We start from the raw sequence: 57,671 nt of genomic DNA, 5'->3' as shown, positions 1-57,671 counted from the left end.
TCGCTCCGTCATTCTTCCTCGCCCGGGTTCAGCTCTTTTATCATATAAGACAGCTGAGATGCCAGCGTCTCTTGCAGCTCAGCCATGCTGTTTAAATAAGCAATAACGCTGCCGAACAGCGATTGCGATTCCCCGAGCAGATCGTCTACGCCGCCAAAATTCGGTTGATGATCGGGGAGGCTTTTCACAATTTCGGCCATTCGTACCGTGACATGGCGCTTTGCCTCCAGCATTCGTGCCACCTGGCTGTTGGAATGAGATAAATGCTCAATAATTTCGGTTGCGATATGCTGCATGGCCAACGATCCTCCCTCTGGCTGTGGCTTGGCCCTGTGCCGCCACTTGAATTGGTGCAGCTATTTACAGCATATGCACGGCAATACACAGTGATACTTGGCGTCAAACAGTGGCCGGAAAACCATTTTATAGTTGTTGGCGAAGCTTGACAGTTGGTATAATCGGCAATCCCTCTGGGATCGCATGCAGCTGCTCCAATGTAAGCTGGACGGATGGCCTTGCCTTAAGCGCCCAGCCTTCAAAAGCAGCTTCCGTTATCATTTTCCGCTTCAGACCCTGCTGCATATAATAATGAAAACCATCTAGCCCGCTAACGGTTTTGCCATGAAGGTCGCTGCCTTCCATCGCCAGCATTTGCTGCCACTTGACATGAACTTCCTCGCTAGATATCGGCGAGCCCAGCGGCCAGCGTCTGATGTCAATTTGTCCGATGCGAATGGCTTCTCCGCTAAACTCGCCTTCAACAGGGCGCCTGCTGCCGCCTTCAATCCAATACACTCTACCAGTTAATGAAGTAACCGCAATGCTATCCGGGTAATAAGCCGCTTCCCCAAGCGTCGCCAGCTCGACCTGCAGTGCAGGCTGCTCGGCAGCACGATGCTTCATAACGCTTACCAGTTCATGCGGATTGCCCCATTTATTCATATAATGCTGCAGGTTGCGGTTATTAACCTCCTCAAGCTGTGCACCTAAAGCTTTGATGCTGACGCTGCCAAAATGGTGGATAAATGAGTCGCGGGCAATGACAAGCGAATACCCCAGCAGCTTCACTCGAATGTTATAGTCATCATCTTCAAAATTGCCAATTTCAAAGCCTTCATCAAAATAGCCAATTTTCTCCCACAGTTCTCTGCGGAGCAAAAGGCAGAAGCCCGTCAGCCGTTCAACCTGCTGCCAGCGTTTGGCATCAGGCACATTATTAAGTCTAGCAAAGTCCGGCATATCCGCCACGTTCGTATAGGGAACCTCTATCAGCTGCTCCCCGCCAATATAATTGGTGACAGGCCCGACCATGCCAATTTGCGGATTGCTGTTCAAGCAGGCCAACAAATTGTCCAGCCAATTGTCGGTTACGAGTGTGTCATTGTTTAATATAAGCATCATCGTGCCTTTAGCCATCATCATGCCTCTGTTGACTGCCCCAGCGAAGCCATAGTTTTCGCTTAAAACCCGGTAGCGCACCTGGCCATCAAGCTGGGCCAAATAGCTCCCCGTCCCATCGGTCGAAGCATTATCAATGACGATAATTTCATAAGCAAGGTCCGTATGGTCTACAATACTTTCAATGCACAGCTTCAAATATTGGAGCTGATTATAGCTCGGTATAATGATGCTCGTTCCTTGAAACTTTTCATTGTAGCTAGTAAGCCCCGCTTGCCGCCCATCCTGATAGCCTTGCTCGACACCTTGGGCATACGACGCTTGCTGCCGCACGCGAGATTGTTTTGTAGTGCGGGGCCGCTTTCTTGCCGCTATTCTTCTCATTCTCCCGTCTCCTTCAACAGCCTCGCGGCCGCTTCATGCAAGGATTCGAACGTGCCCGCATCCGTCCACCATCCTGCAAGTGTATGGGAAGCGAGAGTTCCCGCACGGGCATACATATTGTTCAAATCGGTAATTTCCAGTTCGCCGCGGCCTGACGGCTCCAACCGATCAATCGCTGCAAAAACGCTGGAATCATACATATAAATGCCCGTTACGCATAAATCCGATAGCGGCTCAGCTGGTTTTTCATCTATATAAGCAATTTGTCCCGCTTCCTGAAACACTGCTATGCCATAGCGATGGGGGTCTGGCACCTGTTTGAGCAGCACCATTGCGCCTTCCTGCTGCTGGGCAAATTTCCGCACATAAGGAGCCAAATTATCCTCGAACAAATTGTCGCCGAGCAGCACGATAAACTTCTCATCATTCCGTATAAAATCGCGCGCCAGCTCCAGCGCTTCCGCGATGCCGCCCGCTTCCTCCTGAATACGGTAAGTCAGCGAGACACCAAGCTCGCGGCCGCTTCCTAAATACTCCGCAAACAAACCTATCGACTGCCGTCCTGTCACGAGCAGCATTTCTGTAATGCCTGCCTGATGCAGCTTATCGATGCCATAAAAAATCATCGGATGCTTGCCTACAGGTAACATATGCTTATTCATTAATGTAGTCAGCGGTTTTAGCCGCGTCCCTGTTCCTCCTGCCAAAATGACTGCTTTCACGGTTTAACCTCCATGCCGCTTTAGCCATAGCCTAAAGCGCAAACTCGCGACAGCGACGGTAATCCTCAAAGCCGCCACGTTCATTAGATTGTGTAATGAGCCAGTGGATCGCTTCCAAATGATCCCCCACAATGAGATGCTCCAACGGGCTGCGCCGTTCGCGCTGCGGCCTGCGCCTGTTTATTTTGCCAACATTGACCGTATGCACAGCTTCAACCTTCAAACCAAGCCGAATCGCTCTCGCATGGGCAAGTGGTGGGACGCACAGCGCCTCTGCTCCGATTAGAGACAAGCATTGCCTGCTTATGGCATGGGGGACTGCTGTGAAGGAAGCTCCTTTCAAATCTGGGCGTTCCAGCACAATATTGAGCGTGTGCTTCGCAAGCACGACGCTGTGCACAGTGGTTTTGTCCACGGGACCGGTATAATCATTTAAAGCAGCATCTGCGCCGCGATGCAGTACTGCATAGACAAAATGCCGCAATTGTGCGGTGCTGATGACCATATCTCCATCCACAAACAGCAATACTTCACCTAGGGCAGCCCGCGCTCCAACGCTTCGTCCAACATCATGGCCAAGCGCCTTTTCATAACGGAGCACTCGTGCTCCTGCACGCCTGGCAATTTCGGCTGAACCATCCGTCGAGCCATTTGCAACGACGATAACCTCAGTCCGGGGATGGACACCCGCCGCCTCCCTTATAACCCTTCGAATGGTAGCCCGTTCATTCATAACGGGAATAATAACGGATACGACTGGAGACTGCATCGGCTGCGCTTCTCCGGCATATTCGTCTGCGGCCGCACCGCTCTGGGCGGGATGCGGCTTTTTCACAGCGCGGAAATTCCGGGCTTTTTTCCCCTTTGCACCCTTCGCTTTCTTCATCCGCTTTGTTCACCTCGGTATACGCCTATAGTTCAAAATGGTGCTGCAACGTAATTACACCACATTGTATGTACCTCCATCATCTGCGCAACGGCAAATGTACAACTCCCATGATGTCTGTCCCGCACCCATATCAACGGCAGTAGGCGGTTAACAGTAAAAAAAAGAAATTCCCCTCGCGCCTTGCGTGAGAGGAATTTTTTTCCGTGCTAAATTACAGCATCTCATCAGCAAATCGCTGATGGCATTTTAAGCAAACCTTATTGTCCGATTGCAATCCAGTTGATGGTGCCGATGAAAGCCTCACTGAAAAAACGGCGATTAATGGATAGGATGACATGCCCCGGCTCCTTCGCTTGAATGCATACATAGCAGGCCGGGTGATCGGTCGTTGCTGTAAGCACATATTGATTGCTTGCGAACGGTTCGTCAAAAAGAATAACCTGCTCTAACTGCTGTTTCTCAGGAGGAAAGCTGTACGGGCATAACCCAAATTGCTGCTTGCTAATGCTGCCCCTCCGACCAACGATTGGCGAAAATGCAAGAGCCGATACCGTTACGCTGGCAGGCGCTAGATGCGCGGCGGTGACAGCACCATGCGTGATTTTGTCACTCGTTACGCTGTCGGTCGACAAATGTTCCGCCTTCACGGCTCCTTCCGCCAGCGCCTCACTGCCTACACTCGCAAATGCCAGCTTCGTCGCTGTTATGCTCGCTTCGCCCAGCTTTTCCGTTGTGACGCAGCCATCCGCTAGCTTTTCGCTCGTTACGCTCTCTGCCGATAGATGCTTGGTGATCACAGCCCCTTCTGCCAACGCTTCACTGCCTACGCTCGCAAAGGCCAGCTTCGATGCCGTTATGCTCGCTTCGCCCAGCTTTTCCGTTGTGAAGCAGCCATCCGCTAGCTTTTCGCTCGTTACGCTCTCTGCCGATAGATGCTCCGCCTTCACGGCTCCTTCTGCCAGCGCTTCACTGCCTACGCTCGCAAAGACCAGCTTCGACCTCGTTACACTCGCTTCACCTAATTTTTCCGTCGTGACACTGCCACTCGCTAGCTTATCGCTCGTCACGCTCTCTGCCGATAGATGCTCCGCCTTCACGGCTCCTTCCGCCAGCGCCTCACTGTCTACGCTCGCAAAGACCAGCTTCGACCGCGTTACACTCGCTTCACCTAATTTTTCCGTCGTGACACTGCCATTCGCTAGCTTATCGCTCGTCACGCTATCCGTCGCCAAATGCTCAGCGGCAACAGCTCCATACGTGATTTTGTCGCTCGTTATGCTGCCTGTTGACAGATGCTCCGACTTCACGGCTCCTTCCGCCAACGCCTCACTGTCTACGCTCGCAAAGACCAGCTTCGAACCCGTTATGCTCGCTTCGCCCAGCTTTTCCGTCGTGACACTGCCATTCGCTAGCTTATCGCTCGTCACGCTATTCGTCGCCAAATGCTCAGCGGCAACAGCTCCATACGTGATTTTGTCGCTTGTTATGCTGCCTGTTGACAGATGCTCTGCTTTAACGGCTCCTTCCGCCAACGCCTCACTGTCTACGCTTGCCAAGGCCAGCTTCGAACCTGTTATGCTCGCTTCGCCCAGCTTTTCCGTCGTGACACTGCCATTCGATAGCTTTTCGCTCGTCACGCTTTCCGTCGCTAAATGCTCAGCGGCAACAGCTCCATACGTGATTTTGTCGCTCGTTATGCTGTCCGTCGACAGATGCTCTGCCTTCACGGCTCCTTCCGCCAGCGCTTCACTGTCTACGCTCGCAAAGGCCAGCTTCGAACCCGTTATGCTCGCTTCGCCCAGCTTTTCCGTCGTGACACTGCCATTCGCTAGCTTATCGCTCGTCACGCTATCCGTCGTCAAATGTTCGGCGGCAACAGCTCCATACGTGATTTTGTCGCTCGTTATGCTGCCTGTTGACAGATGCTCCGCTTTTACGGCTCCTTCCGCCAGCGCCTTACTGCCTACGCTCGCAAAGGCCAGCTTCGACCTCGTTATGCTCGCTTCGCCCAGCTTTTCCGTTGAGAAGCAACCATCTGCTAGCTTTTCGCTCGTTACGCTCTCTGCCGACAGATGCTCCGCCTTAACGGCCCCATACGCCAACGCCTCACTGTCTACGCTCGCATAAGCCAGCTTCGAACCCGTTATGCTCGCTTCGCCCAGCTTTTCCGTCGTGACACTGCCATTTGATAGCTTATTGCTCGTCACGCTATTCGTCGCTAAATGCTCAGCGGCAACAGCTCCATACGTGATTTTGTCGCTTGTTATGCTGTCCGTCGACAGATGCTCTGCTTTCACGGCTCCTTCCGCCAGCGCTTCACTGTCTACGCTCGCCAAGGCCAGCTTCGTCGCCGTTATGCTCGCTTCGCCCAACTTTTCCGTCGTGACACTGCCATTCGCCAGCTTATCGCTCGTCACGCTATTCGTAGCCAAATGCTCAGCGGCAACAGCTCCATACGTGATTTTGTCGCTCGTTACGCTGGCAGTCGACAGATGCTCCGCCTTCACAGCTCCTTTTGCCAGCGCTTCACTGCTTACGCTCGCATAAGCCAGCTTCGACCGCTTTATGCTTGCATCGCCTAGCTTTTCCGTCGTGACACTGCCGTCTGCTAGCTTTTCGCTCGTTACGCTCTCTGCTGTCAGATGTTCGGCGATTACGGCTCCTTCCGCCAGCGCTTCACTGCTCACGCTCGCAAAGGCCAGCTTCGAACCCGTTATGCTCGCTTCACCTAATTTTTCCGTCGTGACACTGCCATTTGCCAGCTTATCGCTCGTCACGCTATCCGTCGCCAAATGCTCAGCGGCAACAGCTCCATACGTGATTTTGTCGCTCGTTATGCTGTCTGTCGACAGATGCTCCGCCTTCACAGCTCCTTTTGCCAGCGCCTCACTGCTTACGCTCGCAAAAGCCAGCTTCGACCGCGTTATGCTTGCATCGCCCAGCTTTTCCGTCGTGACACTGCCGTCTGCTAGCTTATCGCTCGTTACGCTCTCTGCTGTCAGATGTTCGGCGATTACGGCTCCTTCCGCCAGCGCTTCACTGCTTACGCTGGCAAAGGCCAGCTTCGACGCCGTCACACTCGCTTCACCTAATTTCCCCGTCGTGACGCAGCCATCCGCCAGCTTCTCAGCTCGGATTGAGCCATTTTTGAGCTTGCTTCCAAAAATGCTCTCATCCTCGGCACGGTCAACCGTAATAATATCGGCTGCGAGATGCGCTATAGATAGCGAGTTTTTTCGAATATGATAGCCCTGCACCGTTTCGGCACGAAGATGCTTGCCGGCTATCGTCTCCAGCTGCAAATGGTCCCCAGATACGGAATCCTTGCCAAGCTTTGCCTCAGTCACACTGCCATCCTGCAAATTAGCACTGGCTACGCTGTTTATAGCCAAATGCTCCTCGCTGATGCTATATGGCTGAATATGCTTTTCTCCTACGGAAAGCGGGGCCAGTTGTTCAGCAGTCACCGCCTGACTTTGCAAATGCTCCGTACTGATAATAAGCGGCTGGAGCGCTGCGCTGGTGATTGCCGCCTCCTGAATATGCTCGCTTGCAACGCTTGCTTCCGCCAGATTCGCCGCTGTCACAGCTCCTTCCGCTAAATGAACATCGCGGATGCTGCCTTCCTGCACATGAATGCCCAGCACCGATCCATTGGATAAATGACGGCTGTGAATCGCTTCGCCTGCAATGTGCTTCGGATTCACAGCATCCAGCGCCAATTTCGCTGAGTGAATCGCTAAGTCAGCAACCTGCTCACTTCCAACCGCTCCAGGCTGCAAATGGGAGGCCACAATAATCCCGCTTTGCAGATGCTCTTTCTTAAGCGAGCCTAGCTGAATGTGCATGCCATCAATAACGGCTGGAGCGATGTGCTCACCTTGAATGGTTCCTGGGGCAAGCTTAGTTCCTGTCACACTTGCTTCAGCAAGCTTTGCTCCCGTTACACTGTAATCCGCGAGCTTATCCGACGTCACCGCTTCCGGGGAAAGCTTGAGAGAATTGACACTGTGATCTGCCAAATGATGGGAAGATACAACGCCAGGCGCAATATATCTTTCTGTCACAGCTTCATAAGCAAGCTTTGCGCTCGTCACGGCGCCATCATGGAGCGTTCGAGTTGTAATCGCCTCATTCGCTACATGCTTCTCATGAATAATATGCGGCTGTAAATGATTAGCCGTTATCGTTTCAGGCGACACAGCCTCTCCCGTAACAGCTCCATTTGCAAAATGGTACGCCCGCAGCGCTTCCGGCGCGATTTTGTGAAACGTGATCGCTTCATCACGCAATTGCTTTGTATCTACCGAATTATCTGCAAGATGCGCAGCAGATACAGCTCCAGCAGCCAGCTTTGCCGAGGTGACGCTTTGTTCCGCAAGCTGTCTGGTGCCAACAGCCGCATCCGTCAAATGCTGCACCCGAATCGCTCCCGGCGCAATTTTCTCATCTGTGACGGAACCGCTGCGCAAATGCTCCGTACCAACCGCCTCTTCCCGCAGCTGGACGCCAGATACGGTATTTACCGCCAAATGACGATTGTGTATTTGTCCGTCCGCTACTTTCTCAGATGTTATGCTGAAACGGCTCAAATGTCGGGATTGCACAGCATCATCGGCGAGCTTTGCCGCAGTTACACTTTGCTCCGAAAGCTTGGAAACAGTGACGGCATGATCAACCAGCTTGATTGTCGATACGGATTGATCCATCAGCTTGGAGGCTGTTACAGCTTGATCAACGAGATGTCCGCTTTCGATTTGGCGCGGTGAGATATTCTGCCCCAGAACGGCCCCCGCCTGCAAATGAGCGCTGGACACCGCTCCGCTTGCTAGACGCTCGGCGTCTACTGCGTTCGGCTGCAATTCCCTTGCTCCGACCACGCCGGCTTCCAGATGCTGGGCGCTTATTTCGCCTGGGGCCAAATGCTTTCCCGATATTACTCCGACGGCAACATGCTCAGCGAGCAACACCCCAGGTTTAATATGCACGGAATCGATGGACTCTGGGGCTAGCTTCTCCGTATGCACAGAGCCATCACGCAGCTTGGAGCGGGTTACAGCTCCATCGGCGAGCTTGGAATTGTTTACTGCATCATTCGAAAGGTGCTCAGGACGGACGGCTCCGCTTTTGATTTTGCTAGCGGTGACAGACTGCTGTCCAAGCAATTCTTCCGTTACTAACAGCCGTTTCAAATGCCTCGCTTCAATCGAGCCATCGGCAAATTTGTCGGAACCGATCGTACGATCTGCGAGCTTCTCGGAAGTTACGCTGTTATTTTGCAGCTTCTCTCCCGTTACGGAGCCATCTGCCAGCTTTGCTCCTGCGATAGCATTGTTTGCCAGATGTTCCGATATTATCGCTTCTGGTGCGATTTTGGTGCCGGATACAGCTCCCTTAGCAATGTGAATCGCTTCAATCGCATAATCCTGCACCGCTGCTGAATCTATGCTACCCGCACATAGCTTTGTGGAATCAATTGAAGCTGGGGCAATTTTGTCGCCCGTAACCGAACCATCCACTAAATCGTCGGTATAAATAAATGGATTCGGCCCGCCAAGCTCAGGATTTTGTTTCTCCGCTACCAACGCCAGCTTCTCTTCATGGCTCAGTCCAACATTCTCTTCATGACTCAGTTCAGCAATCTCTTCATGGGTACTGGCAAATGCAAGCTCAAATGGCTGGTCAACGTCCAGCACCAGTTCCTCCTGCACATTCTGTGGTGGCGCCTCTTGCTTAAATATTTGCGACGATTCTTGTTTCCCATCCAATTGAATACTTTGCGGTTCTGTCTCAGCCTCGTTTGGCAGCAGCTCTCCTTCTTCATCTTGCAGCTGGTCAATGCTGAATGACGCTTCAGGTACCACAATCGCATTGATGCTTACCGACTTTGTCTCCCCAGCATTCGCTGGCTTAGTTTCAGCCTGCTTCTGGGCTGCTTGGGCTTGCGCCTTTTTGCTATTTAATTCATCGAGCCATTTCAATTCAGAAGCATTCGGATTATCAACGTAAAAAAGCGGCCTTTTTCTTCTTGAGCTACCTGGTTTTCTGCTTTTCGCCATTGCCCTCTCCTTCTTCCACCTGATTTGTCTTAGGCAATATATGCACAAACCTATAGGCTCGTTACTTGATTTTCTAAGACTGCCAAGCAGAAACATGACAGATGGCCGTTCACATGAAAGCAGACACCCCCAGCCATTACGCATAAGTTCAAAAGGACATTCCCGTTCTCTCACGGCAGCGCCCATTTCACTTCTATACAGTAAAAGGCCTTCCGAAAACGCATAGCGCTTCGAAAGGCCTGAACAAACGATTATAAATGGAGCTGCAACCGCCTATTTGGAACGGGACAGCAAGTAAAGGAAATACGGTGCGCCAATGACGGCGATTACGATACCCGTCGGAATTTCCGAAGGCTGGAACGCCCAGCGGGCCAGCGTATCGGACACAATGACGAGCAATGCTCCCGCTAGCGCGGAAGCCGGAACGAGAATTTGATGCGTCGGTCCAACAAGACGACGGGCCAAATGCGGACCAATCAGCCCGACAAAGGAAATGCCGCCGCCAACGGCCACACATGTTGCAGCCAGACCTACCGCTGCTGCAAGCAGCTTCATCCGGTCCTTCTCAACCGGCGACCCCAGTCCCGTTGCCATCTGTTCGCCGAGGTTCAAAACGTTCATTGTACGCGACTTGTACATAACGTAAGGAATCAATAATAAAATCCACGGCAAAGCAGCAAGCACAAACTTCCAGTTTGTTCCATAAATATTTCCTACAAGCCAAACTTGAACGAGTTGATAGTCATTCGGATCAAGCGCAAGGCTGAGTACAATCATAAGCGCACTAATCCCTGCTTGCACCGCAACGCCGACCAGAATCATCCGTGTAGGCAGCAGTCCGTGGTAACGTTTATAAGATAGCGTATAAATTAGCAAGGCAGTAAGCGCAGCCCCGCCGAATGCCAGCATTGGCATAAAAAATGGCGATGCCATCTGATTGTCACGGAAAAAGGAAATATACAAAATAACCATCAGCCCTGCTCCAGCATTAATGCCGAGCAAGCCTGGATCGGCCAGCGGATTGCGGAACAAACCCTGCATCACACAGCCGGAAACGGCAAATCCTGCGCCAATCAATACGGAAATGACGATACGAGGCAGCCGGAAATCAAATAAAATGAGCTCCTGCTTCGCCGTTCCGTATCCGAATAACGTTTTAAATACATCAAGCGGAGTCAGCTTAATAAAACCTGTATTCATACTAATGACAAAAGCTGTAATAATGAGCACGCCCATAATGGTCATGACTATTATGGCTCGTCTCGTTCTGCGCTGCTCGCTTTTTGAAATTAAAGTAACGGTGCTCATAACTATAAACTCCCCCTTTGCTTAATCGCAAGATAAAGGAAGAACGGAACACCGATAATAGCAATCAGAGCGCCAACCGGCGTCTCATATGGACTATTAATCGTACGCGCTACAATATCAGCTACGATGAGCAGAAGCGCACCAAGCACGGCGGAACAAGGAATGATCCAGCGGTAGTCCACGCCTACCAAATAGCGAGCTACATGGGGAACGATGAGTCCGATAAAGCCGACCGCTCCGACAACGGATACAGATGCACCAGCCAAAATGAGCGTGACAATGATGCCGATCGTCTTCGTCAGCTTCGTACGCTGACCAAGGGACACCGCAACATCATCGCCTAGGCTGAGCAAGGATATGGAGCGTGAAATCGCAATGGCTGCTAAAATGCCGCCGATAATCCAAGGGGCAACAATGCCAATTTGCGACCATTTTGTATTGGCAATGCCGCCCGCATACCAGAAAGCAATATCCTGTCCAATTTGAAAGTGAATTTGAATCCCTTCAGACAGATTCATGAACAATGCGCTAATTGCTGCGCCCGCAAGCGTCAGCCGGACAGGCGTCAAGCCGCCCTTGGCGAGCGAGCCGATACCGTAAACGATACCTGCGGCAAGCGCCGCTCCAAAGAAACAAATAATCATAATTTCCAAATGAGACATGCCACGGAAAAAAGCAAAGCAAAGCGCCAGCGCAAAACCTGCGCCCGCATTAAGACCGAGCAAGCTCGGGTCAGCGAGTGGATTTCGGGTCATCCCCTGCATAACGGAGCCTGATACCGCGAAGGCCGCTCCTATAAGTGCAGCTGCAAGTGCCCTTGGCATCCTCAGCTCTTGAATAATCTGATGCTGGGTAATATCTGGATTAAAATAAAAGACGGCGGTCCAAACCGTGGATAAGCTAATTTTAGCTGCTCCGACTGAAATAGATAAAGCAAGGCCAAATAACACAGCAGCTGTGCCAACGATCAGAATGATGCTCGCTACTAGGGGCCTTGAACGCTGCCTCATCTGCTTCAATTCCTGTTTTTGCTCCTGTTTCAACGACATGATGCAGCTACCTTTCCCTTCATACCAAATAAAATGGCTTCATGATAACGATTCTCGTTTTCAAATATACCAAAGTTTGTTTGTTTATTCAAGCGTAAACGGCTACCGCCATCCTCTGGCGGCAAAGCTACCGTTTCGCGATGAAATCTAAGCCTATTATAAGGGGAAAACTTATATAGGCTTAGATTTCAATGAAAGAATCGTATCCTCTTAAAAATCCATCATCTCTGTTTTTATTGCCTCTTGATTTTTGGTTAGTGTTCACTTACAATACAAACATGAACAAAAAATCACATGCCGATAGTAAAAAAAAGGATATTTTGCAGGCGGCGATGCTGCTGTTTGCCACGAAGGGTGTTGACGGCGTTTCCGTCAAAGAAATTGGGCAGGCTGCCGGCGTAACGGATGCGGCGATTTACAAGCATTTTAAAAGCAAGGATGCCGTTGCTTTGGAAATCTTTGAGCAGGATTGTGCCAGCTACACCGCTTTAATCGATTATTATGTGCAGAAGGATGGCAGCAGCGCCAGCCGGTTTCGCCAATTAATCGACGAGGTGCTGCAAATGCACGACGAGGACCAATACGGACTGCTGCTGCTTTCCCAGCAGCATGAGCTGTTTTATACAGCAAGGATGGAAGGGCAGCTCAGGCAGCCGCTTGATGCATTAATAGACTTTATAGAGCAAGGCATCGAGCGCGGCGAGCTTCCAGAGCAAAATGCCCGCCTGTCGGCTGTCATGGTGATCGGCATTATAACCCAGCTAGCCGTATCCAGCATGCATGGCGATCTTCCCGCACAGCTTGCGCCGGACGCCGAGCAAATTAAGCGGCATCTATTAGCTTTAATAGGTCATTCGTGACCTTTTCTTTTTAATCTATTGGTTAGTGTTCATTAACTAAAATTCAAGGAGTGTTCCAAAACGATGAAAAACATTTTAATTATTCAAAGCAATCCCGCTGAAGGAAGCTATAGCGAGGCGCTGGCTGCCGCTTATGCTGAGGGAGCCGCTGGCGCCGAGGTCCGCACCATTCATTTGTCCCAGCTCGACTTCAATCCCGTCCTGGTCGGAGGCTACAATAACAAAGCACCACTAGAGAAGGATCTGCAGGACGCGCAGGCGCATATCAAATGGGCCGATCATCTTGTTTTTGTATATCCAACCTGGTGGGGCGGGCCTCCCGCTTTGCTCAAAGGCTTCATTGACCGCGTCTTTCTGCCCGGCTTCGCTTATAAATATGTGAAAGGCAAGGATCTTCCCAAGCAGCTGCTCAAAGGAAAAACAGCCCGGATCATCGTCACGATGGACTCGCCGGGCTGGTACTATCGTTTTTTCCAAGGCATGGCTGGCCACAAAATGATGAAAATTAACATTCTGCAATTTTGCGGCGTCAAATCCGTCCGTTTTACATCGCTGTATGAGGTCAGAAAATCATCGCTCGCCAAAAGGCAAGGCTGGCTTGCCAAGGTGAAGCAGCTCGGGGAAAAGTTCGCCTAACAGCGCCCGCCTCTCCTTGCTTATAGCAGCCTTTTGACTGTAATCTTCTATGTCCCGCTAACATATATGCGGCTTCCCGATTCCTTGAACGCCTCGGACTTTTCCTTCATTCCCGCTTCAATGGCCTCTGTCGTCTCCAGCCCATTTTGCTCGGCGTACTCTCTAATATCTTGTGTAATGCGCATGCTGCAAAATTTAGGTCCGCACATCGAGCAGAAATGCGCGGACTTAGCCGCTTCTGCTGGCAGCGTCTCATCGTGGTACGCCATGGCGCGCTCAGGATCCAGCGATAAGTGGAACTGGTCGCGCCAGCGGAACTCGAAGCGCGCTTTCGACAGCGCATCGTCCCGCAGGCGAGCCCTAGGATGGCCCTTGGCCAGGTCGGCGGCATGGGCCGCTATTTTATACGTAATAACCCCTTCCTTCACATCATCCCGATTCGGCAGCCCCAGATGCTCCTTCGGCGTCACATAACAGAGCATCGCAGTTCCGAACCAGCCGATCATAGCTGCGCCAATAGCCGATGTAATATGGTCATAACCGGGAGCAATATCCGTTGTCAGCGGCCCCAGCGTGTAGAAAGGCGCTTCATCGCACACCTCCAGCTGGCGGTCCATATTTTCTTTAATCAAGTGCATAGGCACATGTCCCGGTCCTTCGATCATCACTTGCACATCATGCTTCCAGGCGATTTTCGTCAGCTCGCCCAGCGTATCCAGCTCGGCAAACTGCGCTGCATCGTTGGCGTCGGCTATCGAGCCCGGACGCAAGCCATCGCCTAGCGAGAACGAAACATCGTAAGCCTTCATAATTTCGCAAATGTCCTCAAAATGCGTATATAAAAAGTTCTCTTGATGGTGGGCCAGGCACCATGCCGCCATAATCGACCCGCCACGCGACACGATGCCCGTCACCCGCTTGGCTGTTAGCGGAATATAGCGAAGCAATACGCCTGCATGGATCGTAAAATAATCAACCCCCTGCTCCGCCTGCTCAATGAGCGTATCGCGGAACACCTCCCAGCATAGATCCTCCGCTTTGCCATTTACCTTCTCCAGCGCCTGATAAATCGGCACGGTGCCGACCGGAACCGGGGAATTGCGAATAATCCATTCGCGCGTCGTATGAATATTTTTGCCTGTAGACAAATCCATAATCGTATCCGCACCCCAGCGCGTCGCCCATGTCATCTTCTCTACCTCTTCCTCAATAGAAGAAGCTACTGCTGAATTGCCAATATTCGCATTGATTTTCACATGAAATTTCCGCCCAATTATCATCGGCTCGATCTCGGGATGATTAATATTAGCTGGTATGATCGCACGCCCAAGGGCAATCTCCGAGCGGACAAATTCAGGGTCCATCCCTTCTCTTATCGCAATAAATTCCATTTCATGCGTGATGATTCCCTGGCGCGCATAATGAAGCTGGGTGACATTATGTCCTTTTCTCGCCCGCAGCGGCCGCGTCGTTATTGGAAAAAGCTCCGCTCCGCGCTCATTCGCCTTCTCGGCCGTCCTAAAACCGTTATCCTCCGGCTTTACGCTGCGTCCGTCGTACCACTCTACATCTCCTCGACCTTCAATCCACTCTCCCCTTACATGCGGCAGCCCTTTGTGAACATCCGCCTCATAAGCGGTATCGGTATATGGCCCACTCGCGTCATACACGCGAATCGGCGCATTCGGTATTTTTTCTCCGTTTCTGCCTGTGCTCGCTTCGAGCTCAATTTCGCGCATTGGCACCCAAATATCCAAGCTTGATCCCGACTCGTACACCTTGCTGCTGCCCGGCAGCGGATTCATAAAGATCGTCATATGCTAAAAAACCTCCCATGGCATTATGAAGATCCACCAGGAGGCCTTTAGACGTAAATTCAGTTGGAAAATGCAGCGCCCGGCGCCTGTTCCTTTGCTCCCATTCTATTAGGCGAGATAAACGCCTCACAAACAAATACGCCAAGAGGCGCTCCGCTTGCTTGCATGCTTGTTCAACCAGAGGGCAACAAAAAAACCGCTCCGGCGAAGAAGCGGCAGAATGTGCAAACATACGCGAATAATAGAGCTTCCCTATGCTAAAAAAAGCAAAACGAAGCTGCTCGCGATGAACTCACTTTCCCACTTTCCTACGCTGGCATAACCCAGATCAGGTTCAAAGGGACCAAAGCTCATTCGCTTTATCTCAGCCATGAAGGCGCCCCTAGTGGATTTCCTTGTTAGACTATACCGCTCCCATATACTGGTTGTCAATCCAAGTCGGGCAATTTCCGTTCATTCAGCACATTCATCCAGCTGCGTCCCGTATGCTGCCAAGTGAAGCTTTGCTCCACCCGCTCGCGGCTCTTCTTTCCCATGCTCGCCCTAAGCTCGGAGCTAGCGAGTAGAGCAAGCAGCTTGGCTCTCAGCTCCTTCTCCAGATTTTGCTGTGAAATCAAATAACCGGTGACGCCATCCCGTACAATCTCCTTCATGCCGCCCGCCCGTGTAGCCACTACCGGAAGACCCGTTGCCATTGCTTCGACGTTCACGAGACCGAATGCTTCACGCTGTCCCGAAGGGACGATCGCCATATCTGCGGCCAAAAACCAGCCTGGCACTTCGGTATACGGCACATAAGGAACGAAGCGCACATGATTCGGATAAGCACGGCCGAGCTGCTGGAGCTTGCGGGAATAAGCGGTGGAGCGATGCGAGCCGTAGAAGGGGCTGCCGACGATAACAGCCAGCATATTCGGATGTTTTTTTACCAGCTCAGGCATAATATGCAGAAGATGGTGAGCGCCCTTGAGCGGTATGAGCCTGCCGAGAAAAATAACGACCTCGCGGCCCTCCAGCTTTTTCGCCTGCCGCTCCCGCTTCCGCTTCTCTCGCCCTTCTTCGGTAAATCGCGATGGAAAAAGCCCCGTTTCCACGCCGGGATAGACGACCCGTATTTTCGCTGCCGCTTCAGGCGCCCTCGTCGCAACAACGCGCCGCAAAAACTCGCTGTTTACAATAATGCGATCAGCCGCTTGCAGGCTTCGGTGCAGACTGGATGGCGTTATATGACCGGGACTTAGAAAAGTAGAGGAATGCAAGCTCAGCCAAATTCGGGCGGACGGCAGCTTCTGCTTCAGGGCAAGCACGTTGTGCGGACGGTTCTCCACCTGAATAACATGCGGCTTGTAAGCAACTAAGGAACGGCCAACAGCGGCGATATAGCTGGCTTTGTTTACCGCTGGGAATCTGACGCAGGCGACGCCACGGACTAGCCCGTTGCGTTTAAGGCCTTTTGTCGTCCGCCCATAAATGCGGGGATGAATCCGATTTTTCAGAAGTGGAACGAATTTTTCGACTACCCGTTCGACCGAGCTGCTTTTTGTGGATGGGATCGGAAATGACCCTGGCGTAACAAACGCCACTCTGGCAAGCGTCATTTCGTTCAACTGCCTCCTAGCGCATTAAAATGGCAATAAGTTTGCGATAGCATACGCGCCATTTCCGCAAATTGCCACTATCTGGACGGCCGGAGCACATTTATGGCCATTCGTGCAGGTGTATAGATAGCTAAATAAGCCCCTCCTATAATAAATACAGGATTAAGCAGCACCGCATGAATTTCCGTCATAAACACCGTGTCGCGAAGCATCGTTCTCGCTATAGCTGAAGCGATGGAAACAAACGTTGCAAAAAGCAAAATGGCTGCCAGCGCATCCATAACAAGCAGCGCCTTCCGGCTGCGGCAGCCGATCCATCCAGCTGCCAGACAGCAGGCCGCAAGTATAAGTGTGATCAAGATGGTGATGGTCATTTAAGCAAATACCCCTTCTCAGTTTGGGTTTTCTTACATGAAGCTTGGGCTTTTTGTGCAAGAAATAAACGGGAAGGCGTGAAATAAAAGCAAGGCATGGTGAATAAGACAATATAGATGCACGAGGAGAGGAGAAAAATAAGATGAATGCTGCCTATCGCTGGCTGAACGCTTTTGGACTGCTAATCGTCATTGTCGTCAATGCACTCGCCGTCACCCTGCCGCTTGGAGGCAAAACGACTGCCCAGCTTGCGGCGCAATATCCGATTCAGTTCATGCCCGCTGGCTATGCCTTCTCCATATGGAGCCTGATTTATTTGCTGCTTGCCGGATTTGTCATTTATTCCTTTCTGCCGTCAGGCAGAGCAAGCAGGCTGCCTTCCCAGATCGGCATCCTGTTTTTTGTTAGCTGCCTGTTTAATGCGGCTTGGATTTTTGCTTGGCAATACGAGAAGGTGTACGCCAGCGTATTTATTATGCTCGCGCTGTTGATCACGCTGATCGCCATCTACACGCGCGCCAGGACGCCCGGCTGGCAGACGGCAACGACTGGCGAACGCTTTTTCGTAGAGCTGCCCTTTAGTTTGTATCTCGGCTGGATTAGCGTCGCGACCATCGTCAACATTACCTCCGCGTTGTACAAGTCAGGCTGGCAGGGCTTTGGGCTGTCCGAGACGGGATGGACGATTATTTTGCTGGCGGTCGCTGCTATGCTCGCCTTAATCATCGGCTGGAGCTACCGCGATGCCGCTTTCGTCGCTGTCTTCATCTGGGCGTTCATCGCCATTATCGTCAAGCAGCAGGAGCATGATGCCATCGTATTCAGCACGCTCGCTGTCACGATTGTGCTCGCGTTGTTTATTGTTTTATTGCTGTTGTTGAAGCTGCGTAGGCTGCATGAGTAGTGGGGGAATGAAGGGAGGGGGAGAGAAAATAGTTCGCCCTAACTATGATAACGGAGTCGGGTACGTTTTTCTGTCACTCTCCCTATGAAGGGTGACAGAAAAATAATAATCGTAGTGATTCTTAAGAGTATTGTTTTAAAAAAACAAAGCTAAAAACAGGTCAATCATGCTGTGCTATCTGACCATAATCAACCTTTTCAAGGTAACGAAAAAACGTTATCCAGAGATAGATTAAACTATCATCAGGCAACTCTTAGCCTGTTACCTCAAGAAGCATATGTGTTGTATCTGGGAAAACTCCATCGCCTAGTTCTTCAGGTTCCCCATTAAAATACCACCCTTATTTTTATATTATGCTTTCTAACCCATTATAATGTTTTTGAGCTTCTGCATGTCCCCGTTCATACGTAACACCATATTTTTTTTCATATAGTTGGATTCAAATAATTCATGGTTTAGAAACAAGATATCATTCTTATTGTAATTCCCTTGTATTAGTCTTTCCCTCGCTACGTAAGCGAGCCAGATTCATGCTCTTCTTATCAGAGATTTTCCTCCATTTCCAAGATAGGTTTGGCGGACACAGCAGCAGCTATTTCAACAGAATCACGGGTTTAGTACAGGCTGCGGACTCAAAATCCGTTAATGCGCTGCAAATGGCCATTTTGAAGGGAAGATTAGAGCGATAACGGACCTCCTGTCCGCGTACGGCCTGAAATTGTAGAAAATGCCAGAATAGCGGAAGCTGTGTCCTCCAAAAATGGAGGGAACATCACGAACCGTGTGGGCTCAGCAACAGCGGTTTCAACAATAGCAGTTTCTCAGCAAAACTCGCATGCTGCGGTTCCTTATGCTATGAATCGCCCCCTCCTGTTTCCCAACCTGTAAAGGTCGCGAATCGAACCTATTGCTTTGTGATGCGGGTTGTGGCACACTGTTTGGGACAAGCACCACTATTCGAAGCAAGAAAGGACGTGACGGTACGAGCATGCTAGATGGATTACTTCGTGCCATGACGGAATTAAGCTCACGCAAGTCGATTTCGAGGTTGACTGGGCGTTTTGCGCAATCCAGAGCGAGCCGCCGTTTTATTCCGCGCTTTGCTTCCATGTATGGAATTAAGGTGGCAGAAGCCGAGAAACCGCTAAATGAATACGCTACGCTAAATGAATTTTTTACCCGTCGATTAAAACCAGGCATGCGACAAATAGACATGAGTGCGGACAGCCTTGTAAGTCCGGTTGACGCTCTTATTACAGGCATTGGCCCAATAGAAAACGGAACAATTGTCAATGTAAAAGGGCAGGACTACACGATTGAAGAGCTGCTGAACCGTTCGCCAAGAGCGGAAAACTACCTTAACGGCCATTATTTTGTCCTGTATTTGAGCCCGACCGATTACCACCGGATTCATGCTCCTGTGGACGGCACAATCGTGGAGAGCGAGCATATTCCCGGCAAGGTGTATCCGGTCAACGAGTTCGGCTTAACCAAAATGCGCCGGGTGCTCAGCCGCAATGAACGGCTCATTACGTATATTAAACATGGCGGCGGTGAAACGGCTGTCGTGAAAGTCGGCGCCATGAACGTCAGCAGCATCCGCTACGTTGACCCGCTGCCGCCGCATACGGTAAAGGGTGGCGATCTTGCTTATTTTGAGTTCGGATCTACAGTCGTGCTGCTGACTGAAAATAAAACCTTCACCCCGCTGCCTAACTTAAAGCTCGGCCAGAAGGTGAAAATGGGCGAGGCGCTTGGCAGCTTGCTGCCGCGTTAACCCACTCGCTCGCCATTCGAGCGTAATTACAACATAAACGTCCAATTAAAAAAGCTCGCTGCCCGTGCGGAGAAATTTCCGCCAGGCAGCGAGCTTTTGTCTGCTTCAGCAGCAGTTGCAGCAGTTGCAGTAGTTGCAGCAAAGTTGCTGTTGCCATCGCTTCAGCCGCGCTGCTGCTGAACCTCCTCCCAGCATGCCGCAATTCGCCGCATGCCCTCCTTAATATCGGCTTCGGCCAAATGCGCGAAGCCGAACAGCGCTGCCGGAGCGCGCTGCTCCTCCGGCTGCCGCCACAGCCGCTCGCCGCGGTTCCAGCTGACGCCTTCCCGCTGGCAGCGCTCAATCAGCCGCTCATAATCCGCGGCTGCCCCAAGCCACACGCCGTACTGATGCAAGCCTGCATCCGACGGCGTAAACCGGAACAAGCCCGCGAGCTGCTCCGCGGCTTGTTCCTTAAAGAGCTTGAGGCGCCGTCCGCAGCTGCGCCTCATCCGCCGCAAATGCCGAACATACTGCCCACTCGCCATAAATACGGCGAGCGCCCGCTGCTCCGCGATTGAGCTTGGGCTTGGCTCAAGCAAAAACTTCGCCTGCCGCAGCGGTTCCCGCAGCGCATCCGGCGTAATAACATAGCCAAGCCTCAGGTCGGCGTACATCGTCTTGGAGAATGTGCCGACATACACGACCCGCCCCTCGTGGTCGAGCGTCTTGAGCGGCTCCGCCGGGCGTCCGCCCCAGCGGAATTCGCTGTCGTAATCGTCCTCAATGATGACAGCACCTTGCCGGGAAGCCCATTGCAGCAGCTCTAGCTTGCGTTCAGGCGCAAGCTGTGCTCCGGTTGGATACTGGCGCGTCGGGGTCACGAACAGCAGCTTTGCATCCCAGTCCTGCGGAATAATGCCATAATCGTCGACATCCGCATCTATAATGACGCCGCCCGCAGCAGCAATTGCCCGTCTAATGCCGGGATAGCACGGGTTTTCCACCACGACTTGATCACCAGGGTTGATCAATAGCTGGGCGAGCAGGGCAATGCCATACATAGAGCCGCTCGTAATAAATAAATGCTCTACGCTCGTGATCATGCTTCGCTCGCGGCGCAGCTCGCTGGCAATCGCTTCGCGCAGCGGCAAATGTCCTTCTATCACTCCGTAATCCTCATACTGGCGCTCCAGCACTCCTCTAACCTCCGCGAACATGGCCGTCTTCCATTCATCCTGTGGAAACAGCTCAGCATCCGCGTAGCCTACATCAAACGCAATGCAATTCTCCTCGTGTACAGGCCGCTTCGTATACCCTTTAATCTGCGGCAGCCGCTGCGCCCAAGCGGATAATGCAAGTGTACTCGCCTTGCCTTCCAGCTCAACCCCAGCTTTGGAAGCTGGCGGCTGGCTATAGGAAACATAGGTGCCGCTCCCCCTTCCCGGCCGAACAAAACCTTCTGCATACAGCATATCGTACGCTGCATTCACCGAACCGCGCGACATGCCATAGCTTTCGGCCAGCCTTCTGCTGGAGGCGAGCTGCTCCCCATCCTCCAGCACCCCCGCGACAATAGCTTCACGCAGTGCCAGAAACAGCGCATCCGCCTTGCGCCCCATCTCCTCATAATACCGCTCATAAGCCGCACGGCAGCGATCATCCATCATTCAACCTCCTATGACCATCCTGTTGCCTACTAATTCCGTCTATTCCCCCGCTCAAGCAAAAGTGGTTCAATAAAATTACTGTAAAGTGGATCTTTTTATATGTCAATATTCCGATTACACTTGCAATTAACGAGCTGAACGCTTGGCACATCACTTACTCAAGTTATCGCTATTGTTACGAAAGGAGCAGTCCGCTATGCGCAGAAAAGAATTTGCAATTGGAAGCGAAGATGAACAAGAGATTACCGCCTTTTTGGAGGAAATGAGCTACGGCTTTCTAGGAACAGCTAGAGCGGATGGCGCCCCTTCCATTACTCCGCTGAATTACATTTATTTGAACGGAAACATTTATTTTCACGGCAGCCGTGCAGGAGATAAAATGAAGCTGCTCGGGGCAGATCCGCGAGTCACCTTCTGTGTGGCTAAGGAATATGCGATTATTCCTTCCCATTTTACCGATCCGCTGATGGCCTGTCCGGCCTCCGCCTTTTTCAAATCGGTCATTATTGAGGGCACCGCGTCGGTCGTCGAGGATTTGATGGAGAAGGGCGAGGCGCTGCAAGCGCTGATGGCCAAGCTCCAGCCCGAAGGCGGGCATTTGCCGATTGCCGGGGATGATCCTGCTTACAGGGGCAGGCTCAAAGGAGTTGCCGTCGTAAAAATTGAGCCGCAGCAAATCAACGCGAAGTTCAAATTCGGCCAAAATGCCGATGAGAACAATCGTGAAGCCATTACAAACGGCCTGCTTGCACGCGGACGGGAGCTCGATGCAGAGACGGTCGACCTTATGCGCCGATACTGCCCGCACCATAACGAAAACGCTCATCCGGGCGACTAACTATACTCAATCCATTTGCATCTGTGACATTTATACATTCTCATTTATCAAAAAAAGCCGAGCGCCTCTCCCCCCTTTGTTGTCGGGAATAAAGGCCGCACCGGCTTTTTTTTATGAACTTAACGAATTTCCGACGGACTCCGTCCGGTGTATTGCTTGAATTGGCGGCTGAAGAAAAAAATATCACGGTAGCCGAGCGCGTCCGCCACCTCCGTCACATTCATGCCCACGTGCATCAGCAGGTGCTGGGCGCGGTCGATCCGGGTGCTGATCATAAACGTCTGGACCGACATGCCGATCAGTTCCTTGAACTTCATCGAAAAATAGCGCGGCGACAGCTGGGCGCGCATCGCGAGATCCTCGACCCGGTGGGCAATGCCGGGATTTTGCCGGACATAGTTGGCGACCTCATGAATGGCCTCGGTCAGCTGATTGCTCACTTTTTTCTCCACTGGCGATTGTTTTGTCGCACGGTCCTCCCGCAGCAGATGAATCATCAGCTGCTTCAGCACTAGGCGCGCTTCAATTTCCGCCGCGTAGGTTTTGACCAAAAACAGCCGCACGTAACGCGACAGCATGTATTCAAAATCTACCGTATCAATCAGCTGGCGGTACCGTTCCGGCACCAGCTCCGGCTCTTCCGCCGTATCAAAGTGTATATAAGTAAGGACTAGAGGCTTCTGCGGATTATGGGTTGCGCTCGTATAGTCGCCTGGACGGAACAGGAAACAGCTTCCTTTACCCACTGGGTAATGAATGCCGCCCACTTCGACTTCCCCTTCACCGCTCCACACATAAAATAAATCAAAATTAGCCATCGGCTTTTCACGGCGCTGCCATTTCCAATTCGGCTCGCAAACGATCTTCGCGAAAGGCGGCAGCAGTAAATAGGCATCGGGTGTTAAATGCAGCATAAAACCCTCCTGAAACGTAAGCTTATGCCGTCATCATACACCAGCGCGAAACTTTCGCGCAACCCCAGCTGGCAGTCGTCACATTTTCCAAAAAAATTTGAAATTGAAATGGTTCCGACACGTTAAAAAATGATATAATAGCTCCCGATAAGTATGATCAGAAAATGAATTGATTTTTCGGAAGGATGGAATGAAGTTCATGAACCCACTTGCTCAGCAGTTGAATGAGACTTTGGCAGCAGAAAGCCCGAACGTCCATGCCATGTTGTCAGCTTTAGGAAAAGCCATTTATTTCCCGAAGGAAGGCATACTTAGCCAATCCGCAGAAGCGAAGGCGAAGGCCAAGACGTTTAATGCCACAATCGGCATAGCGATCGAAGGCGGACAGCCGATGCATCTTAAGGTCATTCAGGATACACTCACTGCTTATAATCCTAAGGATCTATATGAATATGCCCCCCCTGCGGGCAAACCCGAGCTGCGCACAGCTTGGCTTGAGAAAATGCTTAAAGAAAACCCTTCACTTGAAGGCAAACGTCTCAGCAATCCTATCGTAACGAACGCTTTAACGCATGGGCTGAGCATTGTCGCCGACCTGTTCGCAGAAGCGGGCGATACCGTTATTATTCCAAATAAAAACTGGGAAAACTACGAGCTGACCTTTGGCATCCGCCGGGGCGCAGAAATCGTGGAATACCCTTTACTTAACGATAGCAATACGTTTAACAGTGACGGCCTGCGCGAAGCGCTGCTCGCTCAGAAGGACAAAGGCAAAGCTATCGTCCTGCTTAACTTCCCGAACAACCCGACAGGCTACACGCCAGGCCTGCAAGAAAGCGAAGAAATTGTAGCCGCTGTCAAGGAAGCGGCGGATGCAGGCATTAATGTCGTCGTCGTTACCGACGATGCTTACTTCGGCTTATTTTTCGAGGATTCGGTTCACGAGTCGCTGTTCGGCAAATTTGCCGACCTGCACCCTCGCGTCCTAGCTGTCAAAATCGACGGCGCGACGAAAGAGGATTATGTCTGGGGCTTCCGCGTCGGTTTCATTACGTATGCTGCTTCTTCCGACAAAGTGCTGAATGCGCTTGAGCAGAAGACGCTTGGCATTATTCGGGCGACGATTTCCAGCGGCCCGCACCCTTCGCAGACGTTTGTGCTGAAAGCTCTGCAATCGCCTGATTTTGACGCTCAGAAAGCGGAGAAATACGACATTATGAAGGGCCGCGCCAATCGTGTCAAAGCGCTGCTCGATAGCGGCCGTTATGGGGATACCCTAGCGTATTATCCGTTCAACTCCGGCTATTTCATGTGCCTCAAGCTCAGCGGCGTATCGGCCGAGGCTGTTCGTGTGCGCCTGCTTGAAGAATATGGCATCGGTACGATTGCCCTTGGCGAGACCGATCTTCGCGTCGCTTTCTCCTGCATCGAGGAAGCCGACCTGGAGTCGCTTTACGATACGATTTATAAAGCAGTGACCGAGCTGCTGGCTTAATTATTTCAGCATTTTATTCCTTTCCCCTTGGAAAGTAGCCGTGTATAATACGGTTACGGCCAAGGGGTTTATTTTGTTATATGATAAAATGAGGGCAGCAGAAATGGAAACTACGCTTTGTAAGAGGAGCTGAATAACGATATATACGATCATGATAGTCGAGGATGATGCGAAGATCGCTGAGCTGCTGCGGGCGCATATTGAGAAATATGGCAACGCGGCAGTTGTGACGACGGATTTTGCCCGCGTCATGGAGCAGTTTGAACAAGTAAAGCCGCATATTGTACTGATGGATATTAATCTGCCGAGCTTTGACGGCTTTTATTGGTGCCGGCAAATTCGGACCGTTTCGACCTGCCCGATTATTTTCATTTCCGCCCGCAGCGGCGAAATGGATACGGTACGCGCCATCGAAAATGGCGGCGATGATTATTTGACCAAGCCCTTCCATTATGAAGTCGTAATGGCGAAAATCCGCAGCCAGCTAAGGCGCGTATACGGCGACTATGCCCAAGCTGCTGGTGAGCGAATAGTTGAGCATGCCGGACTGATATTATATCCCGAGCGAATGGAGCTGCATCTGCAAGGACAATTTGTAGCTTTGACTAAAAAAGAAACCGTGCTCGTGGAGACGCTGCTCCAGCGCTGCCAAAGGCTCGTGAGCCGGGAAACGATTTTGGAAAAGCTGTGGGATGATTATACGTATGTCGATGACAATGCGCTTAGCGTCAATATGTCGCGTGTGCGCAAGAAGCTGGCAGAGCTTGGCATTGAAGGAGCACTCGAAACGGTGCGCGGCACGGGCTACCGCCTGAATGACAGCTGGGCAAATGGCGAGCAGCAGCGTGAGCGCCGATGAAGCTTTTTTTACGGGATCAGCTTGCACTTGTGTTATTTATGCTCATACAGCTCGTCGTAGTGACCACCGTGTTCTGGCTGGACGGCTATAGAAACTTGACCATCGCCTCGTATGCACTGCTGCTTGGACTTTGCGTATTTATTGCTTTTTTAGCTTACCGTTATTTGTCTCATCGTCGATTTTATACGCTGCTCAGCAGCAGGCAAGCAGGCCTTGAGGAGTCGATCCAGCAGCTGGGGGCCGCCCCCCTCCCTGCGTCGCTTGCCGAGCTGCTGCAGCTTCAATATCGCCATTACCAGAAAAAGATCATTGAAGGCGAGCGCAAGCAGCAAAATCATCTGACCTTTATGAATCAGTGGGTGCATCAGATGAAAACACCGCTCTCCGTACTCGAGCTCATGCTGTCGGAAGAAGCGGACGCGCGCAATAACAGCATGCGGGAAGAAACAGATCGCATCCGCAAAGGGCTGGATATGGTGCTGTACGTCGCCCGGCTGGAAACGTTCGAGCAGGATTTTCAGGTGGAGAAAATGCAATTGCGGGAACTTGCCAACGAGGTGATTTTGGAAAACAGGCGGCTGTTTATTCGCAGCTTCGTATACCCGGATATGCAAATCGAGGAAAATTTAGTCGTAGAGACCGACGGCAAATGGCTGCGTTTTATTATGCAGCAGTTGATTGCCAATGCGGTCAATTATTCAGCGGGCAGCGGTGCAAAAATAACGATTAATGGTTACCGCAGCGAGCGCTCGGTCATCCTTGAGGTGATCGATTGCGGCGTCGGCATTCCTGCCTCTGATTTGAGCCGCATTTTCAACGCCTTTTTCACTGGGGAAAATGGACGGGCGTTCAAGGAATCGACGGGCATGGGCCTCTATATCGTCCGTACCGTGCTTGATAAAATGAATCATGAGATCGAGGTTGAATCAAAAACAGGGGAAGGCAGCGGCACGACAATGCGGATTATTTTCCCCTTTGCCGCTGTTCAGTCCGTTGAGCATTAAACGTACAAGCAGACTGCCCTTATGATGGCAATCTGCTTGTTTTTCGTAATTACAAGCCTTCCACGACGATTGCTTTCCCGGTAGAGTTTGCCCATCTGATTTTTTTCAACGGTTCGTACATTTTTGAGTTGTAAAAGGCTTCGATGCTCGGTTTGTTAGGAAACTCCAAAATGACGAGTCTTTTCGGCTGCCAATCTCCTTCCATCGTCGTTACGTTGCTATCTTGAACGATTGGGCGGCCCCCGAAATGTGCAATGACAGCAAAAATCTGATTTTCGTATTCCTTGAAATTTGCCGGGTTGGAAATATCAATATCAATCACGAGATATGCACTCAAATCCAACAGCTCCTTTCGTTGATGAGGAAAGGCCATATTTCCCTTCCATGCGTTCAGTATACGAACTAGAAAGATGAATTGATCTCGCTTCCCCTAGAGATACAAAAGCAAGCAGCGTTATCTTACAAAGCTGTAAGGTAAATGAAAGCTAAGCTCATAGGAGCCGGCGCGCATGAGGGGTATACTGGGTTTATTGACAAACAAGCAAGGGGAGATCGAATTGGAATTGCTATTTGCACGAAATCTGAACAAAATTTATCCAGGAAAAGTAACCTATAAAGCGTTGACCAACATTGATTTAACGATCCAGCAAGGCGAGTTCGTCGGCATTATGGGGCCATCGGGCAGCGGCAAAACGACGCTGCTGAACATGGTATCGACCATCGACAAGCCCACTTCCGGCGAGCTGCGCATTGCGGGCCAAGACCCGTACGAGCTGTCACGGGAAAAGCTAGCTTTTTTCCGCCGGCGGGAGCTTGGCTTCGTCTTTCAATCGTTTAATTTGCTTGATACGCTAACGGTCAGCGAAAATATTATGCTGCCGCTCACGCTCGACGGCACGAACATCGTGGAAATGAAGCTGCGGGCCGCCTCCATCATGGAAAAGCTCGGCATTGCCGCGCTGGCGGACAAGCGGACCTATGAAATATCCGGCGGGCAGGCGCAGCGTACGGCCATTGCCCGAGCACTTATCCACAGCCCAAAGCTGCTGCTGGCCGACGAGCCGACCGGCAACCTCGATTCCAAATCGGCGCGTGATGTGATGGAGTTGATGAGCAAGCTCAACCGCGAGGACAATGCCACCATGATGCTCGTTACACATGACGCAATGGCGGCGAGCTACTGTCACCGGGTTATTTTTATAAAAGATGGCCAGTTTTACAGTGAAGTTAATTGCGGAGACAACCGCGCGGCTTTTTATCAGAAAATTATTAATATGCTTGCTCTGCTTGGGGGGACTGAAAATGAATTTCCGACAGTTCGCGTTTAATAATGTACTGCGCCGCAAACGGACGTATGCTGCACATTTTATGAGCAGCTCGTTCGCGGTCATGATTTTTTTCATCTATTCGGTGCTGCTCTATCATCCGGATTTGCAGGGGGAAATCGCCGCCAGCAGTCCAACTGCCTCTATGCTTGGGACGATGGGGCTGAAAATTTCGCAATATTTAATCGTTATTTTTTCATTTCTGTTTTTGATGTATTCGGCTGGTGCCTTCCTGAAGGCGCGTAAACGTGAATTCGGCATTTTGATGCTGCTGGGCATGTCCGACAAGCAGTACCGCAGGTTGATTTTTGTGGAAAATATGATCATTGGCCTCATCTCCACTGTTTTTGGAATCGGCTTTGGCATTTTGTTCACCAAGCTTTTTTTGCTCATAACCGAACGGCTGCTGGTGCTGCAAAAAGGACTCGAATTCCTCGTGCCCATCCAAAGCGTGATCATAACGACGGGCGCTTTTTTCATCGTATTTCTGCTCCTGTCCATACTCGCGTCGCGCCTTGGGCGGAAATCTCAGCTGCTTGAGCTGATTCGTTCGGATGAGAAGCCGAAGAAGGAGCCAAAAGCTTCCGCGGGGCTATCGCTGCTTGCTGCCATTCTTTTGCTTGCAGGCTACGGAATGGTCTTTTATTTTGTACTGGGTCGCGCCTTCTCGCTGGCACTGCTCGCAGCCGCCATTGGCTGTGTCATATTGGGGACTTATTTTCTGTTTACACAGCTCAGCGTGTATGTGATTCGTGCGCTGCGCGGACGGGAAAGCTTATTGCTGCGTAAAATCAATTTGCTGACGCTCTCCGATCTCGCTTACCGAATGAGAGACAATGCCAATATGTTTTTTATGGTCGCAACGGTAACGGCGGTCGCCTTGTGCGGCATGGGCACCTGCCTGGCGATCGGTGATCCGAAGCTGTCGGAAAAAGACAATCCCTACGCCTTTATTTATGAATCCTTCGGTGGCGATAGTGAATCTCTAGCTCAGAATGAAAGGCAAACGAAGCAGCACCTGGCGCTATTGGAGCATAGACTATCAGAGGGCGGCTTTGCTTATACGAAAGGCGCTTCGCATATTAAATACACGGAAGATTGGCAGTCGGTCATGAGCCTGTCCGAATACAATCAGCTTGCCACTGCACTCGGCTTCTCCGCCGAGACGCTTCATGCGCCCAGTGAAGCCTTTATCGCCTCTGGCAAAGTCTCCCGTGCTCAGAACGTCACGGCATTTGAGCCCGTTGTGGATTTAGGCAACGTTGCGCCGGACGAAAAGCAGCGGAAGCTTACTGTGGTAAAAAGGCTGCCTTCTTTCGTATTAAACAATTACAATGATGTTTACGTCGTATCGGATGACTATTTCCAAGCGATGATCCGCATGAAGGACGACACGAACCAGGTCACGTATTATTATGTCATTCCCAATTGGATCGACACCATCAGCGCAGCGCAGAGCGTTATGAAGGAAATACCGCAGGACACGCAGGGCCATTATTATATACGGTCACTCGTGATTGAATGGTATGAATTCAAGCAGCTTAACGGGCTTTTGCTCATTATTAGCGTGCTTGTGGGCGGCGTCTTTTTCACCTATGCCGTCAGCTTTATCTACTTTAGGCTGTATGCCGATTTGGAGCGGGATGAGAAGCAATACCAGATGATTAGCAAAATCGGCCTCAGCGGCAAGGAGCTGAACCGGCTCGTTACAAGGCAGCTGCTCCTTATGTTTTTCCTGCCCTTTGCGATTGCCCTTGTGCATGGCATCGTCGCTTTTATAAATATTGCGCTGCTGCTCGATATTTCGATGCTGAATGCAGCACTCCTGATCTATATTAGCTTTTTCCTCCTCCAGCTAACCTATTTCCTCATGATTCGCTGGCGGTATTTGCGCCATATGCATCTCAAACTGACGTAGGCGAGGAGGAAAGTCGCATATAGCCAAAGCTTATGAGTATATAGGAAAAGGGTCTTGGACGCTAATAGAAGCTTTATGCAAAAATAAGGCATATTGATTTTGGCAAAGGACTGATTCGTATGCTGCATTCATTTTTGCTTATCGTATATGGCGTGTTTCTGCCGATTTCGCTGCCTGTGCTTGGAGGAGCTGCCTTGAAGCGCTGGCGGGGACTGGAGACGAAGCCCTTATCGACCATTGCCCTTTATTTGCTCAGCCCGGCTCTTATTTTGGAGACGCTGATCAGCGCCAAGCTGTCAATGGCAGATATTATTCAGACGAGCGCATTCAGCATCATCAATCTGGTCGCTCTCTGGCTCGTGGCTGTTCTCGCCTCTAGGCTGCTGCGGCTTTCTCCAGCAGATCAAGCCGGCCTCACGCTTGTGTCTGTATTTACGAACTGTGTCAACTATGGACTGCCGCTGGTGCTGCTCGCCTTCGGTCAGCTGGGACTAGCCAAGGCATCCGTCTACGTCATCTCGCAAATGATTCTTGTCAATACCGTCGGTGTTTATTTCGCTGCCCGCTCCCATTTCTCGGTGAAAAAAGCGGTCCAATCGGTTTGCAAGCTTCCCGCTTTATACGCCGTTGTGCTCGCCGTCATTATCCGGTTCACCGATATGATTATGCCTGCGGCTGTGGCAGAAGGCCTATCAATGCTGTCGAGCGCCTATGCGCCTGTAGTGCTGATTTTGCTAGGGGCACAGATGGCCGGGGCGCGCAGCAGCAAAAAGTCAGCAGATTCGGTCATGAGCAAGCCGCTCTGGACGGCTATCGCGATCCGTCTGCTGCTTTCTCCAATCATAGCAGCGCTGCTGCTCTGGCTGCTGCAAGTAAAGGGCATGCTGTTCGCCGTCCTGCTTATACTCGCCTCTATGCCGACGGCAGTCAACGCCGTCATTATGGCGGAGCAATTCGAGGCATCGCCAAAGCTCGTTTCCCGCTGTATTTTGTGGACGACGCTCGCCTCCTTTATCGTGCTGCCTTTGCTGATTGTCCTTGTGCAGCCGTCTTGACCTCTTAAGCGAACAGAAAATGACCAGTAAAAAACGTCCAAGCCCACCTTTATCAGTGGATTTGGACGTTTTTTGCTTGCTTTGTCACCTCTATAGCGGGGCTGTCATCTATAATGGGCAGCCAGATGCCATAGGTCCATCTGGCAGTTGCAGCGCCCTAATCTTCTTCCGCATCAGCGGCAAAAGCGCGGCGCAGCCTCAGCGGGCGAATCGCAAGCACATAGACGAGTGCTGCAATCGGCGCTGCTGCAGCAGCCAGCAGGCAGTTGGCACGCAGCAGCATAATGCATGACGGAAGCCACATAAGCACGGCAATGATGAGCATCGTCCAGCGGTCAAGCCGGATGAGGCTTTCCAGCCTTTGGGCATCAGGAAGCGGATAAACATGCCGCCATACCGTATAACGATGCGTATGGCGAAGTCCGCCAAGCTGGGCCCCGACAATGAGCATAAATACCGCATAGGCACAGGCAGCCCCCCAGCCGGACAGCCAAACCGCTTCCGCCATCCAATAGGCAATTAGTGCGAACAGAACGAGCAGCCTTAGCAAAATGCCTCCCATTTCCATTCGCAGCATGGAAGCCGCATATAAATAATCGTAAGTAAAGCGGCGGCGATACGGAATAAAGTTCATGATCCAGGAAAGATATTTTCGGCCGGCTGTTCGCGATGGCATCGTAGGCACATCAATAAACAAACCGAAAAAGACGTAATACCTTCTTCTCGTCGCCGACTCTTCTTCGACTAGCCGTTCCCAAGGGATAACGAATCGGCTCGGAAGCTTGTACAGCAGGGCAAATAGCAGGATGAGCAAAATAATAAAGCCTCCTGCATACAGCGGCGCACGGGTGAGCATCCCCGCCCAAGCAAGCGCTGTCGCTCCCCAGCGAGCTACTCGAAACAGCACTCTCATGCCGCTCCAGGCCAGCTGACGCTCGCGCCATGCAGCAGCTGTATTGGCAAAACGAAGCACAGCCGCAGCCAATACCAGCAGCCACATATCCGCTGGAGCGGTGCCCTGCCTGTATATAGGCCAATAAGCAAGCAGCAGGAAGGCGCATAAAGCGACCATAGCGATTATGCTTCGCTTAAAGGAAAGCCCCCAATAACGGCGCATCGCTGATTCCTGCGGCATATGGAAGACGACATCTGCCGCTTGCAGAAAGGTGCGGAAGGGGCTCCAGCAAAGTACGGGCACTAGTGCGACTATGCCAACCAGCGTGGTCGGAAAATCAGCAGGCACGTCCCGAATCAGCTTGAAATAGCTAAGCACTCCGGTAATGACAAACAACGAGAGAAACAGCGGGAAGCCGCTTTGTCCCATATAGCGAAAATACGGCAGCGTCTCCTGGCGGAAGCTTCGCGCACGTTTTTTCCACAACTGCTGCATCGCCTGTTCCTTCAGCTGACGCTGCTCGGGATTAGCTGCTTGCGATTTCGCCGTCATAGCTTGTCTCCTGCAACGAGCTTATAGAACGCATCCTCCAGCGTTCCGCCGCGCATCGCCATGCCCGCCGCTTCGCATACATCGGCAAGCGTTCCGCTGGCAACGATGCGCCCATGATGCATCACAATAAACTTGTCGCAATAAGCTTCGACCGTAGCCAAAATATGCGAGCTCATCAAAATAGCCGAGCCATTCTGCTTCACTTCTACAAGCCGTTCCAGCAAGGAGCGAATGCCGAGCGGGTCCAGCCCAAGAAACGGCTCGTCAATAATATATAATGGCGGCTCGGACAGCAGCGCATTCATAATCATGACCTTCTGCTTCATCCCTTTGGACAGATGGGCGGCAAAAGCTCCTTTTTTCGCATTCATTTGGAACTCGTTCAATAAATCCATTCGCTTCTTATCAAATTCCTGAACAGAAACGCCGTAGGCCATTCCTGTCAGGCGCAAATGCTCCTCAACCGTAAGCTCGTCGAACAGCACCGGCGTTTCCGGCACATACGCAAAGGCAGAGCGGTAGCGGTCCGGATCATCCTCCAGCTTGACGCCGCCAACCTTAACCTCACCCTGCTGCGGCTTCATCAAGCCGAGAATATGTTTAATCGTCGTGCTTTTGCCTGCGCCATTGAGGCCAATTAAGCCGACCATTTCGCCCGGATGCAGCTGGAACGACACATTATGCAGGACAGGACGGCGCGGACTATATCCTCCTGTCAAATCGGCAACTTCCAATACGGGCTCTATCATTATCCATTCACCTTCATAACTATAAAATTAATATCGCTTATTCAGCATACCGAATTTCAAGGCAAAATTCAAAATTTCCCATCCGTATCGTTTCAGAATCGTTTCGGATCTTTGCGTATAATTAAAAAAAGCCCAATTTCCGCTAATGGCTGAAGTTAAAAAGGCTTGCGGAGCGCCCATAAATAATGGTTGGGCGCTCGCTTGCCTCTTCCTTCCATTTTGCTGGAAATGGGGCTTGCATTATAAACTTATTTTGCTTAAAGGCTTAGTCCTTCGTATCGCCCGACTCGCGCTTCGCTTTCAGCCATTTTGGCGCACCTTTATCCTTGCTCTTCTTCTGGCGCTCCTGCTTGGACAGCACCTTCGCCTTCGGTTTTGCCTGAACAGCCGCTTTCTGCGGCTCGTTAGCTGCGGCAGCGTCGCTTCCCGCTGTTCTTGCCTGCGCTGCAGAGCCTGCTGCATCCGTTCTGCGGCTGCCTGGCTGAACATCGCCTAGGCGTCTCTCGCCTTGCGGTGCTTTCCCGCCGGCTCCTTGTCTGAACTCGCCACGCGGCCTCTCGCCTCTCGCTGCCTCTCCTTGCGCGAAGTCGCTGCCCGATGCCTGACGGCTCTTCGGTGCTCCCGTATAATCCGAGCGTTTGAATGAGGCTTTATCGTTCCGCGCTTCCTCAGGTGTAACCAGCTTGCCTCTTAACATCGCCTTCTCTGGAAGATCGATGCCGAGCTGCTTGCGGAACTTGTCCATAATAAAATGCTCCTGCGGCGTAACAATGGAAATAACCGTTCCTGTGCGGCCCATACGGCCCGTCCGGCCCGCCCGGTGCACATAATGATCGGCATCAAGCGCAGGCTCCAGGTTGATAACGAGCGGCAAGCCTTCGATATCGAGTCCCCTCGCTGCAACGTCGGTCGCAAGCAATAGCTGGCATGCGCCTTCGCGGAAGCGCGCAAGCGTAGCAGCACGACGCTGCTTGTCAGCATCGCCGTAAAGCGCCTCTACCGTAAACCCCTCATAGCTGAGCTTCGCTTCCCAGTTTGAAATCGTATCCGTCTCATTCAGAAACAGCAATGCCGATTTGGGCTTGAGCATCCGAATGATGCGACGGGCGATATCCGGCTTGTCCCGTTTGTCGCATACGAAATAATAATTCGTAATCGTCTCGGATACGCGATGCTCAGGCGCAACCTGAATGCGGTACGGCTCATTCATCCAGCGGCCTTCAAAGCGGGCCATCTGCTCGGGATAAGTCGCCGAGAAAAAAGCGATCTGACGATTTTGTCCCATTGCAAAAAGTATCGTCTCCACTTCACGCGTCGAGCTCAGCTGGAAAACTTGGTCCACTTCATCAATTACGACCTGATTGACCGCATGCAGCTTGATTTTGCGCAGCTTAAGCAGCTCATGAATACGTCCTGGCGTACCGATGACAATTTGCGGATGCAGCTTGAGCTTCTCTACTTGACGCTTGAGCGCTGCGCCGCCAATTAGCTGCTGTACACGGAGGCCCAGCGGCTTCGCATAAAATTCAGCTACTCGCACGATCTGCATAGCCAGCTCCTGCGTAGGAGCAATAACGACGCCTTGAATTTCTTTCGACGAGGCATTCAGCTTCTGGAGCAAAGGCAGCAAATACGCCAGCGTCTTGCCTGTTCCTGTCTGCGAACGCGCAGAAACGTCCTGCCCTCCGAGCAGTACGGGAATGGCCTCTGCTTGCACCGCAGTAGGCTCCTGGATACCTTCTTCAACTAGCGCTTCCGCCAGCTGTTCATTTAAACCTAAATCCAACCAATTTTGCTTACTCATGTTCGAGTCCTCTCTTGTTCAAAACACTATTTTCGATCCAGCATACCGCCGAATACTCGGTCAATTAGACGTGGAAAAAGCTGATACAGCTTAATGCCAAACGCCGCCGATTTCGGCAAATTAATTTCCGCCTTCCTGCGCTCAATAAGCCGCACGATGGCTTTGACTACATAGTCGGGCTTCATCATAAAGAAGCTGACATTTTTCACATAATTGCCTGACGGATCTGCCAGCGAGAAAAACGGCGTGTCAATCGGTCCGGGATTAACCGCCGATACGACAATCCCTTTGCCCCGCAGCTCCATCCGCAGCGAATTGGTAAAGCCGAGCACCGCATGCTTCGTTGCCGTGTAGGCCGTTGACTTGGCTGAGCCGATCTTGCCTGCGAGTGAGGCAATATTTACGATATGACCGCTGCCTTGGGAAAGCATATATGGCAGCACTGCCTTCGTGCAGCGAACGATACCCATATAATTCGTATCCATCATCTGGTCAAATGCCTCGACCGGCATCGTCTCAAAATATTCGAACTGTCCATAACCAGCATTATTAATCAAAATATCGAGACGCCCATGCTTTTGCAGGACAGATTGAATGACCTGCTGCACATCTTCCATGCTCGTTACATCCATCTGAAAATAGGAGCTATTACTGCCGATTTCTGCCACTTGCGCTTTCAGCTTCTCCACATTTCGTCCGGTCAGCACCACAATGGCGCCGCGCCGCGCAAGCTGCTTTGCAGCAAGCGCTCCAATCCCGCTGGAAGCGCCGGAAATAAGCACAACTTTGCCATTTAACATCCGTCATCACCTAAAGCTAATTCTACTTGATCAGGGCATTTTAAGCAAAGAAACCTTTGCAAAACATTGCATAGGCTCACGCCATTTTTTGATTTTGGACAATAGGCCTCTACCTCAGTACAATAATAGGGAAAGGGAGGTTAAACAAAATGAAATCCTACAAGGAATTAATGGTGCCGGAGGACGCATGGGGAGAAATTCAAAGCCTTGTATCCGAAGCCGTCAATCCCATTACTATAGTAAGCTGCTCGATCGATGATGGCAGAAAAACGCTGGAGCACCTGCAAGTTACGAATCGCTCCTATTTGGGCGCGATTGCCTTGGAATGCGGAGGAATACTTGTCGATTATGGCTGGTTAAAAATATTAGGGGCAGGAAATGAGCGGCTTTCAGGCTCTTTAGCAACATGGAACAGTCCCATTCAAAATATTTTAGTCGTAGCCTATGATCTAGTTGGCGGCTTCTTCGCCATTCATTCCAATTTTAAAACTGTTTTTTATATGGCGCCTGATACGCTTGAATGGGAAGATACCGAATGTACTTATTCCGAGTTCATAGGCTGGGCGTTGAATGGCGATCTCCAATTATTTTACAAGACCATGCGCTGGGACAGCTGGATTGTGGATTCCCAAACGATACAAGGCGATCAGGCCTTCTCCATCTTCCCCTACCTATGGACGGCCGAAGGGCAAAATATTGAGCAAGCATCCAAAAAGCCCGTAAGCGTACTCGAGCTTTATGAGCTGCATCAGGAAATGGGCAAATCATTAAATACTTTATCCCAGCCGTAGAAAGCTTTGCCTGCAAAAAGATGAAAATATAAATTCAGCTCTTATATCAAACCTTATACATGTAAAAAAACTCCCGAAGGAGTTTTTCGCCGTTACGATTACGATGCTACCAGCACCTGAATATCCAATTCACCAATTCCCTCCATAAGGAGCGGAACGGTTAATGCTTGCTGTGCTTTAAAACCAGCAGCTGCAGCAGACTGAATAACCTTCGGCGGTGTAATATCTACATGGACGCCTTGATTCGATAACATCGTGCTCGCATTCCCGCTAATCATGTTGCCAAGCTCAGAAATGGCGCTTCTGCCCATTTCATCAATTTCAGAAATCGAGAAGCCGCCCATCATAGCCGATATCATCTTCATCGCTACCGATTCGCTTAGTCCAAAAACGATAACAGCGTTCATTTGTCCGTTCAGGCCGATTTGTATCCAAATGTAATTTTCAACGAATTTAACATCTTTCAAGCCTAATTGCCCTGCCGATGGCTTTATCTGGATGACCTGCTCAATTACACTTTTTGCCGCTTCAAGAAACGGATTAATATACTCAGCCTTCATAACGGGAATACGCTCCTTTTCGACAAAGATCGCGATTTATTGTATACCTCATTATACTTTCATAAATAGGACAAGTATACTATTTTTATCATTTTTGAACCTTAAGACCTATGAGTTTATGTTCATTTTCAATTGCTTTACAATCCAATTTGGAGGTTTTTTCGTGCAAAACGCATGGACCCCTATTATTTTCGGACATAAAGTACTAGATGAACGAGGTAAAAGAGCTATGTAATCGGCTTTGCTTTGCACCATATTCTGGATCGCAATAGGCATATGCGTTATGCGCAGCCCATTTGGCCAGATGGCGGGCTCGCGACTCCTTCGGACAAATAACGAATAACACGCCACCCGTTGATTCATCCAATCCGGTGAAGCTCTCTCCCGCCATCCTTTAACGAACTGAATTTATATTGCTTGCGCCTGGTTTGCATGAGCTTTGCGGTAACGAATTCTGAGCAGCCGCAGCCGTTCATACAGCATGTCCACCTGTTCATGCTTCATGCCCTCAGCCCCGTAAACTTGCTGAAGCACGGGCTTCAAGTAACGGTCGCCCGACTGCTCGAACGTTTCCCAGACAAGCTGCTGCTCGGACTCTGGCATATGCAGCAGCTCGCGTGCAATAAGCGGCTCAACATCATAGCCTTCAGCCTCAAGCTGCTCGATTCTGTCCATTATTTCCCTGCGCGACAGCTCGAGGCCTGCGCCTAGCTGCTCCAGTGTCTCCTCGCTGTTCAAACAGCTGATAATCCGCTTTTTCTGCAGCTGCTTGTCCATCTCGTTTTTGAATTTCACTTCCTTCTGCTTGTACAGCCACCTCGTAAAATCTGCCTTGTCCAGCTGCTGCTCTACCCAGTCGAGCGGAAAGCTGGTTTCACGCGCATGGTTCTCTGTAATCGCTAAAATTTCAGCCCCATATCGATTTTGCTTGCTCTCTCCCCAGCCGGGAATTTGCAGCAGCTCCTCGGCCGTATGCGGTACAAACGTGCTGAACATCCATAACATCCGGTTCGTTGCAACAAGGTAAGCTGACCTCTTCTCTCCTCCTGCTTTAGCTCTGCGCCAATCTCTTAATTGCTCAAACAAGGCTTGATCCGCATTCAGCTCGCCATAACACTGCACCATAGCCTGCAAGCTTCCCATTCCCGTATTGCGCCGGCCTTCCAGCATAGATTCGATGACGGGCGTATAGCCCTCTCCCATTCGTACTGCCACCCCATGGCGGAAGGCGAGCAGCATGTCCTCCCAGGAGATGCCTTCAAACCAGACATCAGGTGCAGTTGCCGTATGCTCGCCATCGGCCCATAGCACCGACCATATGCCCTCATGTTCACAAATTGACAATTGCGCAGTTTGTACGCCCTCCTCCATCGAGGATTTTTCAAATGTGTTCAAAAAGAAAATTTGCATCTTCTCATCTCTCCCAGTCTGCTTCATTTTCGAATAAAAGGACATAAAAAAAAGCACCTCCCCATAGCTCAACCAGAGCTATAAAGAGGTGCTTCCTCACGTTCAAATATTCGATTAGCAGTATATTATCATATGATTTTCAATCTGACAAGCCTTTATATACGGCGGCAACCTTATGTTTTGCATGATGCCCTGTGAACAGGGAACAATGAAAGCGCGGGTGTTGTAATTGCAAGATGGACTAGGAAAGGATGATCCACATGGACGGTTTTACCGAAGAAGACCGCAAACGCTCCACCGATGTCTCTACCGTAGAATCACAGCGAAATGACCTCGTGCCGGAGGAATTCCCTGAAGGGCCTTACGCAGCGGAGCGGCCAGGCCTTCCGCTGGGCAAAAGCTCGCCTTGGCGCCAAGACCAGCGCCCTAACAACCGTTTCAGCTATGAAAACCGCTCGCTGCATGCCGATTTGAAACGTGAATATCCCGGAGCGGATGATGAATTTGTGCTCTCCTCCGAGACAGAAGAAGAGGAACAAAGCTAGAGACGGCTAATGTGCTCAAGCCTGTTCAACAAGTTCTACCTACAGCCGGAAAGCAACTAGCAACGGAAAAAAAGCGTTCAGCGAGACGACGTCTCGCTGAACGCTTTTTTGGCTATTGCCGCTTCAATGCAGGCCACAGTCTTTTTCACACTATGCTGTCATAGTTGTTGCTGTCAAGCTGTCCATTAAGGAGCTTGGAAGCAGCCGTTACCATTTCGGCAAGGAGCTGAATACAAGCGCATTGCTGAGCTCGCGTCCGGCTGGCGTAATTTGCTTGCCGTTCGCATACAAGCCGGAAGATGCGCCGCCGTCCAAGTTCATCGCCTGCTTAGCCCCTAAGCTGACCATAATTTGTCCCCATTGCTTTATCGTCGCAGCCGGAACTGTAACTAGCAAAATCGAACCGTCATTCATAATCGCAATTCCGCTTCGCGCGCCAGAATCGGTCAAAATTTTCGGGCTCACGAAACCTTCATTCGCCGGATCAACGGCCAGCTTGCCATCCTTCACTAGACGGGGGCCCGCACCAATTGCGGTATGCACCTCGCTCCAGTCAATCGCCTTGCCCGAAACATCGTTATAGCTGACGGTGTAGTCAACGTAACTGCCTTTTTGGAAACGGCTCGCCAAATGCTCCTCCTCACCTGTAAAGAAGAGGACATATCCGTCCTTCGGAATTTCGACATTCGTATTTTTGCTGACCTTCGTGACGACACCTTTGCTCACCGTTACGGCAGAGCCTGTGGTCATGCCGATTTTGCTTCCGCGCTTCGGCGTATACATGATGGCTGCCGTTCTGCCTGGAGTAGGCGTCCGATTAACGAAATACACGTACCAGCTTTGCGAGGATTTCCCGGCGCTGCTTACTTTGCCGCTTATCTTCACCTGCAGCGTGTCCATTAGCGCCGACCCGTCCCATTGAAAACCAATGCTCGTTCCCGTATTGCCAATATGCTCGACAACGCCATCGCTAATAATGTTGCCATAAGGCTCAGGAATGCCGCCATAGGATTCAAAATACGTGCCATTGATTGCGGCCGCTGCATTGTACAATGAAGCAATTCCAGATAAGCCCTGCGTCAACCCGACCGTTCTGCTAGACAAGCCTGCTGTTACGGGCATTCCTTTAGGAATCGCTACGGTTTGAACGTTGAAGGAACGTCCCCCTGCGGATACGCGCTTCGAAGCCGCTACAGCCTTGTAAGAAGTTGATGCTCCGCGGATCGTTACCGGAAGCTCAAGCTTGCCCTTATAGGAAGCGGAAGTCACATGAACGCGGATTTTAGTTTTCCCTGCAGCAACAGGGATAATAACGCCATCGCTGTTCACGCGCGCTACCGCGCCATTGCCTGATTCATACCGCAGCGCCACCGGCTCTGACAGCTTCAGCTTCGCGAGCAGCGGAAGCCTTTCATTCAGCGCAACCGTTACGGCGGATGCCGGGTATGTGATTGTCACATTTTTCACTGTCGATTGTGCTTCAGCAGCATATGCCGCACCGCCCAAGGTATAGGCCGTCTCGCCGCCCGCCGAGCTTAGCAGCAGAATTGCCGCTCCGCCGACCAAGGCAGTGCGCTGCATGTTTTTTTTCCATGATGACTGGTTTAATGATTTCATTGCTGTTTCTAGTCCTCCCTATTCAACTCCAAAATTAGGCTCTTATACCTATATCGGCAGAACTAGGGAACAAGTGAACCATTTAGTCCAACTTTGTCTATTCCTTAGGCAAATAGCTTCGTCTGACCTCCAAATTCTTTTGAAGAATAGATCGCTTCCTTCATCATTTCGAATGGACTCGATGTATGTTTCGATATTCTCCTGGAGGAATTTCTTGAATCTTTTTGAATGCTCTGTAAAATGAAATGACGTTCTGATAACCAATCTGCTCCGCAATGGATTGAATCGGCTCATCCGTCTCGGATAATAAACGTTTCGCATATTCAAGCCTGACTCTCAGAACGTAATCAATAAATTTCTCGCCTAGCTCTTCCTTAAAAAGCTGGCTTAATGAACTGGGCTGAAGTTTAAGATAGGCGCTGACCCCCGAAAGAGAAAGAACAGGATCAGCAAAATGCGTATCGATATAGCTTTTGGCTTGGAAAGCGATACTATGATGTCTTCTAGCTTGACGATCTTGAGCTGCAATCGCTTCGAATGCCGACATGGTGCTCATAAGCTCTTCCTCAAGCTCGTTCAACGTCTCCGGATGATTACAAAGCTCTGTGAACTTATACAGAAATTCATTCTTCCATATTTGTTGAATTCCCGGATACAATACGTTGATTTCTTTCTCCATTTGCATTACAAAGCTTTGAACGAACGCAGACATCTCCTGTTTGTCAAATCTCATCTCTCTTAGCTGCTTGAACAGCTGTATCAGTTTTTCATTCCAATCGCATTCATTCTTTCGGAACGAATGTACAATACTCTCTATTGCTTGCAAATAGGCGTACTTGTCAATACTAACTTTTCCTGAGCTTACACGATTATCAATCACCGTATTCGTTCCTATAACCGGCTTTAAACAAACATTCTCCTTAGCATTGCGATACGATTCCGCGATTGTCTCAATGCTATCTGAGTCTGCACCAATTCCTATCGTTACCGTCAACTCCAGATTGTGCCCAATCCAGGCTTGAAATTCACTCGCAAGCTCTGCTGTAGATTTCAAAACCGATGTTTCTGACTTGCATTGATGAACAACAAACGCAATACGATTCGGCTCCATCCAAGCATGCCAAACAAAAAGCTTATACTGCTGTCCTAAATCGTGAAAAGCGTTTTCTATAATAAATTTGAGCAACTGCTGATCACTTGGTTTATACTTTTCCGTGAAACGTGTATAATAATCCATTTCAACGATGATGACACCGAGGCGATCGAATAGATACGGCATGTTAAGAACAGTCATTTGGGTCTCGAACTGCTTGTCGGTCAAGGTCTGATGCCCTGCCAGCAAATCGTAGAATAGACGTTGCTGGCGAAGCAGACTATCTTCCTTATACAAGCTTTCATAGTCTGAGGACTTCTTAAGCAGCTGATCCAATGCCATTTCAATGAACGTGAATTCGTTTTTCACATGATTCACGCCGACCTCTTCACTTTTTCTCATGAAGCATTGCCCCATCTTATTGAGGATGGCTTGAATCGGTTTATAGTAAATATGTGTTACTAGAGTAAAACCAGCAAGGGCCAATACGATAATAATGACCACGATTAACATCCATCTGCCGGAAAAAACAGATAACGCTGCATAACTTTTATCAGCTGCACTACTCGAATAGTATGCCCAGCCTGTATATTCAGAATAAACAATATTCGTGGAGTCAGTTATCCCCTCCTTCGAATTTGCAAGATCAAAATTTCTTTTATCCATTAATCCAAACGAACTGTAATCGCTTTCACTTATGCTGTTTAAATGATCCAAGATAGAGTTAACCTTCACGTTAACAACGATAGCGCCCTGCTTCTTATTCCCATGATAATAATGCTTCATGAGCGAAACAACCTTCTGCGAGTTCTCGTCGAAGCCCCATTCATCTACTAATCGCGGGACTGTCCATTTCTCAGTCGTGGATTGCGCATAATTAGCCTGAATGAAGGAGATATCTCCAAATGATTGGAGGGAGTATGTACCTGAATCGGAAATGATTCGTTGTTCAGCTTCATTATAGATATATATCGAATTAGGTAATGGAAAGGAAGCTTTCATTTCCGTTAATTTTTTCTGAATCTCAAAATCGTCAAAGGCTGTCTTTGGACGTTCTGAGTAAAATTTCTGCAGCCATTTATCCGATAAAAGCTCGCTGGCCATATTTCGTTCGATCAGCTTTAAGCTGGCGTCCGTGTTATATACCATCCGTTCCAGAATGGCTTGATTAGTCTCGATATATTTATTATCCGAATCGTGATGCAGCACCATAAAAAAAATAAATAGGAGGGAGGAAATGACGACAGAGAAAATAGAGGTATAGGATAGTATCATACGGTAATACCAATTCATCTTCTTCACAGAAAACACTCCCATTCTGCGGACAGTCTAACCTATCGCCCAATCTCCTTCTCAATTATATATAATATGGAAAATAAAGAAAAGATGAGCACCTATAGTTTATACTTTGTAAAGTATAGTTCCAACAAAAAACGTCCCATCGACTTGGGACGTATGGCAAGGCTCAATAATGGGGTTCTATCCAATTCGTCTTCATCATGGCCGCTACGCGATCCCGATTCGGCGAAACGCCATAATAACGTTTGTAAATGGAGCCAAATTGGGAACTGGATACATAACCTATCGAATGAGCGATTTCTTTCATTTTCATAGTCGTGCTTCGAACAAACACGCTAGCCTTTCTCATACGAATCTGCTGCAAATGCTGCATCGGGGATACCTGATACACTCTCGTATACACGCTGCTCAAATAGACGGGATGGCAGCCTACTAATTTCGAAAGGTCGTGAAGCGTAAGCGGCTTCTCATAATGCAGCAGCATATAGCGGTAAACGAAACTTATACGTTTGTCGACCTGTTCATATGACCTGCGGGCTGATTCCATTCCGCATCCTTTTCTTATCGGATTCGACTGGATAAATAATCGAAGATACCGCTCTAATGCATGGATATCCTGTTCAGTCTGAACAGGCTTTTTCAATAGCTGCTGTGCCATTTCCCGATCAGCCGGTTTGGTAATTGAAATCGTCCACTCCGCTTTCTCGTCTGAGGGATCGCCTTCTATATTGTAGACAATCCCTTTATAGCTAATCGTAAGATCATGCTGTGGCGCGATGCACAGTGGCCCGGTAGCAAGCAAAATCTCCTCTCTACCTAAAGAAATGGATCGCTGCTCCTGCATTAGCTCCATTGGATTAAGCGCCAGCAGCAGCATGATTTGATCCCCTTGGATTAGCTGCAATGGACGTTGCGACTTCCTGTTTATCGTAATCGACTGTTGAGATATTAAGGAATAGAATTGAATCTTCAACATGACCTTGTTCCTCCGTCTCTCCGCCAAATCCCGATTATTCAGGCAGCTTCAAGATTTGATTAACAATTGCTTCTAAAGAAGCAGATTCCTCATTGTAGACAATTAAATCAGGCTGCGATGGTTCTTCAAAATCCATATCCATACCAACAACCTCCCGTACCTGTCCATTCAAAGCCCCAGTATACAGCTCCTTCTGGTTACGAGCAATTAGCGTATCTTTGGATACGCGCAAGTAGATTTCATAATAATGCGAAATATTCGCCTTGTTCCAGGCCCGACAGGAATGGAACATAGAGATCGTCGCGCATACCACATCCAACCCTTGCAAAGCCAGCATCCTGCACATCCTTGCATTACGCATGGCACTTACGTGTCGGTCAGCGATAGAGTAGCCAAGATCATGGCCGAAAGCCTCCCTTAGCATATCGCCGTCAAGAAAAACAACCGCATCGCTTTGTGCCTTCAACCTAGCATATACTTGTTTACCTATTGTGGTTTTCCCTGAGCCCGCAAGTCCCGTAATCCAATATACGCGGCCCGATTCGTTCAACTTGTTCCCTCCTCGGCTCTATTCAAGCAATCTAACAGCTGCATGAGAAGCTCGCTTTCTTTCATGCAAGCATCCAAATAAGGCCGCATAGTCAATGCATAGGCTTGCGCATCTGGCCGATCCGGCTTGACATAATATTGAACGACCTTGGTTCGGATTAACGTCCAATTGTTGTACAGATCAGTGAAACCCTTATGCAATTCATCATAGTCATTACGATCGAATATGCCTTGCTTTTGCAAATAGTCAATCAGCATTAGATTGCGTTCCTGATAAAATAACGAGTATGTCAGTCGGTGAGTCACACTGGAGTTCAGGGCATTGGCAGAGAGAGTAATCTCACTAAACTGATCGCGAAGGTATTCCAATACACCTAGACCTCTCTTTATCGTCTTTTCCTCCGTTACGATAGTTTCGCCGTAAAGCTGTTTTTCGATGTTCGACTGGATGATTCTGTAAGGAAACTGCGGATCCAGCTGCTCCTTAATAACGCGCAGCCTCAATCCAAACAACTGATCTGCGGGAATCGAATCGTAGGAAAGCTGAAAATCCTGGTAGCTTAATTCATGCTTAATGATATTTCCTGGTGGAATGCAGTCTTCCACCATATAGAAAGTGGATAGCTCGTCGCTATACCCATAGATCAATACGGGATGAATCAAATTCGTTTTACGGCATTCCAGGCAGAAGGGAAAATGGAAACGATTCAATCGCAGTATACAATACATGCCCTCATTCAAATAACCTTTGATGAGCTCGACTACATCGGTATCTCTATAGAGAGGCAATTCTACTTTCTGAAAATATTCATCGTATAGTTCGTCTGGCAAATTCCTGGTCATATACGGGACAAGTTCCCCATTCTCTTGTTTTTCCTTGTAAGCTGCGTCAGTTATTAATTCACGCCTCGGAATCTCTATTTCGTATTGCGATGTAATAAGAGGGACCAAGCATTCAAAAGCCGAATCCCTCGTCATTAAAATGGCGATTACATTATTCCAGTAACAATCAATTCGGTTCTTGTTATAGGGTACAAAATCCAGTTGGAACACCGTAATTCCCTCCTTCCGGTTTATAGCCTGTCTCCATACTCGTTCTCATAGAGCAGCAGGTCTGATTCGTGATCAACCTCTAACCATAGTCCGCGATAAGGAATTGCCTTAATGGCAATCCCCTGTTCGATTAATCCGGCTAGCAAAGCTGTCAAATCCATGCGCTCCACTAGGCTTTGATCCTGTATGGAGAGAAATTGCTGAATGATCCGCCACCCCTTTGGCGAAATACGGAGCAGCCCCATGAATTGCCCCTCCACCTCCTGAAGAGTTGTTGGCCTGCCCCCGATTTCAATCACTCGGCTGTCGCTCCCCAGTCTGAACGTTTCGGCATCGCTTAACGGATTAGGGAATCGGGCTTCCCATAAGGGAAGCCAGTTGATATTGTAAGGAATGACAATATCGTCATCTTCATCTGCGCCCAGCATAAGCTCAATAACCTCAGACGTATAGACGATATCGGTATAGCTAACGATGCAAGGCTCGCGCTCCAGCCAATCGGAAGCACAGCACAGACTGGCAAGCATATTCGTTCGTTCCCAATCCCTATTCTCGAAGTATGTTGCTCCAGCCACTTGTATCCTACCCGCCATATATCCGCGGACGATCGCGATATCGCGGATGGAAGCCTCGTGGAACGCTTCAAGCTGTCGATCAATTAATCGTTTGCCTAGCAGCATGGTGCGGCATTTCGGCTCATGCAGGGTATGGGAGCCTAATCTGCTTCCACGTCCTGCCGCCAATAGAATAGCTTTCATCTCATGCATCCCGCTTTCTATATCGCTTGGACTGTCCAAGCTCTTGTCTTGTAAGGCACCTCAATTTCATCCATATGGCTTAAGCATAGGCTGATCTCATCCATAATTTTCTCGAACAGAATCTGCCCCGCTTGCACCTGAATATCATTTACCGAACGCCAAGCGTTCAAATAACGTTCTTTTGTCATAACAACGGTATGTGGAGCCTCCATAAATATTAAGCGATCGAACTGCCCCGTAGATAACAGCACCTCCTCGACGCCGCTCATGTGGCTCTGCGAGCCTGATGAAACACGCTTTAAATCAGGGACATAGTGTTTTATTATGCTTTCAATCTGCTGTTGCAGTTCATTTCGCTCAACATCCCGCGGATTCCATAAAGCTGTAAAATGTCCGCCTTCTTTCAAGATACGATGAAACTCGCTTAACGCTTGCTTTTGATCAGTCCAATGAAAGGAAGAGGCCATAAACACCCAGTTTACCGAATCATTCGCTAGGCCCGTTTCCTCCGCAAAACCTTTTTGCCAAGCAAACTGCTTATTGCAAGCATCCAGACGAATACCTTCTTCCCGCATCGCATCGTTAGGCTCGACAGCTACACCCCTCATCCCTAGCTTAGCCAGTATTTCGGTTAGCTTCCCCGTTCCCGCACCTACATCTGCTGCCACAAAGCCCTCGTTAGCTGCTCCCGTATGCGACATCAGCGCATGGAGAATATCTTCAGAATAACCTGGTCGGTTGATATATTGTTTGGCCAGCAAAGTAAAATCACCGTGCATCATCATACTCATTCTCATTCTCTCCTCCAAATAATTGTTTTATCATGCTCATATCGCTTGGCTCGAACGGCATTTCCCGTTCTGGATGCCACATAATCCCTTTGATGCTGGCTTGCTTGTGCATTACCGCCTCAATGGTCCCGTCGGCAGCCCTTGCGGTTACAACGAGCTTCTCCACAGACTTCCGGGCTCCGTAGCGGTGATAGCTGTTCTTGCTCCAGCTGCCTTCGTTCGTGTGCACAGCATGATGCACCGCAACATGGCCTTCGATTCTCGCAAGTTCGATGCCCCAGAAATCCTGAAGCATTTGCATGCCTCTACATACGCCCAGCAGCGGTTTGCCGCTGTCACATGCATATTGAATGAGAAATCGCTCTACCTCATCCCTCTCCGGTGACCTTCCGCCATACTTTAGAAGATCGTTTCCTCCCGTCATAATCATGCCTCTGATCGGCAGACTACGCAGCATTTCCTGAACGGTTGGCAAATGATTCGGCAGCAAAATCGGCGTATAGCCGCAGGTGGCTAAAAGGTTGATCCAGCTTTGGTCAATAGCGTCTCTTCGCTCACCATGGCTTGCTACCTCTTCGACACGCATCGTAATGCCAATCATAATCATTGGATGATCCTCATGTTTTTTCCCGCGCAATCGATGGCAAGCACCTTGGCATTGCCGTAGTGGTTATACAAATTTTCTCCTACTCCAATTACCGCGGGAATCGACAGCTCGCCAGCACGAATAGCCATATGTGAATTGACGCCTCCGTACATCGTTACAAGGCCAGCGATTCCTTTGGAAAAAATCCAGTCATAACCGGGATCGGCACTCGGAAGGAATAAAATGCTTCCCCGCAAGCTTTCATGATCTTCATGCGAGAATGCAATCTTGCTGGTTACCTGATTCATGGTAATAAAATTCGGCTCAAGCTCCGGTTGACTGAAAAACCATACATTAGAGGGCTCGGTGATCAATGGCGGCAGCTCCAGCTGCAAGGTCGCCTCATATCTTTGTCTGCCAGCCTTAACACTATCCAGCAGCAAGCCCTGTATATCGCAATCTGACTCGTAAGCCCGTTTGATCACCTCAATATTGGCAAAGGAAGCCTCCTCCTTCGAAATACCGTATTCCTCCGCCAATTGGCCGAATAGCCGAATCGCCTCGCTCAAGCTTTTTGTAAATACAAACTTGGAATATTCCCTTCCCTCAATCGCGGTCTTAAAAAAGTCGAATAGTCCAAGCACATTGCCGTCTAATAGACCGTGCTCTGTCAGCAAAGCTTGAATCCGTTTATATTGAGCAAGCGAAAGAAAGAAGGAAGGCTTCTCTATCACACGGTTAAGCTCGCGCGACGAAGAAAATTCAAAATACTGATCCGGTGCTTCATCATACCGAAGCGAACAGATTTCATAGGTTCCAGGTCGTAAATGTCCATATTTCGCTAGAAATTCCTCCATGTCTAGCTGAGCGTAATCCATACTGATTTGTGTACTGACCGTCTCCAGACTGCTCATATAATGATGGTAGTCGCTTTCCGATAGAATACCAATGGAGACGAGGGATCGAAGCATTTGTACCGCTACGAATCCTCCTCTTGCCAGCCCGGCGAATGGCAGCGTACCATAACGCTTGCAATCCTCCAGCAGCCAATAAATTTTCGACACCTTGTCGATTGAGCTGTCCAGCAATTCCGAACGCCTTGCTTCCAGCTCATTGATTTTACTCAGATCATTTTGTAACAAACCATTTTCCGTACATACGATATGATTCGTGAGATCCTTCAGACAAAGACTAAGCTGCTTCAATTCCGGCTTTGTGAATCCATGCTCATAGAGTATCTCCAATCTGGTATCCAGATCGAAGGTGAAACAAGAAAATATGATCTCAAACTCGACCTTGTCATGATTCTGGGGGTTATCGATTAAGCTTTGCATATAATAATTCAGCAGCTTCTCGCTTAATTCGGCATCCAGCTCCTTTGGCAAAAAGGAGTTGAAGCTGACTCTTACATCGATATATGGAAACCCTCCCAGATCGATGAGCAGAGGAAAGCTCCTGACATTCTTGTATCCGTATCGACTCCTCTGATAGGCCCATATGCTGTCCGTCACTAATTCTTTATACAGCGATAGCGCGAGCGGCCGGGGCCGAATGCCGATTATTTCAGCTGGATTCCAGTCTGGCATGACACCATAGACCGTTTTGTGTCCATAAAGGTAAGGCTGCCTCGCTTGACCTTGTCCTACTTTGTCATAGATCCGTTTTAGTATCGCAGATTGATGGTCAAGGCTTGCTAAATCGCAGGTTAATAACAAGGGTCGAACCTGAAAAAGATAAAGCTTGCCCGCCTTGTCCACTGCAAACTCAATATCCAGCCTAGGTGTCTCGAATATGTGCTCCAGTTCATCCATTAAGTCAACAATTTGATTCAGTGGCCTCACTGCAGGCAGTGGCGAGCCCTTGAAATAATGATAGGTTTTGAGATGATTGGTTGTGCCTGAGGTGACAGCATCGGTTGCGCCGCTGACATCATCGTAGTTGATGACGATATAATTGCCGCCATTATTAGGATTGACGCCAAAGGCGACGCCGCTGATCGCAACATATGGAAGCATCGGTTGTATGAATACATGATGGACCGGATCCTCGTCTTGATAGGATGCAAGCACCCTGTTAACTGCCTGTATGGCTTCGCTCTCTCCATTCACGTCAAGAACGGAATCATAACGCCCTGCATAGGAAGCGGCAATCCCATCCTCCCAAGCCGCGCTGCTTCGTACAATGAGTGGCGCCCCCGACCATGAAAGCTGCTTAAGGCTGTCTAAAATTTCCGATTGGCGATAACGCCACTCATATGCGGTAAATTGAAGCTGGGGTAGAACGATTGCACACTTGACTAGTCTCTCAAGCCTCTCCAACGTTTCTGATTTTGTACCGAATAGGATCAACCCACTCTCACCCAGCTCCCTTATCGCACTGCACTGTCCGCTTGACGCTCAGACAATAATTGGACTTGATATTCCAATCTGTCGGTGTCGCCAAGCTCATGCTCTTCTGCGAGTAATTTCATGCATAGACGATGGACCATCGTACGAATAATGGCAGGGTTCTCTACGAACTCTCCATATTGCTTCTCAAACTTAAACGGGAATGCCAAGAGCTCCATCAGGTTATCGTAGTTGTAATAGTCGTGTCCGGGATATCCCCATGCCCGGTATTTAATTCGAAGCATGCTCTCGAGCCTGAATTTGTCGAAAGAAGACAATAACTCATCATAAGATTTCGAGATGGTACGTGTATTAAATCCGGATACAACCTCGGAAGTTAATGAATTCCACCATTTCATGCCGCCAAACGTGCTGTGAAGCAAACTTTCATCCCAATCGATGCCCAGATGCTTGCATATCAGCTTAAGAGTAGCCTCCGGCTTTACATGCAAATCCTCTAATTTCACCAAATACGTCCGGTCTGTCCAGCGTGCCGTTACAGGGACACCATGGAATAGAGCTTGCAGTTGAAAGCATAAGTTATAGACACTCGCTTTGCCTGCATGCAATTGGTAGTTCAATGCGGAAGCAAACGCAATAACAGGATTTCGAATCATATGAAATAATTTAGCGTAGGGAAAAAGCTCAATGAACTGCTCAGTCTCCGCAACGCTCGTTCCGAAGTGAATGCCCCCTTCAATAATGACTGGAAGCTCTGAGTTGAAGTCATAGGTTCTTCCCAACGCGTAGGATGCCGCAAGCTGTACGGCTTGATAGAAAAAAGTCATGTCCATCAGATCAGCCGTCTCCGTAATTTCCAGAAATGCCGTCTTAAATTGGGCTCGGTCAATCGCGAAAATCTGATCTCTATCTTCACCTAAGGCGCACATCCCGTTCTGCTTCGGTTCTTCGAATATGCAGCCTTCGTTGAACTCGCCAGGGAACGTTTTGAATATGGCATCAACGATTTCCTGGTTGTCCATGCGCCCTTCACGCGGTTTGATCGTTGATTGCCACAGCTTGAAAATTTCCATACCGTTCAACATGGTTAATATAATATTCGGATGGCCGTCCAGCAGACTTTTCATCAAATGCGTGCCGCTTCTCCCGTAGCAATAAACACTTACCACTTTATTTAATGAAGCCGCGTAGTCTTTCTTCGTGAATGCAGCGTGCTCCATAAGGTTGTGAATGCGCGCAAGCTCTTTCTCAATCTTTAACATATATTCACTAGAGACTGAACAACGTTTCGCTCTCCTATAGAGATCATTGGCTTCCAGCAGCCGGCCTTGTTTTTCGTATACGGATCCGAGCTCCAGCAGCAGGGACACCTTTTGAGGTTCCTGGTACAGCTGCTTCTGCAACCGTTCCTCCTCACGATTCAGTAAATGGGGATTCATCCGAATCAACTTGCCCGTCGATGTTCTTGGAAGCTTGCTTGTCCAATAAAACCTTCTAGGTACTTTATAGTCGGCCATGTGTTCTCGGCACCATTCCAGCAAGCTGGACTCCAGCAATGATTCTTGCCGCTCGACATGAGCTTCAATAATCTTGTTGTCCTCTGATAAACAGACAAGCACATCACGGATTTTGGGGTGGTTCCTCAGCTTAAGCTCGATCTCCTGGAGATTCACTTTAAGTCCGCCGATAATCTTGATACTGTCTGAACGCCCGGCTAAATATAAAATCTGCTCCTCGTTAATGGAACCGGTATCCGATGTGTTGAACCATCCCTTGCTCCATCTTTCGTTCACGGTGCGAGGCAGATAAGGCGATTCCAGCAATTCTGCCAGCACCTCATCGTTCTCAATTCGCAAGCTTACTCCCGGTAGCGGACGACCGACGCTCTCCGGATATTTGCCGTCCCAGTCCATGGTCAGAACTCCGGTCTCGCTTGTCCCGTACTGCTGACCGATCGTGACGCCATATCTCTCGTAAAAAGCTTGATAAACCTCTAGAGAAAGAGCCTCCCCTGCAGAAATGGCATGCTTAAGCTCAGGGAGCGGCCCAGGCCCAGGCGCTTGTCCTAATAATTGATAGTGGAACGGAACGCCATACATCACCGTAATCCTTTCCTCCCGGAGTGTCTGAAGGATAGATAGGCTCTGGTGATTTCGTGGAAAATATAAGCAAGCTCCCGTGAATAAGGTGAGCAGTAGTCCATTAAGCAAACCGAATGTATGCGTAAGCGGAGACAAGGCCAGAACACGATCATCGCGTGATAATAAAGGTACAGCTGTCAATTTGTGCAGATCGCCAAGGATCGCTTCTGCCGTTCTACCGATTGCTTTCGGCTTGCCCGTAGAGCCCGATGTGAACAAATGAAGCACGCATTCAGGCTCGCAGCCTTTGCTTTGCTGGAGCTTCACGATTTCGAAGGAAACTTTTTCGGCAAAGCTTGCTAGCGGATGACTCTGATCGGTTGAGCAAATATAATAGTGTGGACTATATTCCTGCAGCAACGCCTCGGTTTCCGTCCGTTTCAATCGGCTGTCCAGCAGCATCGCCTGAGCCCCTTGTTTCCATAGGGCAAACAACAAATAAACAAAAGTCAGGGAGCTTTTGATTTGCAGCGCAACGAGATCCCCTTCCTTGACGCCTGCTTCCGCTAGCTGCTGCCGCCCACTTTCGATTTCCTCGAAAAGCTGCCCGTACGTTACGGAAGAAGAGAATTTCATTGCCAATTTAGAGGGCTCTGCTGAGTTTGAAATCAACGCCTGATAAAATGCTTGCTTATCGATTGAGTTTAATAGCATGGCAGCCTCCTCCGAATTCATAATCGTAGATAATAACCGGGGCGGCTACTTCCCTATTTTTTAACCGATCGACTGCAATGACCAGATCCGCTAGCCCTTGATTGCCTGCAAACGGTCGTACAGGTGGCTCGGTGCTCAAGGGCTCAGTCAAGCCTTCGACTGCTTCAATATAAATAAGAAGCTCCTCGCCAGAATCTGAGAAATCATCTCCCTTGGCGCATTCCAGTAAGAGCGAGATCGCATGATCGCATGATCGCATGGCCGCCTCTGAATCAACAAGCTCCGCAAGCAGTTCGTCGGAACGGCTGCTTTGCAGTTCAACACCAATGACGAGTACCTGCTCAACATCAGGTTGATCCATATAGATTTCTGCTAGATCGAGCAAGGAAACAAGTCCGTTCCCGAAGTGGGAGACCGCTGATATCATACCGGTAAAGCCAAATTGTTTAGAAGCGTAGCCAAGAATGGAATTAGGAACGGATTGATAAAACAATAAAGGATTATGGACTTTGCCTTGAAGCAAATTCTGGCTTGCCCGATCTGCAGTGGCCGTATCGCCAAATGCACTGCCAAGCAAGATAGCCAGCTTCTGATGAGAGCGAATCTTCCCCGACTCCACATGGTTTTTCAAAATTTGATACACCATAGGATTGAAGGCGGATTCGATAAAACCGGGGACGGGTTCTATCGCAATCGACCGGGCCTGTTCTTCCGCCGCTTTAAGCATATCCGCATAATCGGCCAGACCTTCGATGGAATGCCCCCATGGACCGATGCATGCAGTCGCTGTCACCTTCAGCATAAATTACCCCCTCTCAACCGATTTTTGCAGAACAATAGCCGTATTGTTGCCTCCGAAAGAGGCATTTAAATTGATAACCTTGTTCAGCTGCTTCTGCCTTGGGTAATTCGGTACATAGTCCAAGTCGCAATGGGGATCCTTCTCTTCATAACCCATCGTGGGCGGAATCGTATTGTGCTTCATAGCCATGATGGAGAGAGCCGTCTCAACCGCTCCCGTACCTTCCAGAATATGTCCCGTCATCGTCTTCGTCGATGAGATCGGTGTATCATAAGCCCTCGTGCCAAACGCCCGCTTAATCGCCGCCGTTTCTGCACGGTCATTAAGAGGAGTGCCTGTCCCATGGGCATGAATATAATCTATTTCTTCCTTCTGAATAGAAGCAGCGGCCAATGCCCGCTCAATGGCGAGCGCCATACCGGCTCCATCCGGATGAGGCTGGCACACATGGAAGGCGTCGCAGGACAGCCCCCAGCCAAGCATTTCGGCCAGAATCATAGCGCCGCGCTTCTCGGCATGCTCCAGGCTTTCGAGCAGGAGCATAGCGCCTCCGTCTCCCAGCAGCATGCCTGATCGATTGGCCGAAAATGCCCTTACTCGTCCGTCAGCAGCAAAGGTGCGGCCCGAATTGAACTTCGCAAACATCTCCTCGGTCACCAGGGAATATCCGCCGCAAAGCGCAGTATCCGATTGCCCCCTCCGGATAAGCTCGTAAGCGACGCCAATCGCGTTGCTGGAAGCAATACAGGCATTGTTTAAACTTATTTTTTTGCCGTTGCCCTTAAGCCGATAAAGGTCAGCCAATACCTTCAAATGGTAGGATGGCAGAAATTCCGATAGCGGTATAGCTGAATGTTGCCCCGAGGACTTCAACCTCCAGTACTGTTGAAGCGCATTGTAATCGCCTTGCAGGCCGAGTACGATGGAAGAATCCGATAAATCTTGTAGGCCGGAGGAAGCAACGGCCTCCTCGGCCAAGCGTACCCCCAGTCCGAGCAAGGTTCCCTTGAAATCGGACTCCGCTGCGAAAGCAGTCCGGAAAGGCGTGCTGTCGAAGCGTGTAACCGGCCTGAAACGATGTTCTCCCGTAAGCACGCTTCTCTTAACAGCCTCTTCTCCGAAGCCGCTTGGAATCATTAATCCGATCCCTGTTATCACTACCCGATTGAACATCGCGTACTCCTTTCTCACATCGTGTTCGTATGCCTCTTGATCATTACTCCCTTCTCCTGAATAAGCCGGTAAATGGCATCGATGGAGTCGAAGCGCTCGTAGTCCCCGTCTTCTAGCTGCAAATGGATATGATTGCGATGCTCCAGCATGTCGAGAAACCATATGAGGCACAATGAATCCATCATAATAAGCGAATCATCGTTTAGCTCATCCGGCCTTGAGACAAACAGCTGATTTTCTAGCAGCAGCCTTTTGATGCCCTCCTTACTTATTAACGGGCTCTCGTTCATACCGCATTGGCTCGCTCATGCAAAGTGCCGATCAGTTGCCCGACTGTGTACCCGCTAATTTCAATGAGCTCGCTATCGGCTATAGTCAACCCGAGCTGCGCCTCTATTCTTGCAGCAAGCTCAATAATTTGAATAGAATCAAGCGCGAGCCCCTCATCCCCAAGCGGCATCGTCTCATCAACCTCGTCTGGATTCATCTGTATATTCATCTGTCTAGTGATCATATTCATGACTTCATCGAACATTTGTTGTCTGTTCATCCTATCGTGGTCCCCTTCCTCATCCATAAATGGCTGGGTCGATTTGGTGTTCATTCGGATTATATCCGGATTAAAATATTCGATGAGATGCACCCCACTATCCTGAAAGGGAGGAAAAGTCATCTTATATTCTTTGAATGGAACCCGGCGATGCTCTTGAAATTGAAGGCGATATGGTTTATCAAATAAATCCACGGCCTCGGCTGTGAGCCTCCAGCCGTTCTGAATCATGGTTCTAATATCCCGAGTATGGCTTGCTCTCAGCACATGGCCGATTCCTTCCCTCTCACTGATAATTCGCTCCAGCAGCACAGGGGGAACGTAGGCCGGATCAATTAAAACGATATTCTGCGACACATAACGCTGCTCCCTCTCCGTAATCAGGAACGACTCGCGCAATATTTTCCCTCCGGACACATGAGATTGACTCGCAACAATGGGCTGCAGCCGCCCCATCGTTATAATCTCAAGCATATCCGTTGTACGGCTGTTTGAGGTCACGAGCATTTGCAAAATAATCCACTCCAATCGACTCAGGTCTTCCAAATTGTATTCACCTCCTTTCTATTAATCGTTAATAGCTGAAATCGCATAATGTATCCACATTTTAAGGTTCTGTTGTAGGCGCGGGCGGTTCGTGGTATTTTTAATCAAAGATGGAAAGATCAAGATTATTAGGAGCGATCAATCATGGTGCAAAGAGTAAAACGGTTTTTATCTGCGTCCGATTTTTTCGGTAACAAGTTTATACGCGTCATTCTAATATCCAGTCTGTTTCTGCAAATAGGCGTCTGGATGCGGAACTTTGCCATTCTACTGTTCGTTATGGAAATGACGAACAACGATACCGTTGCCGTGTCGATGCTCTATGTCGCCGAATTTGCTCCGATTCTCATCTTCTCTGTCATCGGCGGAACCTTTGCGGATCGTTGGAAACCCAAAAAAACGATGATTTACTGCGATTTGCTCAGTGCCCTATCACTGCTGGCCATCTTGGCGGCCTTATTGTTAGGCTCATGGAAAGCGATATTCTTCACGACGCTGCTATCCGCGGTTCTATCGCAATTCTCACAGCCCTCCGGGATGAAATTATTTAAGCAGCATGTACCGGAGGAGCATATTCAGACAGGCATGGCGATGTACCAAACGTTGACTAGCGTCTTTGTTGTCATAGGTCCGGTATTTGGCACTTTCGTTTATAGCGCATACGGCATCAACGTTTCGCTCGCATTAGTAGCCATCGCATTTGTTTTGTCGGCCGTCACTTTAACCTTGCTGCCACCAGACAAGCTGGGCAAAACCGGGGACAAGAGGGAGTCCTTCTGGTTTGAATTGCGCGGCGGCTTTACATATGTTCTTCAAAATCCGGTACTTCGTTTGCTTGGCATCGCCTTCGGCTTAGGGGGCCTTGCGGTCGGTATCATTCAGCCGCTCGGCATTTTCATCGTCGTTGATCAGCTGCAATTGGATAAAGAATATTATCAGTGGTTTGCCAGTACCAATGTTGTAGCAACCGTTGCTGGAGGTTTGCTCGTTGTAGGAATCTCGAAGCTTGTACCCTCTCAGAAAATTTTAGCCATCGGCAATCTCTTTAGCGCCTTTTCCGTGATCGGCATCGGATTTTCAACTTATCTCTCCTTATCTCTGGCGATGCAGTTCATTCGCGGTTTTGTCCTCCCCTTCATACAAGTAGGAATTAACTCCATTGTCATGAAAACGACGGATGAAGCTTATGTCGGTAGAGTTAACGGGGCTTTTGGCCCGATCTTCATGGGCTCCATGGTACTCATGACCATGGTTTCCGGATGGCTTAGCACGTTCCTGCCATTAGCCTTCATGTACATGTGCTCGGGCATTTTGTTTGTTGCCTCCACAGCTGTCATCTCTCTTATGTTCCGTTTGAAGCTTCAGATCAACCCTATTGCCGATAGCACTAGCAATAATCAACAAACTTCGCAATCCATGTAACGACTATACAATTTCGATCGATTCCAAGATATTATCTATATTTTACGGATTAACATTTATTAAAATGTGTGCATTCACCTTTTTTCAACCTTTACCATTTTTTAATATTAGCTCTATTCCTCTATGAAATTGGCGCTGTTCACAAGTGTAGTCATGCATAGAGGGGTGTACAAATCAAACAAGCCCATGCTCGTTTGCATGGGCCTTAGAATGTAAAGTAACTCACGCTTTATCCGAAGCGATGGGTATCATTATTTGTTTTGAGTTCAGGAAATTAGAGAATGGTTAATGAGGTTTATAAAAAATAAAACGGCTATCGAGTTGTCCTCGATAGCCTTCGCTAATTAGTCTTTAACCAATCATTTTTAATAAAG

The 57,671-nt window shown here is 49.7% G+C and carries 48 protein-coding genes and 1 riboswitch (1 of these 49 cut by a window edge); of the genes, 14 read left to right on the top strand and 34 right to left on the bottom strand.

The annotated features are described in order from the left end of the window. Positions 1–8 precede the first annotated feature (8 nt). From AC50Y5_RS01250 to AC50Y5_RS01220, 7 genes are all read right to left on the bottom strand, one after another. Positions 9–296, bottom strand: coding sequence for a hypothetical protein (locus tag AC50Y5_RS01250; RefSeq protein ID WP_056030297.1), 288 nt, complete (start codon positions 294–296; stop codon positions 9–11). Between the two features lie 127 nt (positions 297–423). Continuing rightward, positions 424–1,782 (bottom strand): glycosyltransferase family 2 protein, encoded by a 1,359-nt coding sequence (locus tag AC50Y5_RS01245; RefSeq protein WP_494857913.1) that lies wholly within the window; start codon positions 1,780–1,782, stop codon positions 424–426. After that, a complete protein-coding gene (locus AC50Y5_RS01240; RefSeq protein WP_056030303.1) occupies positions 1,779–2,504 on the bottom strand; it encodes a sugar phosphate nucleotidyltransferase in 726 nt (241 codons plus the stop codon). Before AC50Y5_RS01240 ends, AC50Y5_RS01245 begins: the two co-directional genes overlap by 4 nt. A gap of 31 nt (positions 2,505–2,535) precedes the next feature. Continuing rightward, positions 2,536–3,273, bottom strand: coding sequence for a glycosyltransferase family 2 protein (locus AC50Y5_RS01235; RefSeq protein WP_056032832.1), 738 nt, complete (start codon positions 3,271–3,273; stop codon positions 2,536–2,538). A gap of 377 nt (positions 3,274–3,650) precedes the next feature. Further along, positions 3,651–9,452, bottom strand: a complete 5,802-nt coding sequence (locus AC50Y5_RS01230) for a WIAG-tail domain (RefSeq protein WP_494857910.1) — start codon at positions 9,450–9,452, stop codon at positions 3,651–3,653. A 273-nt stretch (positions 9,453–9,725) separates the two neighbouring features. Then, positions 9,726–10,760, bottom strand: a complete 1,035-nt coding sequence (locus tag AC50Y5_RS01225) for a FecCD family ABC transporter permease (RefSeq protein WP_056030310.1) — start codon at positions 10,758–10,760, stop codon at positions 9,726–9,728. A 2-nt stretch (positions 10,761–10,762) separates the two neighbouring features. Next, positions 10,763–11,809: a FecCD family ABC transporter permease gene (locus AC50Y5_RS01220; protein WP_056030314.1), complete on the bottom strand. Its 1,047-nt coding sequence runs from the start codon at positions 11,807–11,809 to the stop codon at positions 10,763–10,765. Positions 11,810–12,087: 278 nt separating this feature from the next. On the opposite strand from AC50Y5_RS01220, the gene AC50Y5_RS01215 reads away from it, so the two are divergent. Then, positions 12,088–12,669, top strand: coding sequence for a TetR/AcrR family transcriptional regulator (locus tag AC50Y5_RS01215; RefSeq protein WP_056032835.1), 582 nt, complete (start codon positions 12,088–12,090; stop codon positions 12,667–12,669). A 63-nt stretch (positions 12,670–12,732) separates the two neighbouring features. Then, entirely contained in the window at positions 12,733–13,305 is a 573-nt protein-coding gene (locus AC50Y5_RS01210) for an NAD(P)H-dependent oxidoreductase (RefSeq protein WP_056030317.1), read from the top strand. Positions 13,306–13,352: 47 nt separating this feature from the next. On the opposite strand, the gene thiC is transcribed toward AC50Y5_RS01210, so the two are convergent. From thiC to AC50Y5_RS01195, 3 genes are all read right to left on the bottom strand, one after another. Further along, on the bottom strand, positions 13,353–15,122 hold the full coding sequence (gene thiC, locus AC50Y5_RS01205; protein WP_494857907.1) for a phosphomethylpyrimidine synthase ThiC: 1,770 nt from the start codon (positions 15,120–15,122) through the stop codon (positions 13,353–13,355). A gap of 288 nt (positions 15,123–15,410) precedes the next feature. After that, positions 15,411–15,516, bottom strand: a riboswitch (TPP riboswitch). A gap of 34 nt (positions 15,517–15,550) precedes the next feature. Next, on the bottom strand, positions 15,551–16,720 hold the full coding sequence (locus tag AC50Y5_RS01200; protein WP_056030323.1) for a glycosyltransferase family 4 protein: 1,170 nt from the start codon (positions 16,718–16,720) through the stop codon (positions 15,551–15,553). Positions 16,721–16,797: 77 nt separating this feature from the next. After that, positions 16,798–17,094: a hypothetical protein gene (locus AC50Y5_RS01195; RefSeq protein WP_494857905.1), complete on the bottom strand. Its 297-nt coding sequence runs from the start codon at positions 17,092–17,094 to the stop codon at positions 16,798–16,800. 143 nt (positions 17,095–17,237) lie between these two features. Between AC50Y5_RS01195 and AC50Y5_RS01190 the strand changes: the two genes are divergently transcribed. Together AC50Y5_RS01190 and asd are read left to right on the top strand one after the other, a co-directional pair. Beyond that, positions 17,238–17,999 (top strand): TspO-related membrane protein, encoded by a 762-nt coding sequence (locus AC50Y5_RS01190; protein WP_056030329.1) that lies wholly within the window; start codon positions 17,238–17,240, stop codon positions 17,997–17,999. A 988-nt stretch (positions 18,000–18,987) separates the two neighbouring features. Continuing rightward, the gene (gene asd / locus AC50Y5_RS01185; RefSeq protein WP_494857904.1) at positions 18,988–19,776 is read left to right on the top strand and encodes an archaetidylserine decarboxylase; all 789 of its coding nucleotides are present in this window, start codon (positions 18,988–18,990) and stop codon (positions 19,774–19,776) included. Positions 19,777–19,937: 161 nt separating this feature from the next. On the opposite strand, the gene pdxR is transcribed toward asd, so the two are convergent. Further along, positions 19,938–21,425, bottom strand: coding sequence for a MocR-like pyridoxine biosynthesis transcription factor PdxR (gene pdxR, locus AC50Y5_RS01180; RefSeq protein ID WP_494857903.1), 1,488 nt, complete (start codon positions 21,423–21,425; stop codon positions 19,938–19,940). 196 nt (positions 21,426–21,621) lie between these two features. Between pdxR and AC50Y5_RS01175 the strand changes: the two genes are divergently transcribed. Continuing rightward, the gene (locus AC50Y5_RS01175; protein WP_494857901.1) at positions 21,622–22,263 is read left to right on the top strand and encodes a pyridoxamine 5'-phosphate oxidase family protein; all 642 of its coding nucleotides are present in this window, start codon (positions 21,622–21,624) and stop codon (positions 22,261–22,263) included. 119 nt (positions 22,264–22,382) lie between these two features. Here the strand turns inward: AC50Y5_RS01175 and AC50Y5_RS01170 are convergent, their stop codons facing one another. Beyond that, positions 22,383–23,177 carry a helix-turn-helix domain-containing protein gene (locus tag AC50Y5_RS01170; protein ID WP_056030343.1) on the bottom strand — a complete coding sequence of 265 codons (795 nt, stop codon included), beginning with the start codon at positions 23,175–23,177 and terminating at the stop codon, positions 22,383–22,385. Between the two features lie 199 nt (positions 23,178–23,376). Between AC50Y5_RS01170 and AC50Y5_RS01165 the strand changes: the two genes are divergently transcribed. The 3 genes from AC50Y5_RS01165 to AC50Y5_RS01155 all read left to right on the top strand — a co-directional run bounded on the left by AC50Y5_RS01165 (position 23,377) and on the right by AC50Y5_RS01155 (position 26,535). Next, the gene (locus AC50Y5_RS01165; protein WP_056032837.1) at positions 23,377–24,672 is read left to right on the top strand and encodes an aminotransferase class I/II-fold pyridoxal phosphate-dependent enzyme; all 1,296 of its coding nucleotides are present in this window, start codon (positions 23,377–23,379) and stop codon (positions 24,670–24,672) included. Between the two features lie 139 nt (positions 24,673–24,811). After that, the gene (locus AC50Y5_RS01160; protein ID WP_155972788.1) at positions 24,812–25,531 is read left to right on the top strand and encodes a response regulator transcription factor; all 720 of its coding nucleotides are present in this window, start codon (positions 24,812–24,814) and stop codon (positions 25,529–25,531) included. Continuing rightward, positions 25,528–26,535: a sensor histidine kinase gene (locus tag AC50Y5_RS01155; RefSeq protein WP_056030349.1), complete on the top strand. Its 1,008-nt coding sequence runs from the start codon at positions 25,528–25,530 to the stop codon at positions 26,533–26,535. Before AC50Y5_RS01160 ends, AC50Y5_RS01155 begins: the two co-directional genes overlap by 4 nt. A gap of 49 nt (positions 26,536–26,584) precedes the next feature. Here the strand turns inward: AC50Y5_RS01155 and AC50Y5_RS01150 are convergent, their stop codons facing one another. Beyond that, positions 26,585–26,872, bottom strand: a complete 288-nt coding sequence (locus AC50Y5_RS01150; RefSeq protein WP_063892510.1) for a DUF1330 domain-containing protein — start codon at positions 26,870–26,872, stop codon at positions 26,585–26,587. A 220-nt stretch (positions 26,873–27,092) separates the two neighbouring features. Between AC50Y5_RS01150 and AC50Y5_RS01145 the strand changes: the two genes are divergently transcribed. The 3 genes from AC50Y5_RS01145 to AC50Y5_RS01135 all read left to right on the top strand — a co-directional run bounded on the left by AC50Y5_RS01145 (position 27,093) and on the right by AC50Y5_RS01135 (position 30,833). Next, the gene (locus AC50Y5_RS01145) at positions 27,093–27,863 is read left to right on the top strand and encodes an ABC transporter ATP-binding protein (protein ID WP_056032841.1); all 771 of its coding nucleotides are present in this window, start codon (positions 27,093–27,095) and stop codon (positions 27,861–27,863) included. After that, complete coding sequence (locus AC50Y5_RS01140; protein WP_494857898.1) at positions 27,838–29,778, top strand: ABC transporter permease; 1,941 nt, start codon at positions 27,838–27,840, stop codon at positions 29,776–29,778. Before AC50Y5_RS01145 ends, AC50Y5_RS01140 begins: the two co-directional genes overlap by 26 nt. 119 nt (positions 29,779–29,897) lie before the next feature. Next, entirely contained in the window at positions 29,898–30,833 is a 936-nt protein-coding gene (locus tag AC50Y5_RS01135; protein ID WP_056030358.1) for an AEC family transporter, read from the top strand. Positions 30,834–30,990: 157 nt separating this feature from the next. On the opposite strand, the gene AC50Y5_RS01130 is transcribed toward AC50Y5_RS01135, so the two are convergent. The 4 genes from AC50Y5_RS01130 to AC50Y5_RS01115 all read right to left on the bottom strand — a co-directional run bounded on the left by AC50Y5_RS01130 (position 30,991) and on the right by AC50Y5_RS01115 (position 35,633). After that, on the bottom strand, positions 30,991–32,280 hold the full coding sequence (locus tag AC50Y5_RS01130) for an ABC transporter permease (RefSeq protein ID WP_494857896.1): 1,290 nt from the start codon (positions 32,278–32,280) through the stop codon (positions 30,991–30,993). Continuing rightward, on the bottom strand, positions 32,277–33,029 hold the full coding sequence (locus AC50Y5_RS01125) for an ABC transporter ATP-binding protein (RefSeq protein WP_056030364.1): 753 nt from the start codon (positions 33,027–33,029) through the stop codon (positions 32,277–32,279). The genes AC50Y5_RS01130 and AC50Y5_RS01125 overlap by 4 nt, the downstream gene beginning before the upstream one ends. Before the next feature lie 265 nt (positions 33,030–33,294). Then, complete coding sequence (locus AC50Y5_RS01120) at positions 33,295–34,833, bottom strand: DEAD/DEAH box helicase (protein ID WP_494857893.1); 1,539 nt, start codon at positions 34,831–34,833, stop codon at positions 33,295–33,297. Positions 34,834–34,859: 26 nt separating this feature from the next. Further along, complete coding sequence (locus AC50Y5_RS01115; protein ID WP_056030368.1) at positions 34,860–35,633, bottom strand: SDR family NAD(P)-dependent oxidoreductase; 774 nt, start codon at positions 35,631–35,633, stop codon at positions 34,860–34,862. A gap of 149 nt (positions 35,634–35,782) precedes the next feature. Here AC50Y5_RS01115 and AC50Y5_RS01110 point away from each other — a divergent pair, with 149 nt between their 5' ends. Continuing rightward, complete coding sequence (locus AC50Y5_RS01110; protein ID WP_056030371.1) at positions 35,783–36,424, top strand: DUF2625 family protein; 642 nt, start codon at positions 35,783–35,785, stop codon at positions 36,422–36,424. A 98-nt stretch (positions 36,425–36,522) separates the two neighbouring features. On the opposite strand, the gene AC50Y5_RS01105 is transcribed toward AC50Y5_RS01110, so the two are convergent. Together AC50Y5_RS01105 and AC50Y5_RS01100 are read right to left on the bottom strand one after the other, a co-directional pair. Further along, a complete protein-coding gene (locus AC50Y5_RS01105; RefSeq protein WP_056030374.1) occupies positions 36,523–36,984 on the bottom strand; it encodes a chemotaxis protein CheX in 462 nt (153 codons plus the stop codon). 408 nt (positions 36,985–37,392) lie between these two features. Continuing rightward, entirely contained in the window at positions 37,393–38,439 is a 1,047-nt protein-coding gene (locus AC50Y5_RS01100; RefSeq protein ID WP_494857890.1) for an HRDC domain-containing protein, read from the bottom strand. Positions 38,440–38,654: 215 nt separating this feature from the next. Here AC50Y5_RS01100 and AC50Y5_RS01095 point away from each other — a divergent pair, with 215 nt between their 5' ends. Next, positions 38,655–38,939, top strand: a complete 285-nt coding sequence (locus AC50Y5_RS01095) for a hypothetical protein (protein ID WP_494857888.1) — start codon at positions 38,655–38,657, stop codon at positions 38,937–38,939. Positions 38,940–39,146: 207 nt separating this feature from the next. Here the strand turns inward: AC50Y5_RS01095 and AC50Y5_RS01090 are convergent, their stop codons facing one another. From AC50Y5_RS01090 to AC50Y5_RS01025, 14 genes are all read right to left on the bottom strand, one after another. Next, positions 39,147–40,556: a phosphodiester glycosidase family protein gene (locus tag AC50Y5_RS01090; protein WP_494857887.1), complete on the bottom strand. Its 1,410-nt coding sequence runs from the start codon at positions 40,554–40,556 to the stop codon at positions 39,147–39,149. A 163-nt stretch (positions 40,557–40,719) separates the two neighbouring features. Next, on the bottom strand, positions 40,720–42,942 hold the full coding sequence (locus AC50Y5_RS01085) for a helix-turn-helix domain-containing protein (RefSeq protein WP_494858757.1): 2,223 nt from the start codon (positions 42,940–42,942) through the stop codon (positions 40,720–40,722). Positions 42,943–43,114: 172 nt separating this feature from the next. Beyond that, complete coding sequence (locus AC50Y5_RS01080) at positions 43,115–43,924, bottom strand: helix-turn-helix transcriptional regulator (RefSeq protein WP_494857885.1); 810 nt, start codon at positions 43,922–43,924, stop codon at positions 43,115–43,117. Between the two features lie 34 nt (positions 43,925–43,958). Beyond that, entirely contained in the window at positions 43,959–44,474 is a 516-nt protein-coding gene (locus AC50Y5_RS01075; protein WP_494857883.1) for an adenylyl-sulfate kinase, read from the bottom strand. Further along, positions 44,471–45,526 (bottom strand): hypothetical protein, encoded by a 1,056-nt coding sequence (locus AC50Y5_RS01070; RefSeq protein WP_494857881.1) that lies wholly within the window; start codon positions 45,524–45,526, stop codon positions 44,471–44,473. Before AC50Y5_RS01070 ends, AC50Y5_RS01075 begins: the two co-directional genes overlap by 4 nt. A gap of 20 nt (positions 45,527–45,546) precedes the next feature. Then, positions 45,547–46,284, bottom strand: coding sequence for a phosphocholine cytidylyltransferase family protein (locus AC50Y5_RS01065; RefSeq protein ID WP_494857879.1), 738 nt, complete (start codon positions 46,282–46,284; stop codon positions 45,547–45,549). A gap of 17 nt (positions 46,285–46,301) precedes the next feature. Beyond that, positions 46,302–47,075 carry a class I SAM-dependent methyltransferase gene (locus AC50Y5_RS01060; RefSeq protein ID WP_494857877.1) on the bottom strand — a complete coding sequence of 258 codons (774 nt, stop codon included), beginning with the start codon at positions 47,073–47,075 and terminating at the stop codon, positions 46,302–46,304. After that, positions 47,053–47,682, bottom strand: coding sequence for a gamma-glutamyl-gamma-aminobutyrate hydrolase family protein (locus AC50Y5_RS01055; RefSeq protein ID WP_056030398.1), 630 nt, complete (start codon positions 47,680–47,682; stop codon positions 47,053–47,055). The genes AC50Y5_RS01060 and AC50Y5_RS01055 overlap by 23 nt, the downstream gene beginning before the upstream one ends. Then, entirely contained in the window at positions 47,679–50,009 is a 2,331-nt protein-coding gene (locus tag AC50Y5_RS01050) for a PEP/pyruvate-binding domain-containing protein (protein WP_494857874.1), read from the bottom strand. The genes AC50Y5_RS01055 and AC50Y5_RS01050 overlap by 4 nt, the downstream gene beginning before the upstream one ends. Before the next feature lie 20 nt (positions 50,010–50,029). Further along, entirely contained in the window at positions 50,030–52,804 is a 2,775-nt protein-coding gene (locus AC50Y5_RS01045) for an AMP-binding protein (protein ID WP_494857872.1), read from the bottom strand. Beyond that, positions 52,782–53,606, bottom strand: a complete 825-nt coding sequence (locus AC50Y5_RS01040; RefSeq protein WP_494857870.1) for a hypothetical protein — start codon at positions 53,604–53,606, stop codon at positions 52,782–52,784. The genes AC50Y5_RS01045 and AC50Y5_RS01040 overlap by 23 nt, the downstream gene beginning before the upstream one ends. A 3-nt stretch (positions 53,607–53,609) precedes the next feature. Next, the gene (locus tag AC50Y5_RS01035; RefSeq protein WP_494857868.1) at positions 53,610–54,779 is read right to left on the bottom strand and encodes a beta-ketoacyl-[acyl-carrier-protein] synthase family protein; all 1,170 of its coding nucleotides are present in this window, start codon (positions 54,777–54,779) and stop codon (positions 53,610–53,612) included. Between the two features lie 14 nt (positions 54,780–54,793). Continuing rightward, a complete protein-coding gene (locus AC50Y5_RS01030) occupies positions 54,794–55,069 on the bottom strand; it encodes a hypothetical protein (protein WP_494857866.1) in 276 nt (91 codons plus the stop codon). Continuing rightward, positions 55,066–55,875, bottom strand: coding sequence for an acyl carrier protein (locus AC50Y5_RS01025; protein ID WP_494857864.1), 810 nt, complete (start codon positions 55,873–55,875; stop codon positions 55,066–55,068). Before AC50Y5_RS01025 ends, AC50Y5_RS01030 begins: the two co-directional genes overlap by 4 nt. 144 nt (positions 55,876–56,019) lie before the next feature. Here AC50Y5_RS01025 and AC50Y5_RS01020 point away from each other — a divergent pair, with 144 nt between their 5' ends. Next, positions 56,020–57,297 carry an MFS transporter gene (locus tag AC50Y5_RS01020; RefSeq protein ID WP_494857862.1) on the top strand — a complete coding sequence of 426 codons (1,278 nt, stop codon included), beginning with the start codon at positions 56,020–56,022 and terminating at the stop codon, positions 57,295–57,297. Positions 57,298–57,648: 351 nt separating this feature from the next. On the opposite strand, the gene AC50Y5_RS01015 is transcribed toward AC50Y5_RS01020, so the two are convergent. Next, positions 57,649–57,671: the 3' end of a 5'-3' exonuclease gene (locus tag AC50Y5_RS01015; RefSeq protein ID WP_494857860.1), read on the bottom strand. 838 nt of this gene lie beyond the right edge of the window; the window shows 23 of its 861 coding nt (coding positions 839–861); its start codon lies off the right edge, out of view — the gene reads right to left on this strand; it ends in the stop codon at positions 57,649–57,651.

The organism is Paenibacillus sp. JT22N7, assembly GCF_059383875.1.
This window is presented reverse-complemented; position numbering and strand designations above follow the sequence as displayed.

Excerpts from the sequence above, each read along its gene's own strand:
- AC50Y5_RS01250 (WP_056030297.1), bottom strand. The coding sequence starts at position 296 with ATGCAGCATATCGCAACCGAAATTATTGAGCATTTATCTCATTCCAAC.
- AC50Y5_RS01245 (WP_494857913.1), bottom strand. The coding sequence starts at position 1,782 with ATGAGAAGAATAGCGGCAAGAAAGCGGCCCCGCACTACAAAACAATCT.
- AC50Y5_RS01235 (WP_056032832.1), bottom strand. The coding sequence starts at position 3,273 with ATGCAGTCTCCAGTCGTATCCGTTATTATTCCCGTTATGAATGAACGG.
- AC50Y5_RS01230 (WP_494857910.1), bottom strand. The coding sequence starts at position 9,452 with ATGGCGAAAAGCAGAAAACCAGGTAGCTCAAGAAGAAAAAGGCCGCTT.
- AC50Y5_RS01225 (WP_056030310.1), bottom strand. The coding sequence starts at position 10,760 with ATGAGCACCGTTACTTTAATTTCAAAAAGCGAGCAGCGCAGAACGAGA.
- AC50Y5_RS01220 (WP_056030314.1), bottom strand. The coding sequence starts at position 11,809 with ATGTCGTTGAAACAGGAGCAAAAACAGGAATTGAAGCAGATGAGGCAG.
- AC50Y5_RS01215 (WP_056032835.1), top strand. The coding sequence starts at position 12,088 with ATGAACAAAAAATCACATGCCGATAGTAAAAAAAAGGATATTTTGCAG.
- AC50Y5_RS01210 (WP_056030317.1), top strand. The coding sequence starts at position 12,733 with ATGAAAAACATTTTAATTATTCAAAGCAATCCCGCTGAAGGAAGCTAT.
- thiC (WP_494857907.1), bottom strand. The coding sequence starts at position 15,122 with ATGACGATCTTTATGAATCCGCTGCCGGGCAGCAGCAAGGTGTACGAG.
- AC50Y5_RS01200 (WP_056030323.1), bottom strand. The coding sequence starts at position 16,720 with ATGACGCTTGCCAGAGTGGCGTTTGTTACGCCAGGGTCATTTCCGATC.
- AC50Y5_RS01195 (WP_494857905.1), bottom strand. The coding sequence starts at position 17,094 with ATGACCATCACCATCTTGATCACACTTATACTTGCGGCCTGCTGTCTG.
- AC50Y5_RS01190 (WP_056030329.1), top strand. The coding sequence starts at position 17,238 with ATGAATGCTGCCTATCGCTGGCTGAACGCTTTTGGACTGCTAATCGTC.
- asd (WP_494857904.1), top strand. The coding sequence starts at position 18,988 with ATGCTAGATGGATTACTTCGTGCCATGACGGAATTAAGCTCACGCAAG.
- pdxR (WP_494857903.1), bottom strand. The coding sequence starts at position 21,425 with ATGATGGATGATCGCTGCCGTGCGGCTTATGAGCGGTATTATGAGGAG.
- AC50Y5_RS01175 (WP_494857901.1), top strand. The coding sequence starts at position 21,622 with ATGCGCAGAAAAGAATTTGCAATTGGAAGCGAAGATGAACAAGAGATT.
- AC50Y5_RS01170 (WP_056030343.1), bottom strand. The coding sequence starts at position 23,177 with ATGCTGCATTTAACACCCGATGCCTATTTACTGCTGCCGCCTTTCGCG.
- AC50Y5_RS01165 (WP_056032837.1), top strand. The coding sequence starts at position 23,377 with ATGAACCCACTTGCTCAGCAGTTGAATGAGACTTTGGCAGCAGAAAGC.
- AC50Y5_RS01155 (WP_056030349.1), top strand. The coding sequence starts at position 25,528 with ATGAAGCTTTTTTTACGGGATCAGCTTGCACTTGTGTTATTTATGCTC.
- AC50Y5_RS01140 (WP_494857898.1), top strand. The coding sequence starts at position 27,838 with ATGAATTTCCGACAGTTCGCGTTTAATAATGTACTGCGCCGCAAACGG.
- AC50Y5_RS01135 (WP_056030358.1), top strand. The coding sequence starts at position 29,898 with ATGCTGCATTCATTTTTGCTTATCGTATATGGCGTGTTTCTGCCGATT.
- AC50Y5_RS01130 (WP_494857896.1), bottom strand. The coding sequence starts at position 32,280 with ATGACGGCGAAATCGCAAGCAGCTAATCCCGAGCAGCGTCAGCTGAAG.
- AC50Y5_RS01125 (WP_056030364.1), bottom strand. The coding sequence starts at position 33,029 with ATGATAGAGCCCGTATTGGAAGTTGCCGATTTGACAGGAGGATATAGT.
- AC50Y5_RS01120 (WP_494857893.1), bottom strand. The coding sequence starts at position 34,833 with ATGAGTAAGCAAAATTGGTTGGATTTAGGTTTAAATGAACAGCTGGCG.
- AC50Y5_RS01115 (WP_056030368.1), bottom strand. The coding sequence starts at position 35,633 with ATGTTAAATGGCAAAGTTGTGCTTATTTCCGGCGCTTCCAGCGGGATT.
- AC50Y5_RS01110 (WP_056030371.1), top strand. The coding sequence starts at position 35,783 with ATGAAATCCTACAAGGAATTAATGGTGCCGGAGGACGCATGGGGAGAA.
- AC50Y5_RS01105 (WP_056030374.1), bottom strand. The coding sequence starts at position 36,984 with ATGAAGGCTGAGTATATTAATCCGTTTCTTGAAGCGGCAAAAAGTGTA.
- AC50Y5_RS01100 (WP_494857890.1), bottom strand. The coding sequence starts at position 38,439 with ATGTCCTTTTATTCGAAAATGAAGCAGACTGGGAGAGATGAGAAGATG.
- AC50Y5_RS01095 (WP_494857888.1), top strand. The coding sequence starts at position 38,655 with ATGGACGGTTTTACCGAAGAAGACCGCAAACGCTCCACCGATGTCTCT.
- AC50Y5_RS01090 (WP_494857887.1), bottom strand. The coding sequence starts at position 40,556 with ATGAAATCATTAAACCAGTCATCATGGAAAAAAAACATGCAGCGCACT.
- AC50Y5_RS01085 (WP_494858757.1), bottom strand. The coding sequence starts at position 42,942 with ATGAATTGGTATTACCGTATGATACTATCCTATACCTCTATTTTCTCT.
- AC50Y5_RS01080 (WP_494857885.1), bottom strand. The coding sequence starts at position 43,924 with ATGTTGAAGATTCAATTCTATTCCTTAATATCTCAACAGTCGATTACG.
- AC50Y5_RS01065 (WP_494857879.1), bottom strand. The coding sequence starts at position 46,284 with ATGAAAGCTATTCTATTGGCGGCAGGACGTGGAAGCAGATTAGGCTCC.
- AC50Y5_RS01060 (WP_494857877.1), bottom strand. The coding sequence starts at position 47,075 with ATGAGTATGATGATGCACGGTGATTTTACTTTGCTGGCCAAACAATAT.
- AC50Y5_RS01055 (WP_056030398.1), bottom strand. The coding sequence starts at position 47,682 with ATGATTATGATTGGCATTACGATGCGTGTCGAAGAGGTAGCAAGCCAT.
- AC50Y5_RS01045 (WP_494857872.1), bottom strand. The coding sequence starts at position 52,804 with ATGCTATTAAACTCAATCGATAAGCAAGCATTTTATCAGGCGTTGATT.
- AC50Y5_RS01040 (WP_494857870.1), bottom strand. The coding sequence starts at position 53,606 with ATGCTGAAGGTGACAGCGACTGCATGCATCGGTCCATGGGGGCATTCC.
- AC50Y5_RS01035 (WP_494857868.1), bottom strand. The coding sequence starts at position 54,779 with ATGTTCAATCGGGTAGTGATAACAGGGATCGGATTAATGATTCCAAGC.
- AC50Y5_RS01030 (WP_494857866.1), bottom strand. The coding sequence starts at position 55,069 with ATGAACGAGAGCCCGTTAATAAGTAAGGAGGGCATCAAAAGGCTGCTG.
- AC50Y5_RS01020 (WP_494857862.1), top strand. The coding sequence starts at position 56,020 with ATGGTGCAAAGAGTAAAACGGTTTTTATCTGCGTCCGATTTTTTCGGT.